General features: G+C 40.7%; 56 protein-coding genes and 1 riboswitch (1 of these 57 running past the window's edge). Of the genes, 2 read left to right on the top strand and 54 right to left on the bottom strand.

The window, feature by feature from the left end; translation table 11 throughout:
- Positions 1-206: 206 nt before the first annotated feature.
- On the top strand, positions 207-962 hold the full coding sequence (locus H8716_RS17740) for a diguanylate cyclase domain-containing protein (protein ID WP_330606612.1): 756 nt from the start codon (positions 207-209) through the stop codon (positions 960-962).
- Between the two features lie 35 nt (positions 963-997).
- On the opposite strand, the gene H8716_RS11680 is transcribed toward H8716_RS17740, so the two are convergent.
- From H8716_RS11680 to H8716_RS11745, 14 genes are all read right to left on the bottom strand, one after another.
- The gene (locus H8716_RS11680) at positions 998-1,330 is read right to left on the bottom strand and encodes a LysM peptidoglycan-binding domain-containing protein (protein ID WP_249309023.1); all 333 of its coding nucleotides are present in this window, start codon (positions 1,328-1,330) and stop codon (positions 998-1,000) included.
- 194 nt (positions 1,331-1,524) lie between these two features.
- Positions 1,525-3,444: a CapA family protein gene (locus H8716_RS11685; protein ID WP_249309024.1), complete on the bottom strand. Its 1,920-nt coding sequence runs from the start codon at positions 3,442-3,444 to the stop codon at positions 1,525-1,527.
- A gap of 138 nt (positions 3,445-3,582) precedes the next feature.
- Complete coding sequence (locus H8716_RS11690; RefSeq protein ID WP_249309025.1) at positions 3,583-4,239, bottom strand: hypothetical protein; 657 nt, start codon at positions 4,237-4,239, stop codon at positions 3,583-3,585.
- 5 nt (positions 4,240-4,244) lie between these two features.
- The gene (gene alsK / locus H8716_RS11695; protein ID WP_249309026.1) at positions 4,245-5,156 is read right to left on the bottom strand and encodes an allose kinase; all 912 of its coding nucleotides are present in this window, start codon (positions 5,154-5,156) and stop codon (positions 4,245-4,247) included.
- The gene (locus H8716_RS11700; protein ID WP_249309027.1) at positions 5,143-6,147 is read right to left on the bottom strand and encodes a Gfo/Idh/MocA family protein; all 1,005 of its coding nucleotides are present in this window, start codon (positions 6,145-6,147) and stop codon (positions 5,143-5,145) included. Before H8716_RS11700 ends, alsK begins: the two co-directional genes overlap by 14 nt.
- A gap of 24 nt (positions 6,148-6,171) precedes the next feature.
- Complete coding sequence (locus tag H8716_RS11705; protein ID WP_249309028.1) at positions 6,172-7,200, bottom strand: Gfo/Idh/MocA family oxidoreductase; 1,029 nt, start codon at positions 7,198-7,200, stop codon at positions 6,172-6,174.
- 65 nt (positions 7,201-7,265) lie between these two features.
- Positions 7,266-8,006, bottom strand: a complete 741-nt coding sequence (locus H8716_RS11710) for a DeoR/GlpR family DNA-binding transcription regulator (RefSeq protein WP_249309029.1) — start codon at positions 8,004-8,006, stop codon at positions 7,266-7,268.
- Between the two features lie 178 nt (positions 8,007-8,184).
- The gene (locus H8716_RS11715) at positions 8,185-9,093 is read right to left on the bottom strand and encodes a ribokinase (RefSeq protein ID WP_249309030.1); all 909 of its coding nucleotides are present in this window, start codon (positions 9,091-9,093) and stop codon (positions 8,185-8,187) included.
- Between the two features lie 10 nt (positions 9,094-9,103).
- Positions 9,104-10,072 carry an ABC transporter permease gene (locus tag H8716_RS11720; RefSeq protein ID WP_249309031.1) on the bottom strand — a complete coding sequence of 323 codons (969 nt, stop codon included), beginning with the start codon at positions 10,070-10,072 and terminating at the stop codon, positions 9,104-9,106.
- Between the two features lies 1 nt (position 10,073).
- Positions 10,074-11,573: a sugar ABC transporter ATP-binding protein gene (locus tag H8716_RS11725; protein WP_249309032.1), complete on the bottom strand. Its 1,500-nt coding sequence runs from the start codon at positions 11,571-11,573 to the stop codon at positions 10,074-10,076.
- Between the two features lie 81 nt (positions 11,574-11,654).
- Positions 11,655-12,716 carry a substrate-binding domain-containing protein gene (locus H8716_RS11730; protein WP_249309033.1) on the bottom strand — a complete coding sequence of 354 codons (1,062 nt, stop codon included), beginning with the start codon at positions 12,714-12,716 and terminating at the stop codon, positions 11,655-11,657.
- A 32-nt stretch (positions 12,717-12,748) separates the two neighbouring features.
- Complete coding sequence (locus H8716_RS11735) at positions 12,749-13,669, bottom strand: sugar phosphate isomerase/epimerase family protein (protein WP_249309034.1); 921 nt, start codon at positions 13,667-13,669, stop codon at positions 12,749-12,751.
- Positions 13,670-14,013: 344 nt separating this feature from the next.
- Positions 14,014-15,189 carry a phosphoribosylaminoimidazolecarboxamide formyltransferase gene (locus H8716_RS11740; protein WP_249309035.1) on the bottom strand — a complete coding sequence of 392 codons (1,176 nt, stop codon included), beginning with the start codon at positions 15,187-15,189 and terminating at the stop codon, positions 14,014-14,016.
- Positions 15,190-15,210: 21 nt separating this feature from the next.
- Positions 15,211-15,927, bottom strand: a complete 717-nt coding sequence (locus tag H8716_RS11745) for an IMP cyclohydrolase (protein WP_249309036.1) — start codon at positions 15,925-15,927, stop codon at positions 15,211-15,213.
- A gap of 103 nt (positions 15,928-16,030) precedes the next feature.
- Positions 16,031-16,113, bottom strand: a riboswitch (ZMP/ZTP riboswitch).
- Positions 16,114-16,218: 105 nt separating this feature from the next.
- Between H8716_RS11745 and lexA the strand changes: the two genes are divergently transcribed.
- Positions 16,219-16,839, top strand: coding sequence for a transcriptional repressor LexA (gene lexA, locus H8716_RS11750; RefSeq protein ID WP_249309037.1), 621 nt, complete (start codon positions 16,219-16,221; stop codon positions 16,837-16,839).
- A gap of 114 nt (positions 16,840-16,953) precedes the next feature.
- Here the strand turns inward: lexA and rsfS are convergent, their stop codons facing one another.
- The 40 genes from rsfS to H8716_RS11950 all read right to left on the bottom strand — a co-directional run.
- A complete protein-coding gene (rsfS, locus tag H8716_RS11755; protein WP_249309038.1) occupies positions 16,954-17,313 on the bottom strand; it encodes a ribosome silencing factor in 360 nt (119 codons plus the stop codon).
- Positions 17,314-17,324: 11 nt separating this feature from the next.
- Positions 17,325-17,909 carry a bis(5'-nucleosyl)-tetraphosphatase (symmetrical) YqeK gene (yqeK, locus tag H8716_RS11760; protein WP_249309039.1) on the bottom strand — a complete coding sequence of 195 codons (585 nt, stop codon included), beginning with the start codon at positions 17,907-17,909 and terminating at the stop codon, positions 17,325-17,327.
- A gap of 42 nt (positions 17,910-17,951) precedes the next feature.
- On the bottom strand, positions 17,952-18,563 hold the full coding sequence (gene nadD / locus H8716_RS11765) for a nicotinate-nucleotide adenylyltransferase (protein ID WP_249309040.1): 612 nt from the start codon (positions 18,561-18,563) through the stop codon (positions 17,952-17,954).
- Between the two features lie 13 nt (positions 18,564-18,576).
- A complete protein-coding gene (gene yhbY, locus H8716_RS11770; protein ID WP_249309041.1) occupies positions 18,577-18,870 on the bottom strand; it encodes a ribosome assembly RNA-binding protein YhbY in 294 nt (97 codons plus the stop codon).
- A gap of 12 nt (positions 18,871-18,882) precedes the next feature.
- Positions 18,883-20,175, bottom strand: a complete 1,293-nt coding sequence (obgE, locus tag H8716_RS11775; RefSeq protein ID WP_249309042.1) for a GTPase ObgE — start codon at positions 20,173-20,175, stop codon at positions 18,883-18,885.
- A 54-nt stretch (positions 20,176-20,229) separates the two neighbouring features.
- Positions 20,230-20,517 carry a 50S ribosomal protein L27 gene (gene rpmA / locus H8716_RS11780; RefSeq protein WP_117449318.1) on the bottom strand — a complete coding sequence of 96 codons (288 nt, stop codon included), beginning with the start codon at positions 20,515-20,517 and terminating at the stop codon, positions 20,230-20,232.
- 3 nt (positions 20,518-20,520) lie between these two features.
- On the bottom strand, positions 20,521-20,841 hold the full coding sequence (locus tag H8716_RS11785; RefSeq protein ID WP_249309043.1) for a ribosomal-processing cysteine protease Prp: 321 nt from the start codon (positions 20,839-20,841) through the stop codon (positions 20,521-20,523).
- 5 nt (positions 20,842-20,846) lie between these two features.
- The gene (gene rplU / locus H8716_RS11790; protein ID WP_249309044.1) at positions 20,847-21,152 is read right to left on the bottom strand and encodes a 50S ribosomal protein L21; all 306 of its coding nucleotides are present in this window, start codon (positions 21,150-21,152) and stop codon (positions 20,847-20,849) included.
- 143 nt (positions 21,153-21,295) lie between these two features.
- Complete coding sequence (locus H8716_RS11795; protein WP_249309045.1) at positions 21,296-22,558, bottom strand: ribonuclease E/G; 1,263 nt, start codon at positions 22,556-22,558, stop codon at positions 21,296-21,298.
- Complete coding sequence (locus H8716_RS11800) at positions 22,485-23,204, bottom strand: TIGR03936 family radical SAM-associated protein (protein WP_334299714.1); 720 nt, start codon at positions 23,202-23,204, stop codon at positions 22,485-22,487. Before H8716_RS11800 ends, H8716_RS11795 begins: the two co-directional genes overlap by 74 nt.
- A complete protein-coding gene (locus H8716_RS11805) occupies positions 23,179-25,044 on the bottom strand; it encodes a TIGR03960 family B12-binding radical SAM protein (protein ID WP_249309047.1) in 1,866 nt (621 codons plus the stop codon). The genes H8716_RS11800 and H8716_RS11805 overlap by 26 nt, the downstream gene beginning before the upstream one ends.
- Positions 25,045-25,197: 153 nt before the next feature.
- Positions 25,198-26,379, bottom strand: coding sequence for an ATP-binding protein (locus H8716_RS11810; protein ID WP_249309048.1), 1,182 nt, complete (start codon positions 26,377-26,379; stop codon positions 25,198-25,200).
- 150 nt (positions 26,380-26,529) lie between these two features.
- Positions 26,530-27,282 carry a hypothetical protein gene (locus H8716_RS11815; protein WP_249309049.1) on the bottom strand — a complete coding sequence of 251 codons (753 nt, stop codon included), beginning with the start codon at positions 27,280-27,282 and terminating at the stop codon, positions 26,530-26,532.
- A gap of 30 nt (positions 27,283-27,312) precedes the next feature.
- Complete coding sequence (locus H8716_RS11820; protein WP_249309050.1) at positions 27,313-28,098, bottom strand: hypothetical protein; 786 nt, start codon at positions 28,096-28,098, stop codon at positions 27,313-27,315.
- A 60-nt stretch (positions 28,099-28,158) separates the two neighbouring features.
- Positions 28,159-29,802, bottom strand: a complete 1,644-nt coding sequence (locus H8716_RS11825; protein WP_249309051.1) for a dicarboxylate/amino acid:cation symporter — start codon at positions 29,800-29,802, stop codon at positions 28,159-28,161.
- 18 nt (positions 29,803-29,820) lie between these two features.
- Positions 29,821-30,228: an ATP-binding protein gene (locus H8716_RS11830; RefSeq protein ID WP_249309052.1), complete on the bottom strand. Its 408-nt coding sequence runs from the start codon at positions 30,226-30,228 to the stop codon at positions 29,821-29,823.
- Positions 30,229-30,231: 3 nt separating this feature from the next.
- Complete coding sequence (locus H8716_RS11835; protein ID WP_249309053.1) at positions 30,232-31,863, bottom strand: SpoIIE family protein phosphatase; 1,632 nt, start codon at positions 31,861-31,863, stop codon at positions 30,232-30,234.
- Positions 31,860-32,450, bottom strand: a complete 591-nt coding sequence (locus H8716_RS11840) for a hypothetical protein (protein ID WP_249309054.1) — start codon at positions 32,448-32,450, stop codon at positions 31,860-31,862. Before H8716_RS11840 ends, H8716_RS11835 begins: the two co-directional genes overlap by 4 nt.
- Complete coding sequence (locus tag H8716_RS18135) at positions 32,443-34,152, bottom strand: HD domain-containing protein (RefSeq protein WP_456298677.1); 1,710 nt, start codon at positions 34,150-34,152, stop codon at positions 32,443-32,445. Before H8716_RS18135 ends, H8716_RS11840 begins: the two co-directional genes overlap by 8 nt.
- Before the next feature lie 48 nt (positions 34,153-34,200).
- Positions 34,201-34,497 (bottom strand): STAS domain-containing protein, encoded by a 297-nt coding sequence (locus tag H8716_RS11850; RefSeq protein WP_249309056.1) that lies wholly within the window; start codon positions 34,495-34,497, stop codon positions 34,201-34,203.
- A 254-nt stretch (positions 34,498-34,751) separates the two neighbouring features.
- Positions 34,752-35,552: a hypothetical protein gene (locus H8716_RS11855; RefSeq protein WP_249309057.1), complete on the bottom strand. Its 801-nt coding sequence runs from the start codon at positions 35,550-35,552 to the stop codon at positions 34,752-34,754.
- Between the two features lie 110 nt (positions 35,553-35,662).
- Positions 35,663-38,581 carry a leucine-rich repeat domain-containing protein gene (locus H8716_RS11860; RefSeq protein WP_249309058.1) on the bottom strand — a complete coding sequence of 973 codons (2,919 nt, stop codon included), beginning with the start codon at positions 38,579-38,581 and terminating at the stop codon, positions 35,663-35,665.
- A gap of 67 nt (positions 38,582-38,648) precedes the next feature.
- Positions 38,649-39,161 carry a hypothetical protein gene (locus H8716_RS11865; protein WP_249309059.1) on the bottom strand — a complete coding sequence of 171 codons (513 nt, stop codon included), beginning with the start codon at positions 39,159-39,161 and terminating at the stop codon, positions 38,649-38,651.
- A gap of 25 nt (positions 39,162-39,186) precedes the next feature.
- Positions 39,187-40,053, bottom strand: coding sequence for a TPM domain-containing protein (locus H8716_RS11870; protein WP_249309060.1), 867 nt, complete (start codon positions 40,051-40,053; stop codon positions 39,187-39,189).
- Positions 40,054-40,065: 12 nt separating this feature from the next.
- The gene (locus tag H8716_RS11875) at positions 40,066-41,157 is read right to left on the bottom strand and encodes a hypothetical protein (RefSeq protein WP_249309061.1); all 1,092 of its coding nucleotides are present in this window, start codon (positions 41,155-41,157) and stop codon (positions 40,066-40,068) included.
- A 47-nt stretch (positions 41,158-41,204) separates the two neighbouring features.
- Positions 41,205-42,059: a DUF4428 domain-containing protein gene (locus H8716_RS17745; RefSeq protein ID WP_330606606.1), complete on the bottom strand. Its 855-nt coding sequence runs from the start codon at positions 42,057-42,059 to the stop codon at positions 41,205-41,207.
- 91 nt (positions 42,060-42,150) lie between these two features.
- The gene (locus tag H8716_RS11885) at positions 42,151-42,780 is read right to left on the bottom strand and encodes a response regulator transcription factor (RefSeq protein WP_249309062.1); all 630 of its coding nucleotides are present in this window, start codon (positions 42,778-42,780) and stop codon (positions 42,151-42,153) included.
- Positions 42,746-44,077, bottom strand: coding sequence for a sensor histidine kinase (locus H8716_RS11890; protein WP_249309063.1), 1,332 nt, complete (start codon positions 44,075-44,077; stop codon positions 42,746-42,748). Before H8716_RS11890 ends, H8716_RS11885 begins: the two co-directional genes overlap by 35 nt.
- Positions 44,078-44,169: 92 nt before the next feature.
- Complete coding sequence (locus tag H8716_RS11895; RefSeq protein ID WP_249309064.1) at positions 44,170-45,807, bottom strand: histidine kinase N-terminal 7TM domain-containing protein; 1,638 nt, start codon at positions 45,805-45,807, stop codon at positions 44,170-44,172.
- 167 nt (positions 45,808-45,974) lie between these two features.
- Positions 45,975-46,982 carry a DUF998 domain-containing protein gene (locus tag H8716_RS11900; protein ID WP_249309065.1) on the bottom strand — a complete coding sequence of 336 codons (1,008 nt, stop codon included), beginning with the start codon at positions 46,980-46,982 and terminating at the stop codon, positions 45,975-45,977.
- A gap of 161 nt (positions 46,983-47,143) precedes the next feature.
- Entirely contained in the window at positions 47,144-48,586 is a 1,443-nt protein-coding gene (locus H8716_RS11905; RefSeq protein ID WP_249309066.1) for a carbon starvation CstA family protein, read from the bottom strand.
- Between the two features lie 194 nt (positions 48,587-48,780).
- Positions 48,781-49,998: a phosphoribosyl-AMP cyclohydrolase gene (gene hisI / locus H8716_RS11910; protein WP_249309067.1), complete on the bottom strand. Its 1,218-nt coding sequence runs from the start codon at positions 49,996-49,998 to the stop codon at positions 48,781-48,783.
- Between the two features lie 3 nt (positions 49,999-50,001).
- On the bottom strand, positions 50,002-50,592 hold the full coding sequence (gene hisB / locus H8716_RS11915) for an imidazoleglycerol-phosphate dehydratase HisB (RefSeq protein ID WP_249309068.1): 591 nt from the start codon (positions 50,590-50,592) through the stop codon (positions 50,002-50,004).
- A gap of 72 nt (positions 50,593-50,664) precedes the next feature.
- Positions 50,665-51,954: a histidinol dehydrogenase gene (gene hisD / locus H8716_RS11920; protein ID WP_249309069.1), complete on the bottom strand. Its 1,290-nt coding sequence runs from the start codon at positions 51,952-51,954 to the stop codon at positions 50,665-50,667.
- A 31-nt stretch (positions 51,955-51,985) separates the two neighbouring features.
- Positions 51,986-52,621 carry an ATP phosphoribosyltransferase gene (gene hisG, locus H8716_RS11925; RefSeq protein ID WP_249309070.1) on the bottom strand — a complete coding sequence of 212 codons (636 nt, stop codon included), beginning with the start codon at positions 52,619-52,621 and terminating at the stop codon, positions 51,986-51,988.
- Between the two features lie 11 nt (positions 52,622-52,632).
- On the bottom strand, positions 52,633-53,808 hold the full coding sequence (gene hisZ, locus H8716_RS11930) for an ATP phosphoribosyltransferase regulatory subunit (protein ID WP_249309071.1): 1,176 nt from the start codon (positions 53,806-53,808) through the stop codon (positions 52,633-52,635).
- Between the two features lie 83 nt (positions 53,809-53,891).
- On the bottom strand, positions 53,892-54,425 hold the full coding sequence (locus tag H8716_RS11935; protein ID WP_249309072.1) for a Holliday junction resolvase RecU: 534 nt from the start codon (positions 54,423-54,425) through the stop codon (positions 53,892-53,894).
- Positions 54,425-55,426, bottom strand: a complete 1,002-nt coding sequence (locus H8716_RS11940) for an RluA family pseudouridine synthase (protein ID WP_249309073.1) — start codon at positions 55,424-55,426, stop codon at positions 54,425-54,427. The genes H8716_RS11935 and H8716_RS11940 overlap by 1 nt, the downstream gene beginning before the upstream one ends.
- Before the next feature lie 68 nt (positions 55,427-55,494).
- The gene (locus H8716_RS11945; RefSeq protein WP_249309074.1) at positions 55,495-56,100 is read right to left on the bottom strand and encodes a hypothetical protein; all 606 of its coding nucleotides are present in this window, start codon (positions 56,098-56,100) and stop codon (positions 55,495-55,497) included.
- Positions 56,101-56,113: 13 nt separating this feature from the next.
- Positions 56,114-57,671, bottom strand: partial view of a YgiQ family radical SAM protein gene (locus H8716_RS11950; protein WP_249309075.1) — the 3' portion only. Its footprint extends 413 nt past the window's final position; the window shows 1,558 of its 1,971 coding nt (coding positions 414-1,971); its start codon lies off the right edge, out of view; its stop codon occupies positions 56,114-56,116.

Consider the following 57,671-nt stretch of genomic DNA (forward strand, 5'->3'; position numbering starts at 1 on the left):
AATAAATCCCTTAATTTCTGTGAGTTCCTATTCATGCGATTTCCTCCTTGTAAATAGATGTTTTCTAATTACAAGGGCCGCTTTAGCTACTGAGAACTTTGAGAAGTAGCTAAAGCGGCTGCATTTTATGACTGATTTGTCAATAGTTTATTAAAAAAAATCCCACACCACATTTCTGTGATGTGAGATTTTCTTAACTTAATGCCATTGCAGACAGCATGAAGGCTTTTTTCTCATCCGATGCATTACTGGGAAGAAACGGTGGTGATGAATTCTGCATTCTCTTACCAAATTGTACCTTGAAAGAAGCAGATAAACAGCTACAACAATTTACAATGCTTCCAAAGACTTTCTCATATCACGGTGAAAAACATACTTTTTATATATCTCTCGGATATGCAGAATATCCAACATTTGCAGCAAACCATTCACAGCTTATGCGTTGTGCAGATGCAGCTCTTTATGAAATAAAACTTCATGGAAAAAATGGATGTATGGCTTACAGAAATGGGCTCCAATCAGGAGTCCGCAAACAACTTGGATTTGCTCTTAAAGATATCTCTGAACATCTTCCAGGTGCATTTATTATATATAGAGCAGCCAAAGAAGATGATGAACTATTCTATGCAAACGTTGAGTTTCTTCATATGACCGGATATAAAAGTTTAGATGAATTATTCAGACTTACTAAAAAAAGTTTCCGTAACCTGATTCGTGAAGACGAACAAAAACAGATAGAATCAAATATCTGGGAACAGATTGACAGCGGTAATGAAAATGACTATATTCATTTTCATCTTCGAAAAGCTGACGGAACTTACCTTTCTGTGCTTGATCATGGAAGAATTGTAGAAAGCCAGCAATACGGAAAAGTATTTTATGTATTGTTCATGGATTGGGAAGATATGCAAATTCGTTACAGTGATAAATTTTTCTGGCAAGTTCAGGGCAACAGTGACTAAGCCTTTCATTAATTTTTAAAAACAAACATTTATGGCTATTTCACTTCCTCTGAGTAATACGGTACCAGTATTCTCTTCCCATACTGCAGTTCGCATCCCAGATTATTAATCTGCTGAATCTCTCGTACATAAGCTCTTCTGGAAGTATATTCTTCTGTCATAAACCGGTCTGCGATGCTCCATAAGGTATCCCCACGATCAACACGGACTTCTGTATAGTACTTATAAATAGCAGGTTTCTCTGCAGTCACTTTAAAATTACATAAAAAAATAATCAATAAAAAAGAAACAGACAATATGGATATACATAAGGATATTCGTCTATTTCTTTTAATCTGCTTTCTTCTTAGTTTCTTTTGTGTACTCATGTTTTATCCCCCATTCAATTCAGAACATTTGTTCTGTTTGAATGTATTATACAGCAAGAACATATGTTTGTCAACTTATTTCGAACATTTGTTCTTCTGTTGAAAACAAGGGTTATCTATATTATTCTCATTTAAAATATGAAATCCTCCAGCCACAACATGACTGAAGGATTCTATATTTTGATTCATTTGTTTTATTCCACTCCCAGATTCATCAGACTGCTTCCAGTGCCTGTATTACTGGTTTTATTATCTGCCGTGGCAGTTGACACACTGCTGCCTCCAAATATCTGTTTTGCTTTTTCCAGTCCGGGTCCTAATTCTTCCATGGTACGATCATAGGAATCCTGTGCTTCCTGCTGAATATCACTGATACCGGTTGTCTTCTCAAGATTCTCCACATCATCCAGTGGAAGTATGTAATACTTGGAACCGTCATTATCCTGATAACGGTATACCCAGGTTGGCAGCAGATCCACATCTTTGATCTCTACACTGCCATCACTGTTCTGATGCAGTGTCAGTGTCACCATTACTCCATCCTCCGTATGTCCGGTTGGCATTTCATCCATCAGATAAGTACGCTGATTGCTTAATGCATTTCCCTCAGAATAAATGCAGAACATATGACCGCTGCCATCAGAGGTGTCCAACACATCGATCGGCTGTTCACAGTGAGGATGTCCTCCAATGATCGCATTCACTCCCAGATCACATAGTTTTTGAGCCATCTCATCCTGATAATCCGCTTCTTCTAACTGATATTCAATCCCCCAGTGCATCTGTGCAATAATAAACTGTGCACCCTCAGACTTCATGGATGCAATATTACTCTGCATTTCTTTATAAAAGCTATCCAGATCATTGTAATCAAAAGAATTCACCAGATCCCAGTCATCTTCTGCAAGTGGAATACCATTCAGATTGGTACCTGTTCCATCTGTTTCATAGACATAATCAATGAATCCTACTTTCACACCATTGATATCTTCCACCACGTACTGCTTAGCGGTACTGTTTTCCCTGATACCGGAAAATGCGATATTTTTTTCATCATAGACCTGCATAGTACGGTGAAATCCATCTGAACCGCCATCGTATACATGATTGGTTGCCAGAAACTGAAGGTCTACGCCGCTGTCTTTGATATTCTCAATAATCACGTCCGGAGAAAGAAATAACGGATATCCTGAATACCCGGCATCCGGACCTGCCAAAGAGCCTTCAAACTCACAAGTCATAAAATCAGGTGCACTGTAGTACGGTGTAATATATTTATAAATCGTTGAAAAATCATAATTACCTTCTGCATCCGGATAAGAGTCTATGAATGGGGAATGAAGCAGCATACAGCCGGTACTTCCGATGGTTATGTCCTTTTCCGGGTATACGTAAGCTGTCTCCGATTCGGTCTGTATCTCTGTTTCCGGTTCAGGAATACTCTTCCCTGCTGCTCCTTGAATCATATTCATGCACAGAATCAACACGCCAACTCCAAGTATCGGTGTAATGATACTGGTCTTCCATTCACCGCCAAACCATTCCCGGACGAGATACTTTCCATACTCCTGAGGCGTGAGTTCTGTGCGAATATTGGCATGGCGTTTCTTTTGCATTTCCCGTTCGGATTTCCATAAAGTTATATTTCTTCGTAATTGTTTCTTAATCTTTTCCAGATTCAGACCGCCTGGAACCGATTTTGCTGAAGATTTCTTTGGCTTTTCTTCTACTGTTTTTTCTTCCGTATCATTTTCTGGTGCATCAGCCATCGAACACGTCTCTGTCTCGGATGCCAAATGATGATTCTTTTTTTCTATATCAGCACTGGATGCTGAATGATCATCATTCTGAACTAATTGTTTCGGATCTTTCTTTTGCTGATTGGTTGCCTTTGATGCCGCTTCCATGCGCCTTCTGCGTAACTCTTCCAGGCGTTTTTCCCGGCTGTATACCGCATTCCACGCCTCTCGCGCTATCGGTTTGGCTGTTGCAATCTCTTCCCCGTTTGCTTCTCCTGCTGAGCTGCTCTCTTCTGTTTTATCTTCTGTTACAGTGCGCTCTTCTATATTTTTTTCTTCTTTTTGAAGATTTTCTCTGCTATGTTCTTCGTCCATTTTATCTCCCTCATGTCTTTTAGACTTACTCTTTGATATCATAGCATTTTTCTGCATATTTGTCATCGTGCAATCTGAAAGCTTCAAATTGTTTTTCAAAATGAAAACCCCAGCGTTGTCACACTGAGGTTTTGCTGTTTATTGATTATTAATATAGTTTTTTAATCTGTCATCTTTTCTTAATACTCTGCCAAGTCCATCTGAGAGAAAATTTCCGTCTGTATTATTTTGAAAAATATCCTGTATTTCTTTGTAGGAAAATGCTCGTACCGGCTGTTGTATTGTCATCCATCCATTTTGCGTCTCCAGTGTATCCTCAGATACATACTTTTTCTTATACATTAGTCGGTGTAAAAATACCCATGAATATTCTTTATTATGGTCATTTACCATTTCATAAAAACCTACTGTCTCCAGATTTTCATCTCGTACTCTGATCCCATATCTTTTTCCATCTTCTTCTACAAGAAGTTCCTCATACAATTCCCTGCAGGCACATTTTTTAAACGTATCCAGACTAATCCCTGTTTCCAACTCTTTTTCTGGAATTCTTTCATAAGTCATATGTCCGCCAAAGGTATCATAAATATGATTTTGTAATGGGATGTTCTGCCCTTTCGCCCGTTGTTTTTCTGTCTTATCTGACAGAAGTATTTTCCCATCAGGCAATACTGCTATAATAATAGCAGTTGCATGATAGACCGGTGACGTACCATGTGCATTTCGTCTCTCAATTTTTCCTTTTACCAGTAACCGATGAAACTTTTTTTCTATGACAGGTAAATACTCTTCCATTCTGTTTATGCTTTTTCCTTCATTTTTCTTGCATACAAAGCAGCACCAATAACACTTTTTTCCTCCAGATCTTCTGCAAATATCAGTGTCAGATTTTGTTCTGGAAACGGTTTACGAACATATTTATGAGTCATCTCTATAAAGTACTCTTTTGGAAAATCCTTCATATTTGGAACGCCGCCACCTATAATCATGTAGTCAGGATCAAGAATATTAATTTCTGTCGCAACAGTTTGAGCCATACGTTGTACAAACTTTTTCAACCGTGGATCATTTCCATGGACAGTAAATATTTCACCGATTGGCAGTCCTGTAAATGCATTTTCTGCCAGCTCATTCAGGTATTTTCCTCCCGCCAGGCTTTCCATACATCCAACATTTCCACATCCACATATCTTCTTACTTCCATCCACCGGAATATGACCGATCTCTCCTGCTGCACCGTTTTTTCCAAGCAATGGTCTGCCATTTAAATATACTGCATTTCCAATTCCGGTACCAAAATAGCATCCTGTGACCAGTTCACAATCTGGAATGTGATACTTTTGCAGATCATATTCCATTGTCATACATACATCACGTTCTATATATACCGGTATATGAAATGCATCTTCCAGATATTTCTTCACTGGCAGCTGTTCCATAAACCTGATATTCGGTGCCTGTACTACCATAGTTCTGTTTCGATCTATGGTAGCAGGAAACCCAATAGAAATCCCCTCTGCTTTATATGGTACTTTGGTCATAAAGTCTATCAGGAAATTACAAAGATCGTCAAGTACATTTTCAGAATGTATTACATTTCTGACTCTGACCTTTTGAAACTGTAAAATATTCTGTTCCTGGTCAACAGCGCCAATTCGGAAAAAGGTTCCACCAATATCCACTCCAATGATACACCGTTTATCTTCCTTCATGATGTTCTCCCGCAAACCAGATACCAGCCTCTTTTCGAGCCTTTGTAATTATGTCGATAACATTTTCTGTTACAGATAACCGTTCCGTAAAATAATTCTGATCTCCTTCCAGCACTTTTTTTGTCAGATTCTGCACTTCATAATACCACCGATCCAGATCAGACTGCACGTTAAATTCTTCTTTGCCCTGTCTGGTGACCACTTCAATATGCTCTATTCCATTTGAACCATTTCTCACATAAATATAACCCTGATCTCCTTCGATTTGAGCTGAATTCACTCCCCATGTATCCTTTGCCCCTGCACATTCACTGACAAATCCAGGATATTTCATAAGCATAATTCCGGAAGAATCTACTTTTCCCGGACACATATTCGCAAAGTAAACTGCCTGCTCCGGTTTACCAAACAATGCAATATTAAAATACACATTATAATAATTGATATCCTGCAAACAACCTCCGGCAAATTCTGCATTAAATACATTTGGGATATTTCCTTTTAATACCTGATCATACCTGCTGGAATACTGGCTGTAATTACATAATACGAGTCTGAGATTCCCTATTTTATGAATTTGTTCTTTCAATATCTGAAAATTAGGTAAAAAAGCCGTTGGAGTTGCATCTATCAAATACAGTTGTTTTTCTCTGGCAATGTCTCTCAATTCTTCTATCTGTGATCTATCTGTACAAAAAGGTTTTTCACAAATCACATTTTTCCCATGTTCCAGTGCCATTTTTGTCTGCCCGTAATGCAGACTATTTGGCGATGCCACATAGACAAAATTTACGGCTGGGTCCGACATCATCTGATTCAGATCGGTATATACTTTTTCTGCACCATATTCTTTTTGCAAGGCTTCTCCTTTTTCCCTGTTTCTGGAATATACGGCAGACAGACGAATTCCCTCTGTTCTTTTTACTCCGTCTAAAATAGAATGTACAATAACTCCCGTTCCAATAGTGCCAAGTCTGATTTCATTTATCATTGAATTTTCCTTTCTGCTTTTAGCCTACCTGTTTTCCGGACTGTGCGATTTTGCAACTGCGGTAGCTTCTTCCAGAATTTCCAGAACGCGAATCACTTCTTCGTCTTTTACACATTTCTCTTTTCCGTGTTCAATTGCATCTACCAGGCTGTCATAAATTCTCTCATAATGCGCACATCCTACCGGCACTTTTTCTGTCACCCGTTCTCCGTTTTCATTCTCATAAACCAGTGTTCCCCATCTGTCTTCTGGTGCGTTAGCCCTACTGATTTTATGACGTCCTACTACTTTCTTCTTTCCAGAATTATGTACCACTGGCGGCAGCGTAAAACTTCCCTTTGTTCCATGCACTGTGAATCTTGGATAATCAATCATAACACACATACTGGTATTTACAGTTGCCTTGCTGTTTCCATAATAAAATTCCAGATCATAGTAATCATCTGCTTTTCCCGGATGATGAATACTTCTTACATCAAAATGCGTCTGATCTGGCATACCAAACATACTGATAACCTGATCAATCGTATGAACTGCCAGATTGTACAACGTTCCAAAATATGGATACCATCCATCTTCTCTGAAATAGTCATAATGACTTTCCAGTTTTACCAGATCACCAATTTTTCCACTGGCCAGTACTTCTTTTACAGCCAATACATCTGCATCAAATCGCCTGTTCTGATTTGGCATACAAATCAGACCTTTTTCTTTGGCAAGAACAAATACTTCCCTGGCTTCTTTTGCTGTTGGCGCAAAAGGTTTTTCAATTAATGCATGCTTTCCGGCATTTAAAATCTGTTTTGCATAAAACACATGAAACTGATCCGGAGTATTTACTACTACCAGATTTACTTCTTCATCATTCAGGATCTGATTAAAATCTGTTGTAAAAATGATTTCCGGATAAAATGGCTCATAAGCTGCATTCTGTGCAATATCTTCTTCCCTTCGAAAAACATATTTTACCTTTACATCATCTCTGTTTTCCACATAAGGAATATGATATTCCCTTACACTAACTCCAAATCCTACATACGCTACTGTTATCATTTTTTCCTCCTTTATAAAAAGAAGCCGTAGGTTTTCCCATGCGGCTTCTACATTTTTTCTATATTTTATTCTGCTATATAATAATTTCCACAGTCATGAAGCAAGTCAATATCTTTTTCACAGATAACGGTCACCTCAGCCAGTTCAAACACTTTACACATTGTCATTTTTCCGGCTTTTGAACTGTCTGCCAGCACATAAGTATGCTTGGAATTTCTCTTCACAACTTTCTTCTTTTGTGCTTCCTTAAGATCTGGGGTACTGACTCCGGACTTTTTAGAGAATCCGGTTGCTCCAATAAAAGATCTGTCAAAAAACATGTCTTCCAGAGTAGAAACTGTCAGGGCTCCTACCACCGATCCGGTGGACACATCTACTTCTCCGCCAACTACTATACATTCTGCCTTCGCACCTGCAAGTTCCTGGAAAATCAGTACATTAGTCGTAACAATCGTAATGTCCTTATCTCTGAGATATTTGATCATTTTCAATGGCGTAGATCCGGCATCAATATAAATTACTTCACCGTCAAATACCAGCTCTGCCGCACATCTTGCAATACTTTCTTTTGCATCGGTATTCAAAAGAAGTCTGGAATCTACCTGTGTATCCAGAGATCCTTCTTTTACAATGGACACGCCTCCTCTCATTAGATTAATGTGCCCTTCTTCTGCAAGTAATTTTAAATCTCTTCGTATTGTAGATTCAGAAACATCTTCAATACTTCCAATCAATTCTTCGATTGTTACTACGTCTCTATTTTCCAGCTTCTGAAGTATCCGCTGTCTTCTTTCATAAGGAATCATACTCACACCATCCCATTCTCTTAATGATATTATTGTATCATATTATTTCTTTTCATTAAAACAGTTTTCTGCTTTCCTGTGAAATTCTGGAGAAAATTCAGGAATTTTGCCGCAATATCCGAATATTTCCGGTTACCGGAAAACAGAAAACTGTTGCCGGGAGGCGTTTCATCCCATTTTATTGTTTCGTATTCAGGTCTTTCAGTGTCGGCATGGAATCCTGGGCACCTACTCTGCTTACTGTGACTGCGCTGCATTTTGTGGCAAATCTACATGCATCAAATAAATCCATTTCATGATTTAATGCATATATCATTCCACCTATAAAGGAATCTCCTGCACCAGTGGTCTCTATGGCATTTACCTTCTCAGAAGGTATTACTTCATGCTTTTGCCCGTTACTTACTACCGCACCCTGTTTTCCCATAGTAATAATCCAGCTATTTCCCATATCAGCAGCCTTTTTATCTGCCAGCCGACATGCTTTTTCCAGACTATCAATCACTTCATTTGCATAAAAACCTGCTTCCACTTCATTTACAACCAGAATGTCACATTTTTTCATATATTCATTCTCAAATTTTTCTGCAGGAGCTGCATTCAGAACTACTTTACACCCATGGGCTTTTGCTTTGTCAATCACATAACGGTTAATATCCATTGGAATTTCCATCTGGATCATAACATAACCAGCTTCATCCCAGAGTGATCCCAACCGGTCAACATCTTCTCTGGTAATCGCAAAATTTGCACCACGAATGATATTGGCATAAACACTTCCATCAGGCAGTACGCTGACCAGTCCCATACCGGTAGGCTCTTCTGTTCTTCGGATATATTCTGTATGAAGACCAAATTTTTCTGCTGATGCAAGAAGCATATCTCCCATGGCATCACTTCCAACACATCCTGCCATATAAGTTTCCATTCCAAGTTTTGCTGCCTGGACCGCCTGATTGGCGCCCTTGCCTCCTGCTGAAAAGGATACTTCATCTACCGGAAGATTCTCACCCAGCTCTGGTCTGTGCGGAATCTTTGTAAAAATATCATAATTTAGACTACCAACAACAATTACTTTTTTACGCATCTGTTACTCCTTATTTGTTTGATTTGCGAGCCATGAATGCTGCAATATCAGCCTGCATAAATTCAAAATAGGATGCAATAATGATAATCAGACCTGTTACTACATACTGCCAGAAAGAATCTACATTGATAACAACCATTCCTACTTTTAATACTGCCAGCATCAGTGCCCCAATAAAGGTTCCGAACGCAGTTCCACGTCCTCCGGCCATCCTTGTTCCACCAATTGCAGCTGCCGCAATGGCATTCGTCTCATATCCGTTACCCGCTGTCGCTTCTGCTGATCCAAGGGATGCCAGCATGACCATTCCGGCTACTGCTGCACAGATTCCACAGACAATATAGGCAATATATTTCGTCTTCACAACATTTACACCAGACAGTTTTGCAGCTTCCTCATTTCCTCCAACTGCGTATAAATATGCACCTGTTCTTGTTTTTGCAAGAATAATATAACCTATTACAAACACAATTACCATAACAAGAATATAATATCGCAGACCAAATACCATTTTTCCGTTAAAGATATTTCTGTAGCTGTCAGGTACATTGGTCACAGGTATACCACCGGTTACTACATATGCAATACCACGATAAAGACTCATGGTTCCTAACGTTGCAATAAAAGGCTGAAGCTTCATTCCTGTAACAAGGAAACCATTAAATGCGCCAAGAATCAGTCCGATTATAATACCAATGAGAATTGCCAGAAATGGATTCACACCATGAACTGTACACCATGCAACGCAAATACCGGTAATTGCATAGGTACATCCGATGGAAAGATCAATACCGCCTGTAATAATAGTAAACATAATTCCTACAGCCAGAATTCCATTTAATACCATCTGCTGTAATACGGTTAAAATATTATTCCACGTAACAAAAGCCGGATTCATAATAGTAAAAATTGCAGCCATTGCCAGTGTTGCAAGTGCAACAACAAGCTCACGCTTATTTTTTGCGATAAACTTATTCATCTTAGTTTCCTCCTATAGCAAAGTTCATAATACTATCTTCTATAAAATCTTCTTTCCTGGTAAGTTCTCCGGTAATCTGCCCCTCACTCATGATAATCAGACGGTCACTGATACCGATAACTTCCGGAAGTTCTGATGATACAACAATCAGGCTCTTTCCTTCTGCAACCATTTCTTCCATCAAACGATAGATTTCTGCTTTTGCGGCTACATCAACGCCCTTGGTTGGTTCATCAAATATGATAATTTCCACATCCGTCGACATCCATCTTGCAAGAATTACTTTCTGCTGATTACCACCTGACATGTTTTTGGTAAGGTAATCTACTCTTCTTGGATGTACATCCATTTCCTCAAAGAAATATTCAGCATTTTGAATTTTCTTTTTCTCATCAATAAAGCCGCCACTTAAATATTTTTCTAAACTGGAAATAGCTACATTATCCGTATTGGAAGACAGTGACAAAAATCCCTGTGTTTTACGATCTTCCGGTACAAGACCGATTCCTGATTTCAAAGCTTTTGTTGTATTCCATCTGCCTTTTATTTCTTTTCCTTTCAGTTGAATCGTTCCGCCAGTCTTTCTGTCTGCTCCGAAAATTGTTCTCATAACTTCCGTTCGTCCCGCTCCAACCAGCCCGAAAAATCCAAGGATTTCTCCTTTATGCAGTTCAAAACTGACATTATGGAAATTATTGCCACTGGAAAGATTCTCTACTTTTAAAACAATTTCATCTGTTTTCGGACTCGGTTTCAGACGACCTGCTACAGCTGCGACATTACGTCCTACCATTGCATGAATCAATTCTTCTCTGGTTGTTTTGGATACATCTAATGTTTCAATATATTCACCATCCCGTAAAATGGTTGCCCTGTCACAAATCTGAAAAATTTCTTCCAGATGATGGCTTACATATAAAATCGTAACTCCCTGTGCCTTCAATTTACGGACAACTTCAAATAACGCTTCTGTTTCTTTTAATGTTAAAGAAGCCGTCGGCTCATCCAGAGAAATAATATTTGAATGGTGGTACAAAGCTCTGGCAATTGCCAGCATCTGCATTTCTCCTGATGTCAGTGTACTCACCAAATCTTCCGCTTTAAATTTACAATTCAATTCCACAAGAATCTCATCTACATCTTTGTGCATCTTGTTAAAATCTACAAATAATCCTTTATGAGGTTCATACCCCATCGTTACATTCTGTCCAACTGTTAAATCCTTTACCACCAGCGTTTCCTGATGTACTTTCGAAATATTGCCATTTACAATAGCATCATTTGCATCCTTAAATGCAACTTCTTTTCCATGTAATAATACTTTTCCTTCATATTCCGGATATACTCCGTGCAAAATATTCAATAATGTAGACTTACCTGCCCCATTCTCACCTAAAAGAGCATGTACTTCACCTTCTTCAACAGAAAATGAAATGTCTTTCAATACGTGCGCTCCTGGGAATCGCTTATTGATTTTGACAAACTCAACTGCTTTTGCCACTGTCTCGCCCTCCTCTTTTTATTAAAATGGCAGAAATGAGTATTTCATCAAATCTGCCATTTTGCTACAGCACTTTCTGAATTATTCAGCCTTAGTATAAGTAGTATCTGTCCAGCCAATGATTTCCGCTGCGTCCTGATCTACATTTTCAGAATCAATTAAAGCCTGTGGAGTTGCAACTACACGAGGAATATCCTGTCCAGCTGCGGAACGAAGAGCAACTTCTGTCGCTACCTGAGCCATATAATATGGGAAGGAGTCAACAGTCGCATCCAGTTTGCCGGCACGAATGGAATCATATGCTTCACCAATACCATCTACACCTACTACAAGGATATCTGCTTCTGCTTCTTCCACTGCTTCGACAACACCAAGAGCCATGTCATCATTGTTACAGAAAATTGCTTTCAGATCAGGATACTGCTGAATCCATGTATTTGTTAATTCTTTTGCTTTCTGGCGATCCCAGTCAGCATTCTGTTCTGCAACGATTTCCAGTCCTGAATTGTTTTCTTTAATCCAGTCTTCGAAGCCTGCTGTTCTTTCTCTTGCTGCAAATGCTTTTGCCATACCAATTACAACGGCAACCTGTCCTTCATCACCCAGTTTATCAGAAACCCATTCTGCTGCCAGTAAACCATTCTGGTATGCATTCGGTCCTACATAATGTTCTGCTGCTGCAATCAGTCCATCATTTACATTAAATACCGGAATGCCGTTTGACTGAGCATCTTCTACTGCAGATGTCAGGTTTGAGTCGGAAATTGGGCTTGCAAGAATTGCACTGACTCCCTGGTTTACAAAATTGCTTGTCATTGTCTGCTGTCCAATTTCATCTGCTTCATCTGTTGTAGCATCAATTTCTACGCTAAAATCAGCACCGGCTGCTTTTACATTCTCTTCTGCTTTCTGGTAACCTTCTTCCAGTGTACGCCAGAATTCGTTGGAAAGAGATTTCATAACACATCCAAAGGAAAGACCGTCTGCAACCGGAACTTCTTCTCCTAAAGTTTCACGTACCTGTTCGATTGTCATGGCATCTTCTACTTTGTCTGGATTGAATTCATCTTCTGCACATACCCCAAATGCACTTCCAACTACTAATGTTGCAAACAATGCTGCTGCTAAATTTCTTCTTTTCATTTTCTTTTCTCCTTTTACATTATATTCGTTTTTTATTTCAACAGGCTCAGGATCAGTTTAGACGCGCTGACACCATCGCATTTTGAAACCACATCAGATATATTATCTACTCCTATTTCATCAATCAAATGTGAAATTTTTTCAAAGGCATCGATATTGGCCTGTGTTTCCGGCGCTGCCTCTTCTCTTCTTGGAAAAGTATCAAAAAATACCACTCCGGTATAATGATATTTTTTTAAATAATATACGAACTCTGCACACAGTCCAATGTTCACAGATGCAAAAATCAAGCCATTATCCTGTTTGCCATATCCATCGTTCATATGTAAACCAAATAACTTTCCTCTTCTTGCCGCATGTGCAATTCCATAAGAAGGACTGTCGTTCTTCATCAACATATGGCAAAAATCCAGAGTACATCCAACATTCGGTCTGTCCACTTCTTCAATCAGCAGCATCGTCATTCCGGTGCTGTCTACCATTGCAAAACTTCTTTCTTCAAATGGCTTATATTCAATGCTGATCTTCATATCCGGTGCATAATCGGCTACTTCTCTGATGCCGTCTACCATCATATCCCATGCTTTTTCATAATCCAGCTGAAACGGGTAATCGAATCCATCATTTTCAAACCACAGTGTAATTACTGAACCCCCCAGTTCTCTGCAGGCATCTATACCATCTTTGCACATTTGAATAGCTTCCTGTCTGAGCTGTAAATCCGGATTTGTAAAATTACCATTGATAAATCGGTTTCTCCATCGAATCGCAAATCCATTTACCTTCAAGTCTCCCATCGCTTCTTTGATATCGTTCAGGTCATATCCAGCAATATGTTCCGGATAATTGAATTCCAGATGTGTTAATCCATTCATCTTACGGTATTCTTTTATAGCATCCAGAACAGTACCACCTTTGAAAATAAATGAATTAATTCTTCCTGCATAATTCACTATTTTTCATTTCCTTTCTTTTATTTTCATATCTTGTAAGCATATGATAGTAATATTTTCATATTTTGTCAACCGTATTTTCGCATAAATTATAATATTTTATATTTTTACTAATTTTGTTGTATAATTATTGTGCATTATCAACATATAAATCATTCATTTTATTTCATTTGTTTTCTTTTTATTTCATTTTCAACTAACTCATCATTTTTCATTTTCTGTCAGTTTGTTCTAACTAAAGTTTGAAATTAATTGAATATTTTTAGTTCTTTTTTAAATTAAAAAGATGCAGACGGAGAATTCTCTCTATCTGCATCTTTTTAATTGATCTATTACAGTATAATTTAATGATGGAATAACCGGATTCCGGTAAATGCCATTACCATTTGATATTTGTTACAGCATTCGATGACCAGATCATCTCTTACAGATCCGCCTGGCTGTGCAATGTATTTTACACCACTCTTATGGGCACGTTCGATATTGTCACTAAATGGGAAGAATGCATCAGATCCCAGTGTTACACCATCCATCTGATCCAGCCATGCACGTTTTTCTTCTCTGGTAAGGACTTCCGGTTTTTCAGTAAATACTTTTTCCCATGCTCCATCTGCCAGTACATCCATGTATTCTTCACCAATGTAGACATCAATGGCATTGTCACGGTCTGCACGGCGGATGCCTTCTTTAAATGGCAGATTCATGACCTTTGGATTCTGGCGGAGAAGCCAGTTATCGGCCTTCTGTCCTGCAAGACGAGTGCAGTGTACACGGGACTGCTGACCTGCTCCGATACCGATAGCCTGTCCGTCTTTGACAAAGCAGACAGAATTGGACTGAGTATACTTTAAAGTGATCAGGGCAATCTTCATATCACGGATGGCCTCTTCTGTCAGCTCTTTATTTTCGGTCACAATATTGGATAACAATTCATCATTGATAGGCAGTTCCTGACGCCCCTGTTCAAAAGTGATACCGAAGACTTCTTTGTGCTCGATTGGCGCAGGTCTGTATGCCGGATCAATCTGAATCACATTATAGTTGCCGTTTTTCTTTGCTTTCAGGATCTCCAGTGCCTCATCGGTATAACCAGGTGCAATGACACCGTCGGATACTTCTCTCTTGATCAGCATGGCAGTGTCTTTGTCACAGGTATCGGAAAGTGCAATAAAATCTCCAAATGAAGACATTCTATCTGCACCTCTGGCTCTTGCATAGGCACTTGCCAGCGGAGAAAGTTCACCGCAGTCATCTACCCAGTATATCTTGGCAAGCGTCTCTGTCAGAGGAAGACCGATAGCTGCTCCGGCAGGTGATACATGCTTGAAAGATGTGGCAGCAGGCAGTCCTGTAGCTTCTTTTAATTCTTTTACTAACTGCCATCCATTTAATGCATCAAGAAAATTGATATATCCAGGTCTTCCGGATAATACGGTAATTGGCAGTTCACCGTCTTTCATATAGATTCTGGAAGGCTTCTGATTTGGGTTACAACCGTATTTTAACTGTAATTCTTTCATCGATGATTCACTCCTATTCCATTATGCTTCATTTTTATTCACAATCTTTGTCTCATATTTTCCAGTTTCGATATCAATGTATCTGACAAACAGAGATACTTTATTTTCCTCATTCAGACTGTTCCATAAAAGTTCAGTAAAGATCTCAATATCATCCTGAATTGCTACCAGTTTCGGTTCACCTTCAAAACTTGGTAACGGATTGCCATCACAGAGATAGGTATGGATAAAATGTCCTTCACCAGCTACCGGATTTTCATAGGAAAATGTATAGCGGTTGCAGGCAGCAGGATTACCGTTATTACTTTTTAAGATGGACATCTGATAATCAAATCTGCCATTTTCTACTGTCAGCATGCCGGAAATACGTGGTGTATAGTTCGGTGCATCCGGTTCAAACTCGCGGCTTCTTAATGACTGCTCAAATGTAAGTCCCGTGGATACGCCTTCGTATACCGTGTCGGTCTGGTCTCCGTTGGTTACAATCGTTTCTTTTCCAAGTACACGTACCGGTGCGTAAATAATCAGGCTTGGATCCGTCAGCTTGGATGGATCATATGCCTGCGTACGAATACCCTCTCCCTCTGTCACAAAGACACGGTTGCGGCTATTCTCGCTGCGTCCCATAATAAAGTAAGCAGTCACTGCATATTTTCCATCTTCGGATTTACCGATGACAATTCCTCTTCCAGGATATGCGTTTTCCTTTAATTCCTGCTCTAATGATAACATTTTCATAAGTTTTCTCCTTTCAGTTGGTAAAATAGAGTGTCCTTATTAAGTGCACCTTACTGTAAGATGATTTTCAGACAATAAAAAACCTGGGGACGCACTTATTGAAAGACGTCACCCAGGCGGTCGGCTTAAGAAACGTTGTACTCCCTGTAGGTTTGCCCTACTAATCCGCCAGTCGTACAACTTCTTTTATCTTACACTATTCTTTTCAAATTCTCAAGTCCTTTTTCGTTGCATTTCCGGGAAAAGTATTATATACTGGTAATAGAATACATGTTCGGGAGGACACAAAATATGCCATATGGAAAAATCAGTCCGAAGCAGGCTGAGATCTTAGAATATATCAAGAATGAAATCATCAACAGAGGTTTCCCCCCTACAGTCCGTGACATCTGCGATGCTGTGAATCTAAAGTCTACCTCTTCTGTCCATTCACATCTGGAGACTCTGGAGCGCAACGGATATATCCGTCGTGACCCAACCAAGCCAAGAGCCATCGAGATCGTGGATGATAATTTTAATCTTGCGAGAAGAGAACTGGTGAATGTACCTGTTGTGGGCCGTGTAGCAGCCGGCGAACCTATTCTTGCAGTGGAGAATGTAGAGAACTATTTCCCAATTCCGGCTGAATTTATGCCAAACAGCCAGACTTTTATGCTGAATGTGAAAGGGGAAAGTATGGTTAATGCAGGTATCCTGGACGGTGATCAGATTCTTGTGCAGCAGCAATCCACTGCTGAGAACGGAGAGATTGTAGTAGCTCTGATTGATGATAGTGCTACGGTCAAGACTTTTTATAAAGAAGATGGTTATTACCGTCTCCAGCCGGAGAATGATGCCATGGAACCAATCATTGTACAAGGCGAATTACAGATTCTGGGCAAAGTTATCGGTGTATTCCGTTTCTTTCACTAGACAGATATGACAAAAGACCGTATAGAAGAACATGTCTCTTCTATACGGTCTTAGTTTTTGCACTTTATTACAATGTCCAATTATCCCCAGGGCAGCCATGGCTGAACCCTTCTTTTACTTTAGCTCATCCAGTGAAATGGTCTTGCCGTCTCTCCATATTCTTTCCAGATCATAGAACAGACGATTCTCTGAATCAAATACATGTACAATAATATCACTGTAATCCAACAGTACCCAGTTGGCAGTTGCGTAACCTTCCATCTGTTTTGCTTCATAGCCGGCTCTTCCCAGTGTCTCATCTACATTATCTACCAGAGCCTGTACCTGATTCTTGTTCGTACCGCTTGCAATAATAAAATAATCTGCCAGGACAGATACTCCTGTAATATCAATAACCTTGATATCTTCCCCTTTTTTATCTTCCAGTGCCTGTACTGCAAGTTTTACCATCTCTTTTGACTTTGCATTTTCCATTCGGTTCTCCTTTACTTTGCAGAATCTCTCTGCTCCCTATAGTATTCATAGGTTTGCATGGTCATCGGGTCCATTTTTTTTGAAGACTTTTCCAGATACACCAGAGTATCTGAAAGAATCTTAAACAGTGTTTCATCCAGATCCACAAACGCCATCTTCCGCACTTCTTCCAGATTCGATGCTTTACTTCTCATTGGTTCAATATAATCCGAAATATAAATAATTTTATCCAGAAGCGTCATAGCCGGTTTGCCTGTGGTGTGACATGCAATGGCATCCAGAATCTCCGCGTCTTCGATATCATACTTTTCTTTTGCAATATAGGCACCCACTTTTGCGTGAAGCAAAAAAGGACTGCACTTTTCAGCTTCTGTGATTTCAATATGATTTTTTTCACAGATCTTCAGTTTTTTATTGTCCGGTATACATTTGGCACAGTCATGAAGAATACCGGCGATCTGAGCTTTTTCCAGGTTTTCTCCATACCGCATAGCCAGCGCTGCTGCTGTATACATGACCCCTTCTGAATGTTCAAAACGATCACGATCCAGATATTTGCGCAATGCTTTTTTTGTTTTTGAAAAATTATAACTCATCTTAGATCTACACTTCCTGATTTTCTTTTGTCTGGGAATATTCTAGCCCTGATACAGTCCAGTATTCTTAATGTAAGATATCACTGAATCTGACAGATAATACCGTACACTCCTGTCCTCTCTGATCCAGTCACGCAGCATGCGGGATGACACATCCATGTTGGGTACATCCAGTACCCGGATATCAGCCCCGTATTTCTGTGTCAGATGCTGTATCTGAAGTTCCATGGACTGATCGCTGACATGATCCCTGACTGCTGCTACCAGCACTGCCAGTCTGGCAATCTGATCAGGATCCTTCCACTCTTCGAAGGTAAACAGGGAATCTGCACCCATGATAAAATAGTATTCTACCTCCGGATTCTGGGCTGTTAATCTCTCCAGGGTCTCTCTTGTATAAGAATACCCCATCTCATGGGCATCATCCAGAGAAAGGGTAAAATGAGGATTGTCCTCAATGGCAAGACGCACCATCTCGATGCGTTCCTCCAGAGATGCCCTGTTGATCCGGTTCCTTTTGTGTGGCGGATTACCAGATGGCATAATCAGCACTTCCTCCAGACCAAACTGATAATAGGCCCGCTCTGCGAGAATTAAATGGCCCACATGAACGGGATCAAATGTTCCACCTAAAATGCCTATTTTTCTCTTCATTGGTTTTCCCTCATTATTTTGGAAGCATGATTTTCTTTTTGTTTTCCTTGCCCTCTTTATATAACACAATCTTCTTGCCGATCACCTGGACTACCTGAGACTTGGTGCGTTCAGATACTACCTGTGCCAGTTCCTTCGGATCATCCATACAGTTCTGAAGAACGCTGATCTTAATCAATTCCCGCGCTTCCAGAGCTTCTGCGATTGCCTTTGTGTTTTCCGGTGTCAGGCTGGATTTTCCAATCTGGAAAATCGGATCCATGGTCATCGCAAGACTTTTTAAATATGCTCTCTGTTTACTTGTCATGCTATTTTCCTCTTATTTATAATAATCAAATGCAAGACCATACATACGGACAGTATCACCTTCCTGTATGCCTGCGTCTTCAAGTTCCTGTAAAATACCGGTATCTTTTAAGAAATTCTGGAAGAATAAGAATCCCTTTTCCGATTCCAGATTGGTATAACCCAGCATCTTCTCAATCTTAGGCCCTTCCACAATATAAGTATGATCGTCTTCCTCAGATTTGGTAACCGTATACGGAAGATTGTCATCGATTCTTACTTCATCCGGGAAGAATTCCTGTTCAAATACTACCGGTTCCTGTGGAAGCTCATTTAACAGATCACGTACATAATACAGTAGTTCCTTCAATCCCTGACCGGTTACTGCTGAGATCGGAAATACCTTGATACCCTGTGGTTCAAATTCATCCTTCAGCTTCTGAATCGGGTCTTCATCTTCTTCCGCGTAGATCGCATCAATCTTATTCGCAGCAATGACCTGTGGTCTCTTTGAAATCTCTTCGTTGTAAGCACGTAATTCCTCGTTTATCTTGTAGATATCTTCAATCGGATCTCTTCCTTCTGTAGATGCAGCGTCTACCAGATGGATCATGACCTTGGTACGCTCAATGTGACGCAGGAATTCGTGTCCAAGTCCCACGCCTTCAGATGCGCCTTCAATCAGGCCGGGAATATCTGCAATGACAAATCCGCTGCCATCTAAGTCTACCACACCCAGATTCGGGCTTAATGTGGTGAAATGATAATTGGCAATCTTTGGCTTGGCATTGGTTACATGAGCCAGCAGTGTGGATTTACCCACATTCGGGAATCCTACTAATCCCACGTCTGCGATCACCTTCAGTTCCAGAGTAACTACCAGTTCCTGTGCCGGCTTACCTGGCTGTGCATACTTTGGCACCTGCATAGTAGCGGTAGCAAAATGCTGGTTGCCAAGCCCCCCTCTTCCGCCTTTTAAGATGACCTGTCTCATATTATCGCCAGACATATCAGCAATAACTTTGCCACTCTCTGCATCTTTGATGACAGTTCCTTCCGGAACCTTTAATACTATATCGGAGCCATTTGCACCATGACATCTTGATTTCCCACCATTCTCACCTGGCTGCGCACTGAACTTATGTTTGTGACGGTACTCTCCCAGCGTCGTCATTCCCTTGTCTACTTCGAAAATGACGTCACCACCTTTTCCTCCGTCACCGCCATCCGGTCCGCCAGCTGCTACAAATAACTCTCTTCGAAAACTGACATGTCCATCGCCGCCTTTGCCGGAACAAATCGTGATTTTCGCTCTATCTGCAAACATATTTTACCTCCGTACAAAAATGGCTTCAAACCGAAACGATTTGAAGCCAACTTTTTACTCTTCTGTTACAGGAATGACAGAAACGATCTTCTTGTCTCTTCCTTTTCTCTGGAATCTTACAACACCATCTGCTGTAGCAAATAATGTGTCATCTCCACCGCGTCCTACATTTAATCCTGGATGGATCTTTGTACCACGCTGTCTGTAAAGGATGTTTCCAGCTTTTACAAACTGTCCGTCAGCTCTTTTCGCACCTAATCTCTTAGATTCGGAGTCTCTACCGTTCTTTGTAGAACCAACACCTTTTTTATGTGCGAAGATTTGAAGGTTCATATTTAACATGTCCTACACCTCCTTGAATACTAATTCAATATACTCATTACCGTAAGTCTTCTGTACAGACTGAACACCCAATATATAGGACCGCATCAGAAGCTGACCTTCCTGGGAAAGCTCACCATCTAATCTCAGTTCGATCAGTCCGTCACCGGACGTCACATCCATACCGTCTTCTGTAAATTCCTCAATAGAATTCACCAGATTCACTGACAATACAGACACAGCGGCACAGATAATATCATATCCTTCCTCTGCATATCCTGCATGTCCCTCACTGCGGAAACCTGTATATTGATCCTGTCTGCTATACACAGTAATCTTAATCATAAAGATTAACCATTGATCTTTTCAATCTTAACCTGTGTGTACTGCTGTCTGTGACCATTCTTTTTATGATAGCCAGTTTTTCTCTTGTACTTGTAAACAATCACTTTTCTAGCTTTGCCGTTCTTAACAACTGAAGCTGTAACTGTAGCGTCTGCTACATCAGCACCAACTTTAAGACCATCATTGCTTACAGCAAGAACCTGATCAAAAGTAACAGTCTCACCTGCTTCTACACCAAGCTTCTCTACGTTAATGATATCGCCTTCGGCTACTTTGTACTGTTTACCACCTGTTGCAATAATTGCGTACATATGGCACCTCCTATTATCATTACTCGCTAAATACGGTAGCTGCATCGCAGCATTTGAACCTCATTATGCGGCATACTTCATAAATCTAGCATAACTCTTTCACATTGTCAATGCTTTTTTCTATTTTTCTGATCTTTTTTCGATTATTTTTCTGAGACTTTTTCCAGTGCTTTCATCTGTTCGGCTACGGTCTTTCTGGTTCGTTTTCTAGTGATCTCCACCAGCCCCAGCGGAGTCATGTCTACCAGAACCGTCAGTACAGGATCCTGTTTTAAGAACTTTCGCATCTCAGAAAGCAGATATTCGTTGTTCTCTTCTTTTTTCATATTGATGAAATCAATGATGATGATACCTGCCAGATTGCGCAGGCGGATTTGTCTGGCAGCTTCTTTTGCAGCTTCCAGATTGATTTTCAGAAAAGTTTCTTCTGACTGCTTCTTTCCGTCATATTTTCCGGTATTCACATCAATGCTGGTCAGTGCCTCTGTCATCTGGATCACCAGATAACCGCCGGATTTCAGCCAGATCCGCTCCCGCTGCACTTCGTCAATTGCTGTCTCCACCGGATACTTTTTATACAAGGGCTGCAGCTTATCCTGATAAAAAGTCAGCTTGTCCAGATCTTCCGGCTGAAAGCCTTTCAGGTAGCTTTTTACCTTTTCGTAGATAGTGTCAGAATCAGTAAGGATCTCTTCCAGTTCTCCTGATCTGGCGCCTTTGATCAGATCCAGATATTCCGCACCGGTGCTGTGCATACAGGTGCCCCAGACACGGTGTATGGCGGTATCCGTAAGCTTCCTGCAATATTCCTGAAGATACTCTGCTTCTCGCAGGATTTGCTCTCCTGTGGCTTCCTGCGCATTCGTACGGACAATCCAGCCAACGCCTTCGTCCACAGACAGCAAAGAGTGCCAGTTAACACCGTCCCCAATGGCTTTTAGCTTGGAGGAGACGGATATCTGCCGGCTGCCAATGACTGCCACCAGATATCGTCCGGATACGGTAAGCTCGGCTGATAAAGCCAAAGCTTTTGTTTTCACTGCATCCTTTTTGATCTGAACCAGCAGTTCATCACCCTGCTGGATATTCTGGGATGCACCTTTTTTCGTATAGAACGGTGCCATCCGCTGATCCAGTGCATAATATCCTGTCACACCATTTCCCAGATCCAGAAAGGCACAACGGATATTTTTCACCACATTCTGTACCCTGCCAATATAAATATCTCCTACCTGATATCCAGCCTCTGGCTGTTCCAGGCAAATATCGACGGGATGGCGGTCTGAAAATGTAACAGAAGCCAGTCCCTCATGATAAGAAGTAATGACTAATTTAGAGGACAATGTCTTCACCCAGACTTTCCAGAGATACCAGTTTCCGTTCCTCTTCTGTTCCGATGTCCGCATATACCTCATCCCGGTTCACTGACAGAGCAAAGGAATGCAGCTCGAATCCTTCATTTTTCAGGAATGCACTCATCACCAGTTCCGGCTTTAAGTTGGCTGCACTTCCGGTAGCCAGTGTCATATGCACGTTATCTCCATCCACGGATAACGCATAAATCATCGGACGGATATCGGTCTCTACTTCACTTTTCTTCGTCTTTTTGAGAATTACAATGGAATCTTTCTTTGCAAATTCTTCCAGGCGCTTCTGCCATCCATCTGCCGGTTCATATCCAGGGCGGAAAGATACCGTATAATCTGCGGCAGCCACCAGAGACATTGCTTTACCTGCCTTGCCCTCTTCGATCTGGCGAAAACTTAAGACTTCCATGCCTTCTACCATGACTTCATTTAACTGTCTTATGGCATCTGCAGAAGCAATCGGAGATTTGATCTCAATGTCCATGTATTCTCCGTTGCTGGTCAGTCCAACACCCAGAGGTGCTGCAAAGGACATAATCATATGGGGGCTGAAGCCTTCTGTAAATGCAATATCGATATGGGCACGGCGCATAGCCTTCTGAAAATAACGCATGATATCCAGATGTCCGATAAATCGCATCACGCCCTGTTTAGCAAATTTAATTCTGATTTTCAAAGCAGACACCTCCTTTATAACATGCTGCACCGCAGCCTGCACATTTCTGACGACAGTTCACCGTTACTTCTTCCTGATGGGCTCTTTCCCATTCTTTTAACAGATGCTTTTTCGTCACACCAATCTGAATGAAATCCCATGGCAGCTTTTCTTCCAGACTTCTTTCTCGGTGTACGTAGAAATTCATATCCGTACCGGTACGCTCCAGGGCATCCACCCATTTCTGATTATCAAAGGTCTCAGACCATGCATCATAGATACCGCCATGTTCGTACACATCCTTCAGCACCTCTGCCACTTTGCGGTCTCCCCTTGCCAGCAGACCTTCCAGTACGGAAACATCTGCCTCATGCCAGTTGTAACGGATACTCTTTTTATTTAACTGATCCTTGATCTCATGGTTAACAGTTCTGGCACTGCCAAGGAATTCGTCAATGGTGCACATTCTTGCCCACTGGAACGGGGTAAATGGCTTCGGCACGAAGAAAGATGTGCTGACCGTAATCTGACACTTTCCATTTCTCTGATCCTTCGGGATCTCATAATAACGCTCTGCTATCTTCTCGGCCAGATGCGCGATCTCCTTCTGGTCTTCCGGTGTCTCTGTCGGCAGCCCCAGCATAAAATATAGTTTTACCTTATTCCAACCACCTTCAAAGGCTTCTCCTGCACCTTTAATGATGATCTCTTCCGTCAATCCCTTATTGATGACATCACGCAGTCTCTGGGATCCTGCTTCCGGTGCAAAGGTCAGGCTGCTCTTTCTGACATCCTGTACTTTGTTCATCACATCCAGAGAAAAAGCATCGATTCGCAGAGATGGCAGGGAAATATTTACCCCACGCTGTCTGCATTCGTCAATCAGGAAGTTCACCAGTTCCGGGAGCTTGGAATAATCACTGGAGCTCAGGGAACTCAAAGAGATTTCTTCATGCCCTGTAGATTCCAGCATGGCAATGGCCGTCTTTTTCAGCATCTCCACATCACGTTCTCTGGTTGGACGATACAGCATACCAGCCTGACAGAAACGACATCCACGAATACATCCTCTCTGAATCTCCAGAACCACACGATCCTGAGTAGCCTTGATAAATGGCACGATCGGTGCAGTCGGATAGGTAGCATCAGACAGATCCATCACTATCTGTTTCTCGATCTGTTTCGGTACACCTTCACGATTTGGTGTGAAATCTGCAATGGTTCCATCTTCGTTATAAGTCACATCGTAAAACATTGGTACATAGATGCCAGGGATCTTTGACGCCTGATACAGGAACTCTTTACGACTCAGTCCCTGCTTTTTACATTCTTTATACAGATCCACCAGTTTGAAATAAACCGTCTCACCCTCCCCAATATAGAACAGGTCAAAAAATTCTGCCAGCGGTTCCGGATTGTAGGTACAAGGACCACCGCCGATGACAACTGGACAGTCCTCTCCACGATCCGTAGCTTTTAAAGGGATCTGGCTTAAGTCAATGACCTGAAGAATATTGGTGTAGCACATCTCATACTGGATGGTAATACCAAGGAAGTCAAAGTCTTTAATTGGATCCTGGGATTCCAGTGCAAACAGCGAAATATTCTGTTCCCGCATCACCTTGTCCAGGTCTACCCATGGAGAATAGACGCGTTCACACCAGATGTCTTCTCTCTTATTAAACATATCGTAAAGAATCTGAATGCCAAGATGGGACATACCGATCTCATAGACATCCGGGAAACACATGGCAAACCGGACATCAATCTTTTCTTTATCCTTCATCACTGAGTTCACTTCATTGCCGATATAACGCGCCGGCTTCTCAATACTCAGTAAAATCTCATCGCTTAACGCTAATTTTCTCATACTTTTCCTTTCAGAAATCATCCTAATAACGGGTACGCGTGAAAACCTATTTTTTCACAGTATTCCTATTATATACGGAATATAGAGGAAGTTCAAGGGCAAATAAAGTCTTCATATGTAAAAATATTGCCCGGACGAATCCGGGCAACATCATTAACTTTCACACCACTGTCTGTATTCATCCAGCCTCTGGATATATCCTGCAAATTCAGGAACGGTAAAATCCAGTTCTTTGTATCTTACCGGATAGATAATTCCTTTATTGATTAGCTGCGCTCTGGTTGTGGAAATAGAATTTACATTTTTATGAAGATTTTTTGCAACATTGGAAATCGTACAAGGCAACCCGCCACATTTTACCATTGCAAAGACAAATTTTTTATCCGTCTGGGCACATCTCTCATATCTTGATTTGAAGAATCCTTCATCTAATGTTTTCAGAAAGTCAGATATACAGGACTCTACATTTGAAATCTCGATCTTGTCAGAATCTGTTTTTTTATATACAATCTGGCAAAGCTGCTGAATAAAGAATGGATAACCTTTCGTAACATCTATGATTTTCGCAACAGCATCTTCTGTATAGGATACATGGAATTTTTTAGCTGGTTCCGCGATTGCTTTTTTAGACTGATCGTATGTTAAAGAATCCACCTGCTTATATAAAAACAGTCTTTCAGAATAGGATTTTTCATCAGAAAGCATTTTATATATTTTAGGGAGTCCGGCGCCCACTACCATCACCGGATATCCTAACTGATTCGTCCGGTGAAGGGCTGCTATCAAAGATCCAAGCTGGTTCTGCTTCATATATTGAATCTCGTCAATAAAGAAACAGATCGGAGTGTCTGTTTTCTGCGCAGTCTCTCCAATCGTGGTAAATACATCTGTCAGGCTTTGAGTCAGATTGCTGGAAAGGTACAATTCTCTGTCCTGCAGGGAAAGTGAAAATGTATTGTCATTTGGATTAAATGAAATCATCAGGGACTTGATGGCATCCAACGGCTTCTGCACTAAGTGCTTAAATTTTTCTTTTGCACTTACTGTTCTTAAAAATGCCTGAGAGCATTCTGCTATCTGTGATATAAAATCATTTCTCTCTTCGATCTCGATATGTTTGCAAAAAATTCCTTTTTCTTCGGCAATACTTTGAAGTTTATTGATTAATACCGTTTTTCCCACTCCACGAAGTCCGCTGAATATAATAGACTGCGTTGGAATATTCAATGTCAAAGCCTCAAACATCTGCTCCACATTCTGAATATCTTCATCTCTTCCCGCTATATATCCAGGCATTAATCCCGCACCCGGTCTGTATGGATTAATCTTAAACATTACGTTCACCTCCGTCTTTTCTTATAGTCTAACGCAACTTTACGTATGTTTCAACTTAAAATCGCTGCTGATCGCAGGAAAATTCCTATAAATTATAATTATAGAAAAAGCACCGCATATATCATTAACTTTTCCTTTTTCATGAATGTCTTATTCTTTTCTCTTCTTTTTCCACTGCGTTCCACCAATAGCCATAATTAATATTGCTATAAACGCCACTGTTTCATATATTTGTACACCGGTATTTACCGGACTATCATCAATAAAACGTTCATTTGACTGAAGGACTTCATTCATCGCCATCAAATCCATAAAATCTATGTACGCGGTTTCTGTCCGATCAATTTTAAAAACAGTCCGGTAAATATTCGTATAATTGATTTCCAGCAGACTTACGCCATCTCTGCTGATCCTTCCGGTTCCAATCCGGTTGCCGTCTCCGTCATACAGTTCCCATGCGCCTTTGCTGCCGAAATAGTCCAACATCGTGCCATCTGTATCCAGAAAAACCAGAAATGGTTCCCTGCCACCATCCTCCAGATCCAGATACCGCTCCTGTGCATATCCCAGGCAGTTCCCCTCTGCGTCATAATAGCCGTATCCGGTAGCAGACTTTTCACCTTTTACGTCATTTGTATAATCAACAGAAAACCATTCCTGATCACCTATATAGACCGTATTCCACTTCACATAACCAGCTACCTTTCCATCTGCAAGAATCTTTGTTTCTCTGCGTTTGGAATACAGATCTGTATAGATCTCGACAGTAGATGCCGTGCTCAACGCTTCTTTCGCCTCATCCACACTGGCAAATTCCATTTCAGGGGTGTTTTTGCCACATCCGGTCAGCAAAAAAATGACCAGTAACAGCAATATACTATTGCTCCATTTTCTCTTTTGCAAATCAACTCCCCCTCTTCTTGCAAGATATCGTTATGATTCTGTTTGTGGATTCCAGGAATTCTGCTCTAATTTTTGCAGCATCTCTTCCAGAGTAACGGTGTATGCTACTTTTACGTCACTGTTTTTTTGGATAATAAATTCAGAAAGACCGTAGTCTTCGCCATTGTCTGCCCAGTCATAGGTGTATCCCAGTCTGGTCCATGGATATTTTCCATCAAAATAGCTGGAGATAATATTCGCATCAAACCACTCTTTATATTCTGCACTGACATCATCAGAAAAAGAATCTGTCATTTCTGTTGTCTCGATATCAGAGACATATGCCGGTCGGAAAATATCTTCCGGATTTGCCCACATGGCAGTAAAGTAATTAGATTCATTATCCGGGCGCAGACCGATTAATTCTTTCATTCTTGTCTGCCAGTCTGTCACACTCTCTTTGTTTTCCTGATACCAGTCTTCCAGTTCACCGCCTGTAAATGTCCATACATTTCCCCATTCCAGTGTTACGTTGGCACCGTCTGGATAACTGTCCGGATATTTATGAAAGGTATAGAGAAGGATTCGCCCATCTTCATCACAGACAGAATATTCTTCACCCTTTGCCAGACTTATTACCGGAAGGATTTCATTCTCTTCGATGATTATTGCATCTTCTACCGCATCATTGAAAAGTGTCTGTAAATCCGTTTCATTTTCTGCTGAAAAATTTGTTTCTTCTTCTGCCTGAACGCTTATAATTGTGTTACCTGACAATGTGATGGCAGGGATCATCAGCATATTCATGATTATTATATTCCGTAATTTATGTTTCATAGGTTTCATTCCCTTTCTGTTCAGTGTGTTATGATAACATGCCAATTAATAACATGTCAATTAACTATTATATTTCTCCGTATCCAGCAATTTTTCTGATTTTGCTACTATAAGGGATACTGCCACATCTCCGGCAGAATTTACAGCAGTTCGGAACATTCCCAATAAGGAATCGATTCCCATTACCAGACTCAGTGCTTCTGCCGGAACACCAATCTGGGTCAGGAGTACGGACAGACAGACCAGTCCGGCCCCCGGTATTCCCGGCGCACCGATGGAAAGAACTATGATCGAAAATATCATGGAAAACAGTTCGGATCCACCCATATGAATTCCAAAAACTTTAGCTAAAAACAATCCTGCTACTGCCATATATATACAGGAACCATCCATATTTACTGTAGCTCCTAAAGGTATGGAAAATGAACATATTCTAGGAGATATTCCCAAACGCTGACACGATTTCATATTAAATGGCATTGCCGCATTGGAGGATGCCAGACTAAAGCTCGCCATCATTGCAGATGCATGTTTTTTTAACAGGATGATCGGATTTAATCTGGTTATGATAAACACTAATGCACAATAAACCATTAACATAGTCGCCAGTGCCAATATGAATGTTCCAAAGAAGCTCATAATGGCCAGCAGCGTTTCTGTTCCTGTAAGCATAACGAGAGACGTCATGGAACATAATACAGCCAGTGGTATAAGTTTTACAATCAGAGTGGTAATTTTCAAAAATAACATATTAAAGGCTTCAAAAAGGTTCTTCAAACTTTTTGAATAATCACCAATCATTCCAACTGCCACACCGGAAATAATTGCGATAAAAATAATTTGCAGCATATCCGCTTCCAAAAAGGGTTTTACAATATTCGATGGTACGATATTTACAACGGTATCTAACAATGAAATACTTGTACTGCCGGCAGTCTCAATCGTCTTAGAGGCGGCATCTGTTACATACTGAGAAAGAGATGCATCACCCGGCTGTATCAGTCCAAACACACCAATACCGACAAGTACTGCCAGAAGTGTGGTAAAAAGATACATTCCCATCACTTTCAGACCGATTTTCCCCAAATCCTGAATACTGTCAAATTGAGACAGACAGGTGACGATAGAAAAGAATACCACCGGACCAACAATCATCTTTAATGCATTTAAAAACATTACTTTTACAGGTGCCAGTAAGTACTCGTTTAGCATATTCTGGGCAGATGCTGATAATAATAACTTTAAAGCAATTCCTAAAATAATAGAAAACAGCATTGCGCCCAATGTCAAATAAAGCTGCATTCGCTCGGAACGTTTTACGATCAGGCGTATGGTGTTTTGATGCAGTTTATTTTTATATTGAAATATATCTGACTGAGAACGAATAATCAGATTTCGGATGGTTGCCTCTGCGTCGCCGCTTACTCCGTCAAAATCCATATCACCTATCAATATGCTCTCTTCTGATATATCAAAGGTTTCACCACGCGCGCTTATATTTAGAGAAATGTTACCAAATAGCTTCTTAAACACGATCTCTATATTTTCATGCTCTTTTGTATGACTCATCATACATACAATACTTTCTTCTGCCATAAGCATGGTCATTGTGGCTTCTCTGCTTTTGAGATTATATTTTTTTAACTCGTCTTCCACATATTGTAATGCTTTCCCAAGTTCCTCTCTGTTATTCCGTATAATCATTCGTCTTTCTCCAATTTCTTACAGTTTTTTTTCCATCCATAATCTGTTTTGCTTATTTATGTATTCATATTTTATTTCATCCATATTCCTCTTAACCAGATAAATGCCAAGACCACCGATGTTTCTTTCTTCTGAGGATAACGTGATGTCTGGATCTTCTGTTTCCAGTGGATTATAAGGAATACCATTGTCTGTAAATGTCAGACAGATTGCCTTCGGTGTATTTTGAAACTCCACGCTGACTGTTACAGTTCCAACAGAGTCTTTGTATGCATAATGACAAATATTTCCAAATATTTCATCAATCACAATATGTATCTGTATTTTGGACTTCATGGGGCAATCTATTTCATCCAGAAGATCATCTACAAACGCTGTTACTGTATTTATATTTTCGATTAAGGCATCTATGGTTATCTCTTTCACAGGTTACTCCTTCATTTTTCTTGTATACTCCAGACACAGCATGGTGATATCATCAAACTGATCGTTGTCGCCGACAAAAGCATCAATATCTGCCTTCACAAGTTCCAATATTTTTTCAGGGCTGCATGTCTGACATTGTTGATTCAGAATATGGTGCAATCTGTCCATTCCATACAGTTGATGTTCTTTATTCATTGCTTCGGTTACACCATCTGTATATAGAAATACTTTGTCCCCTATATGCAACTGAATTATCTGTTCTTTGTATCTGATATTTTCCATGCCTGCTAATACAAAGCCGGGACGAACTTTATATGCTTCGTATCCTTCGCTTTTACGGTAAATAAATGGCTTCTCATGTCCTGCATTTACATACCGGAATTCGCCTGTTATAAGATCCAGAACGCCTTCAAATGCGGTAATAAACATTCCGTTATCATTTGATTCACACAAAATATGATTTACTTCCGTAAAAACTTCTCCCAGATCACGACCGGGCTGGGTATGATCTTTTATCAGAGTTTTGCCGATTACCATAAATAATGCTGCCGGAACACCTTTCCCTGAAACATCTGCCATTACAATTGCAATATGCCTTTCATCTACCATAAAAAAATCGTAGAAATCGCCGCCAACCTCTTTGGCTGGTGTCATAGTTGCATAAATATCTAATTCATTCCTGTCTGGAAATGCCGGAAAAATACATGGCAGCATGGAGGACTGAATATGTGTTGCAACATTAAGTTCTGTACCAATGCGTTCCTTTTCAGCAGTGACAGCAGTCAGATTTCCAATGTAATCCTCCAGTTTTTTCAGCATAGCATTAAAAGAATTTCCAAGATCTTCTATTTCATCTTTTGTGTTGATAACAATTTCCTGTTTTTTAAAATTTCCAGATTTTATTATTTCAGTAGTAAATCTGGAAAGTTTTTCTATCGGAGTTAACACCATCCATTTCATTAACATTATATATAACAGCAATGCAACACATATGATAGTGCATGAAATTCCAAGCATCTTATACAGAAAAGAACTTAAATGGTCACGAACTGCCTGCATATCTAAGATGTATTGTATTTCGGCAATTGCCTCACCTTGTTCGTCCAGAATCGGAGAAACAGCCGTATAATTGTATCCGTAACTGTTATCCGTCACAATTGGCTTATCCGTACCTCTGTTTTCGGCATACAGGTTCCATACATAATAATATTTTTGCAAATCATTTTCATCGTATGCTGCGTCTGTGTATAATACATCTGTTCCATAAGTCAATTTATTCGCAGGATTATCACCGATTTCCGGTACACATGTGTCAATATAAAAAGTTACACTGTCTTCATCTGGAATTACCAATGACAGATATGTAATGTCCCCGTCTTTCTTTAAAGTGTTCAACATAGATTCCACATGGCTGTACACCTCACTGTCCTCACCGCCAGGTCCAATAATCGCACGTACATCCTCTATATCCAGCATAGTTGCTACACTTTTGCTTCCGCTGACGACTCTCTGAGCATACATTTCTTCCAGATACTCTTTGGAAGACAGATAACTGAACAGAGAAATTGTAACCGTTAAAGCGACACCCAGCACACCTAAAGACAATACAAATTTCGACAATAATTTTGAATTCATTGTGCTACATTCCTCTCTAACCGTTTATAATAAATTGCGGCATCACATTCACATCGCCCCCTGCAGACGGGACAGATCAGATCTACCCGGTCATACCATAGACGTCTTACGTCTGCCAAATGGGAAAATTCATATCTTTTCAATGTTTTTTCCATTGGAACTTTTCCGCCGGGTTTCCAACATACGCCAATGACGATATCTGCTTCTGTCTTTTCGATAAGCCATTGCAGACATTGTTCCACCAGATAGTTGGATAATCGGCGGTTTCTATATTCAGGTATGATACCTATGGACTGCATATTTCCGAATAACGGTTTTTCTTTTCCTGTCAGATTTTTCAATTTTGACAGAGATATCTTTGCCAGTTTTTCTGCTTCTTCTATTTCTATCAAACGAAAATAAAAATATGCGACCGGTTTATTTTCTGATGTTACTAAAAGCAGAAATTTTTGCTTCGGATCCGTAATTGCTTTCAGAAGGATTTCTTTTGTGTATAAATTTTTCCCTATACATGTTTCGCAGATTTCCAATGCCGGTTCCAGAAGTTCGGCTGACAGGGAAGTTAATTGTAAATTTGTATCAGGCATATGTTTCTCCTCCACAGGTGTATATTTTTATTCCCATGGAAATCGTTGATTCATCGTTTGTCATCTGTTTATGAAGTTTATTGAAATTCTGATTTACCCATTCCCAATCACGTTGATAAAGTTTACTTTGTTTCCTAAGTAACAATAAGTCTTCTGGTAAATAAGAACAGAAGGTTTCAAATATTTGTTCTTTCTTTTCTTTTTCGCTGCCGGAAGAATATACTTTTGAACATTCGCAATGGATATCTGTATATCCATTGTCTGATAATAACTGTGGCAATTCCGCACCCATTGTTCTTTTTCCTGCATATGGATCATTTAAAAGTATTTCGAGAAATTTTTGAAATAATCCTTCACTGTCAGGAAACATGCAGCTTTCCATATCATCTGCTTCTATCACAATAAGTTTTCCGTCCCGGGCCAAAAAGGGTCTGAGATTTTTTAAAATATCATCTGGTCTTTCTGTATGCATCAGTAAAAATGAACAGTGAATGATATCAAATGTATCCAGATTTTCCTGTCGCATGATTTGTCTGAGATTTTCTGTAAAATCTGTGTCCATAACATTACAGGTGTAAAAGGAAAATACGTTGTCTTCTAATTCTTTTTGTGCCTGTTCAATGAGTGGTCTCAGACAATCTATTCCTATAATTTTTTTAAAATTCTCATTAGAAAAACGCATTTTCGTTTTCCATCCATTGTTGCATCCGACATCTAAAAGTGTTAACCCACTTCTTTCATTCATGATCTTTTGATATACCGGCTGTTCATATTCTGAAAGCAGTCTTCCTTGTATAGCCAGTCTTTTTACCTCTGCCTCTTCTAAGAAAAAACTATTGTACGGTTGAATCAAAATATCTCGTTGTGTGATACGATACGGTGTTCTTTCTCTGACAACCTTCTTGCATTCCTGAAAGGTTTGGTTTAATTTTTCTTTCAGGTCTAATATGCTCTGATACACACTTTCATCTGATCTGTCTGCGATCATAATAAGAGAATCTTCATTTATACTTAACTGACGGATTGCCTGATGTTTTTTAAACTCCAACCGACTGTATTCATTGTCAATCATTTCTACATCATACATAAATTGCAGATTCCTGTCAGCTGCAATGTCGAGTTCGTCTGCAAGACGAATAAGGGATGCCAGATAGGGCAGATGAATCTTATTTCCATTTGGAACGTAGAATTCTTCCGGATATGCTTCTGTATCCCACAAATCTGTTTTTCTGTGTCCCCTTGAAACCTGTACAATTGCAAAAAGATGTTCCTGTGACGGTATTTCAAAAAGTTCTGCATACTTTTTTATATACTCACCACTGAATTCCTGATGAAAATCCCTGATAATGTCCGGAATGTTTTCCTGCGAATGTGTATCGAAATAATCTTCAAAATCTATTCTTTTTCGAAAATTCTCATAATCAGACATAGTGATTCCCATCCCACTGTCGTGAAGATAGGCTGCCATCAAAAGCACATAGATCTCATCTGCATTCATCTGGTCAATATTCCTGCCGATCAAATGATTGCAAAAATCAATTACCTCTAATGAGTGGAGTGCTGTGTGATCTGTATAAGTAGGAAAAATATTCTGATATTTTACCAGCATCTGCTGGACACAAAACACACTGTTTCCAAACAGTTTATGTAGGTGTGGATTTTCTCTTTTTAGTTTTTGTTCGCATAAATAATTCGTATCCATTCTTTTTCTCTTTCATTCCTCACATTTCAATCGAGAGAATACTCCTTTTTACTCAATTGTTAAAATATCTGAAAATCCAGTAACTTCAAATACTTCGGCAATAATTTCATTTACATTTTTTACAACCATACTTCCTTGTTTATTCATGATCTTCTGAGCAGCAAGTAAAATACGAAGACCTGCTGAGGATATATATTCTAATTTTTCAAAATTAAAAATCAGTTCTGTAAGACCATCGATTGATTGCTTCAATTCTGTTTCCAACATCGGAGAAGTTGTGGTATCCAGTCTTCCTTCCAACAGAATTTCTAATTTTGTTCCTTCTGATTTTTTATTAATGATCATTGTGATTCCTCCATTCGTTTAATTTCACACATTTTTAGAAAGATCTATAAAAAAATGCTATTTCTAAATAAGTATACGTTTTTAGTTGTTTAAAACAATATATTTGGCACCAATGACCTCTTTTTGGCACGAAATGTCAAAAAGAGGTCATTGAAAATTCAAAAACAGGCGGCGATTCCATAATCAAGTGAAATCACCGCCTGTTTTTTTACTTATTCAAAATATTCTTTACTTAAATGATCAATTGTTCCTGTTTATTCTGCTTTTTCAAAATATACGATAGAATTTGGTTCTGGTTCAGCGCCTTCTTCTTCTGAATCAATATAATCAATATTCTTCAGAAGCCCAGTATCCTGCAGATTCAGGGACAGATTATCCGGACTCAGGAAGAGACCGAAATGACTTTCGCTGTCATCGATGAGTTCCAGTTTCAATGTCTGATCCTCCAGTGTACCTTTCAGCTCTGTCTTTGTCGGTTCTGAATCGTTAAACTGATCCTTTAATTCCAGAGATGCTGTACCGTCTTCTTTCACAACTAATGTAGCTTCTATTCCCCAGGTGTCAGAAGACATTACCATCTCATCCATCTCAACAGCAATGATTTTCCAGGTGCCTGCAAAGTCGCTTAGTTCCACTTCGTCTGTCACCGGATTACCGATGATCGATGCCCAGTCGGTTGCTTCCGGTTTTTCTCTGCTGAAAGTCATGATCGTACTGTCGATATCACCAATTAACATTCCTTCTTCATCGATTGCCATTTTAACATCCGAAGCTGTATCCGAATGCATAATGATCTCTTCTCCTGCCAGTTCCCAGGTTCCCTGTTCCGGATCTTCACCGGACATAGTCATTTCCCAGGCATCATCGTCTCCAAATTCCAATGTGGCTTCCAGGCCCATATCAGCCGGACTCATAGTCATTCCTTCGATCTCCATTGTTGTAATATACCAGAGACCGGATACATCTTCTTTGGTCAGATCCTCAGCCAATACTCCTGTTGCCATCATAGCAGCCATCATTCCTGTTACCGCAAAAACTCCCATTTTCTTTGTCATGTGTACACATCTCCTTTCTGATAAAATATATTTTTTTATTTTCTGCTGCCAGAGATCTCTTTTATCTGGCAGCAAGTATTACCGTTTTATGAATGATCCGTCATATTCCGTCAGGAAAGTCCATAGGCACTGAGTATCTCTGCGATATCCGGCATTGGATTTTCCGGCATCTGACAGGTACCTCTCTTTACCTGGGACGCATCTGTAATAATCGCAGATCCCTGGAACTTCTGTGCCAGAAGCTGCATCTGTTCATCTGTAGTATCTTCCGGTACCAGAATGGTAACACTGCTGTTCTCTAAGTTTACCCAGTCTGTTTCCAATACATTTGGATCTATCCCTTCCAGACAGATGGTTTCGATTCCTGACAGCATTCCAAATGCTGTCAGATTCAAACGCTCCACTCCACTGCGAATATGAATTTCTTTCAATGACTCAGATCCGATAAAAGCACTGTAATCAATATCCTTTGCATTCACACAAATCTGTTCCAGACCAGTTACTCCGAAACACTGCATTCCGATACGGTCCACCTGATTCTTGCACCATACTGTCTTCAGGTTCTTACAGTAATTAAACAGATAATTATCCATCTGGCGAACACCATTTACAAAGATCACTGTTTTCAGTCCCTGTAATTCCTGGAATACACCGTTATTGGTATTTTCCAACGGTGCATAGCAGATGACGGTTTCCAGATCGTGGCAGTCCATAAAAGCACTATCTTCTATGGATTTCAGTGTTTCCGGCAGGATCAGACAGCGCATTGGAATCCAGTCGCCTTCCTCCTGATTGGTTGCCATCTCTGAAGTGAGATAATCTCTGGCACATTCAAAGGCATTGTAGGATATATTTTCTACAGGAATTCCATCGATTGTGCGCGGTATAATCACATCCACTGCTGTTCCGGTGTATGCTGTAATTGTTCTGGTATCCGGATCAAATTCAAAGTTGTCTTCTGCCAATGGTTCATATGGCATTTTTATTAACGACGATTCTTCTCCGACCCTGTGCAGCGTGTCATACCATGGATAATCTAATACTGCAGCCCATTCTGCCACCTGCTCATCCGTTGCATCGGCACTGACCCTGATACACTCCGGACTGACACCTTCCAGTGATTCTCCGTTAACCGGAATATTTGTTGGTATAATAAATTCATTCAGTGAAGTTCCTGCAAATGCTCTTGCACCAATAGCCGTCACGCTGTCTCCCATATGCAGCGTCGTAAGTCCTGATCCTTCAAAAAGCCGTGCCGGAATGCTTCCTGTCATCACAGTAGCTTCTGTAAGATTTTCACATCCAGCAAAAGCTCCTTCCGGAAGCAATCCTACATCGCATAAAATATTCACCTGCGTCAGGCCGCTGCATCCTGCAAAAGCATTTTCTCCAATCTCTGTCACAGATGCCGGAATCGTGATCTCCTTCAACTCTGTACAGTCTCGGAAAGCTTCTGCACCAATGGTAGTCACAGAATCAAACAGATCCACATGCTCCACAATACTTTCTGCAAATGCCTCTTTTCCAATATAAGTAAACAGGTCATTATGATTGACTGCAAAGTAGGTAATCGTTTGGTCGCCTTTCAACGCACCGTCTGCAATTCCTGTAATTTTCCATTCCTTCTCATCGTCTGAATAAGTACCGTAGCTGCGTACCTTTGGCAGATCTTCCTCATATCCACTGATATATAGTGTATTCGGATCATCTGGATTTTCTACTGTGGAAAAATGCGCAGCCACCGTTTCTGTGTTCTGATTTCTCCATACCCGGCATTCCAGCCCCTGCGCATCCACAATCTCCTGTACATCCAGCATTTGCTGTTTGGTACAGTATTCATTCAGGTCAATATCTCTCAGATTGCTGCATTCTGCAAAGGCAGTATCTGCAATCTCCGGAAGAGTCTTACCATCCATATAAACATATGTCAGACTGGCATTCTTAAAGCATTCTTCATCCAGCTTCTCCAGTGTAGATGGAAGAAATACATTCGATGTCCATACCATCGAAGCAAATGCAGACGGACCAATTTCTTTTACTCCTTCCGGAATGATCAGATCCTGCGTCGGAGCTGTATAAATGAAAGCTCCTTCTCCAATGTATTCCAGACCTTCCGGTAAATTCAGATCATCTCCGCCATAACCTCTAAATGCATAGTCGCCAATCCTCTTTAAGGTAGATGGGAACTCCACATAATACAAAGTCTGTACATCTGTGAAGGCTTCGTCTTCTATTTCTTCCAGGCCTTCCGGAAGTGTCAGATACGACAGAATATCATGAAAAGCAAATGCTCTTTTTCCAATTGACTTTACCGGCACTCCGTCAATCGTTTCCGGAATCGTCAGTCTTGCATTTGTTCCCTCATAACCGGTAATCGTTCCTGTTTCCGGGTCGAAGATCAGATTTTCTGTATCCAGGTATTCGTCAGGGGTGTGCAGCACAGCCGGCTTTCCACTTGGCTGAATCTCCAGCAGCAGATCGTTCTCTTCAAACACCTTCTTATATGCTTCCAGCTGATCATTCGGTACATAAACTACCACATCATCCGGAAGTGCACGCAAGGCTTGTGAGTAGAATATAGGACAGGCTCCTTCAAATACAATCTTTTGCATATTAAAGCAGAAACCGAGCGCATCTCCTCTCATATAACAGACAGATGCCGGTATGGTGATTTCTGTCATCGCATGGTTACTGCCAAGACACCCACGCCCAATACTGATCAGATTCTCGGATAGCGTAATCTGTGTCAGATTCTCACAGAAGCTTAAAGCACCGTTTCGAAGTACTGTCACACTGTCCGGCAGAACCACAGAGGTAAGCGTATCTGAACTTCCCAGACAACTCATATACAGTACTTTGACGGGTACTCCATCCAGTGTATCCGGAACCACTACATTTGTGTCTGTACCCATATATTCCCGCAATGTATACGCTTCGCTGTCAAAGTTCCAGATGGTTTCTTCTGCCGATACACACACTCCTGACAGCAATATCAGTATCATAAACAACCAGCATGTTTTTTTCATCATACGCACCCTCCCTTCTTCATTAAAATTCCCTGCTTTTTATTTAGCGGAAAGAGAACTCTCCCATCTGTTAAATCTTCTGTCCGCAAAACTCACAGGTACTTACACGACCTTTTACCGTTCTGTTTTTTGCTCCACAGTATGGACAAATACGATCCTGATAGATCTGTTCTTCTACCTGTTTGTTCGGCGCCATAATCTCTATACATTTTTTCTCCATATCTATCTTCAGGTTCTGCAGATATCCCTTCTGAACCAGATATTTTATCTGAGCAGGTACATTACGTCCGAGTTCCGTCTCCAGTTTCTGAAAACTGACCTCCTCTTCTTCATAATAAGATAACCATCCTGCGATCTTCTGTGTTCTCCTATAGCGTACGAAATTACGAATTGTACGAAGAATCGGCCACAGAAAAAGTCCCATAAGCACAAGTCCTGCTATGATACCGGACAGTTCCTCTCCAGTGCAGATATCTTTTTTCACAACCTTAACAGATGCATATACGCAAAGCACACAGAAAATGCTGATCATATAGGATGATAGTTTCACTTTTTTTGCATTGTTTCCAAGATATGGATTCATTTTTTATACTTTCTCCTCAGTTACATTAAAATTTTCCACTGGATCCTCCGTGAGTTTCCCCGGACGAGCTGGTGTGAGTACTGCTTCCGCCACCGGAACCAGAAGAACTGCTATCCGAACTTGAGATATCTCTGGATGAAACTACACGGTTGAGCAGAATTTCTCTGCCGGTTCTGACTTTCAGACTTCCCTGTACAATATAATCTCTTGCACTTACTTTTTTTCTTACTGTCTTCAGACTCTTCTTCTTGCCCTGTGCCCTGAAAAAAGCAATGATACAGCCAATGACAATGTCTATTGGGAGCCAGACAAAAGCCACGGAACCTTTGGGAAGATTGTCTGCATCATAGGGTTCTCCTTCTTTCGCCTGAGTCAGAAACTGATCACATAATTCTGCATATTTCTGAAAGCCCTGTGCATACTCTCCATCACTAATATAGGATAAAAAATGATCCGTCATATAGTTCTGTCCTGCATCGGTAAAGGCTGTAATTGCGAAACCGTGGGTACTAATTGCCCAATCGCGGTCTTCCATTGACAGAAGCAAAAGAATTCCGTCTCCGTCCTGACCCAGTCCATAACCGTTAAAATCAAAATAATCATCTGCATAGCTTTCAGCTGTTTTGCCATCCAGAGATGCCACTGTTACGACAATAACATCACAACTCTGCCGTTCACTGATTTCATCCAGCTGCGCCAACAGACTGTCTGCTTCATCTTCACTTAAAAGACCAGCCTCATCTTTCAGACGTTCATAGGACGATACTTCTTTCTGAGGTGTTGACTGTGTGTCCGAAAACATGGCATTTACACCTACAAATCTTCCGGATATTATCGTCAACATCAGTGCCATCGACAATAAGAGCTTTATTTTTGAAATAGTTTTCTTCATCTGTCTGCCCTCCTATACCATATATATAATCATCCACATGAGTGCATACAGTACAGCTCCGATTGCAACGCCTCTGGTTGCCACATATTTCCAGAATGCGCCTCTGTCAAAGGGCAAGTCTCCTACCATTTTTCCAGTCTGCCCATTCATGGCAAAAATATATTGATTTTTCTGCCATGTTGTATTTAGAATCCATACCGGATACAGCACATACCAGTATCTGGCATCTACAATATGTACATCACTGGATTTGGTTTCTACAGAATCATATTTTGAAATTCCAGGTTTTAACGCTTCTTCTGCACTTCGTTTGATTCTTTCTTCTGCTCGTTTTCGCCCTTCTGTCATCTCGACATCGTATCGGTCGGCCATATATCCAGACAAATAAACCGCCTTAAATGGAACGGCATCCTGAAACTGATAAGGTTCAATAGACTCCATCAGTTTATCATCCATTTTTCTGGAACAGTCTACCGGAAGGTGCTCGAACGACAGAGATCCACTTCTTCCCAAATCATAAGTTGTTCTTTCGGTATATTCTGTATCACCAGATGTCCAGACTTTCACTTTTTCTGCTTCATAGTTCACATCTGCATGAACTTTCGTATCAAACAGCCAGAACGGTACATACACACCTTTGATTTCATCGATATGATTCTCTTTTGCAAAAATTCCAGGCAAGAATTTTTTCTTTGTAAGATGTTTTTTATAGGCTGCTTTTGCCGCTTTTTTGTCCAGTTTAAACGGTATGATATAATCCGGTTTCAGGTCACCTGAAAATGTACCTTTAATAACTACCTGGTTTCCACAGTATGGGCAGGCAGTTGCACCTGTCGTTTTATCTGCGACAATCTCTCCACCACAGGACTGGCAGGAATAGACAGCCATATTTGCTGTTTCTTCACGAGTCCAGGAAGAATCGCCTCCCATAGCTTCCCAGCAGGTATCCCCCTGCTGCATACCGGCCTGTTCTTCCTGAACATCCTCCCATTCTTCTATTCCTACTTCCGTAGCACAAAATGGACATTTTAATTTCTGTGTTTTACTGTCAAACTCCATTGAACCACCGCAGGATGGACATTTATATTCCATTGTATCTGCCATATTTCATCACCTCATCCTTTTGATTCTATCTGTTAATTTCTGATACATTACAAAACCTGATCATTCCAGTCGATTGGATCTCCGCAGAATGGGCAGAACTTCGGAATATTGATCATATCTGTTGGTGTCCATCCACATTTATCACATTTGATTCTTGCAGCTGGCTGAGTATCTATCTGAGGTTGACAACCTGGCTGCCCCATCTGCTGGTACATCGGTTGTTGTCCAACCTGTTGCTGGTATGTCTGCTGACCAATGTCATCCATCTGTCTTCCGGCCATTCCCATATTTCCAGGCTGCTGACATTGTGTCAGTGCGGCTACAATCTGATTTCCCAGATTTTCTGTGTCGAGAATTCGTCCTCTGTCATGTTCCGGGATGGAAAATGTATTCAGGGACATTCTCATTTCATTGAACCATGGAGCGCGAACACCGATTTCTATTTTATAGTCATAAGAATAGCTGTATCTTGGTGGATCATAACTCTGTTCATTTCCTTCTTTATCTTCATAAAATTCCTCTGTACGATCCTGTTCCACATCCAGACGGCAGCTTGTGATCTGAGACAGTTCCAGAATATCCGGATTATTTTCTACATTGATCCGGGATGCAATGGTAAACCATCCGTGTTGATCATCAATAAATACATGTGCATTGCTGCCTTTAAAATCTCTTGTGATCTGGAACATCTGTACTTTTTTCTTATTGTCTTCCCGATAAGCTAACTGCTGACGAATTTCTTCTACTGTACTGTGTCTGCGATCGGAAAACCATGGTGAAAGTTCTTTGGCACAATTTTTACACAGATTTCCATCATCCAGTTTCCTGTTCCCCAGCATTCCAATTTCGCCGCCACAAATATCACATACCTTTTTTTCAAATAATTTACCTAAAAAACCCATACATTACACCTCCCTGGACTTTTTCTTTATTATAAAAAAAATTGATAAAAGTTCCCATCCTAATATTAGTATACACAACTATGAATATTCTTTAATAACCTTTGATAACCAAACCACTTTCTCTTGCGGCTACTGCAAGCTGAGTACGTGACTTAAATTGTGTTTTTTCCAACATTTGCTTTACATATTTCCGCACAGTCCAAATAGATAAATGCAAATTTGCCGCAATTTCCTCATCCGTATCTCCACTGGTCAGCTCTCTTAAAATTTTCAGTTCCTGTTCTGTAAATTCTGTGCTGAGTGCCTCACCGATCTTCCGGTATGGAGTACTGTCAGGATAAATATGCTCTCCGTTCATTGTGCGGTCAATCAAATCTAAAATCACTTCAGAAGAAGGTTCCTTATACCAGAAACTATCTACTCCTGCTGCTTTTGCACGGTTAATGAAATCGCATTCAGGTTGGCTGGTCACCATTAAAATTTTGATTCTTGGATGATTTTTCTTTATTTTTTCTGCAGCAATAAGCCCGCTTGCATGAAATGCCGTACAGACATCCATAATAATCAAATCTACCTGTCTAGTCAGACAATACAATTCTGCCATAGATGCGCTTTCAATTGATCCTGCCAGTACATACCGTTCACTGTTTTTCAGATAAATTTCGAAAAGTGTTCTGGTCATAGGATCATCTTCTACAATCAGTACTTGAGTTGGTATCATATTCTACTCCTTTCTCCGGCAAAGTGACTGCCAGAACAAATTCTGGTTTCGTAAAAATATTCATACTTCCACCGGATTGTTCAAGACGAATACGCAGAGAACCAAGTCCACCGCCTTCTGTCACAATAGATTCCGGTTTTTTCCCATTATTTGTAAAAAATATGTTCCAGTTGGTTACGTGTTGTATTTCTATCCGCAGCTGATCTGCTCCGCCATGACGTACTGCATTCGTCAATGTTTCTGCAGCTGCCGCCATTAACAATTCCATCTGCTTCTCTTCAGTTGGAATATCCCCATGTACGATGATCTTCACGCCTGCATCTTCTGCTGTTTTTATAAATTGTTTCCATTCATTTTTTTCTTCTGAAATCTCAGCTTCTTTTTTCAAAAGCAAAACAACATATTCCCAGCGTTTTCGTACGCTTTCTTTTTCGATGACAGATTCGGTCTGTGTCAGATATGCTCTGGATGCCAGCAGTGCCTGCCCCATCTCTTTGTGAATCCGAATCTTGGTTTCCAGAATTTCTCGACTGCGCACGTAGGCATCCATATTTTCTCCATGTTGTCTCAGTCTCTGATTCATTTCTGTAAGCTGGCTGTTTTCTTTTTTTAATTGTTGTGATAACTGATACAATTTTGAAATATTTACAGCTGTCAATTGCCACACGTCTTTTGTATCCATTTTCAACAGTTGTTTTTCAAAAGACCAAATTTCTCCATTTTTCATACGTAAACAATGTGTTCGTTCATACCATACCGGTTCTGCATGATTCGTTATCTGATCTCTTGATAATCTGGCCCAGAAAACATTTCCATTTTGAAGATCTTTTCCTGTCAACTCCTGACATATCTGTTCCATTTTCCAGTTAGACAACAATATAAATCCCTGTTCTGTAAAAAAACAGAGTCCCATCGGAAGACATTCTACACTTTCTTTTATAGCAGATTTTGTCAGTGTACTTCTTTCATAATGAATCAGATGCCAGATCATTATACCTGTCAGTATCGTCAGACTTAACAGTATTAATATGACACCACATATCGGTAACTGGCTGATTTTCATCTCTATGATCTTTCCATCTGATAACCTGTTAAAAAAGAGTTTTTGATTCACGTCACGAAATGATAACAATACGATTCCTGTTATCACTAAAACACTCAGACAATATTTGAGTTTTGTTTTTTCTTTTTTCCAAACACCTGTCATCATACATCCAAACTGAAGCAGAAAAAGCCCGTATAGACACAGAAGAATCATCCCCCTTGTAACATCCGACATTTGTGATACTGTAGTCATTCTCAAGTTTCTCCTCTATTCACACTTAATCTGATTTCCTTATAAATTCGTAACAGTTCCGTACCTTTACAGTTACAGTGGCTGCTGAATAGTTATGTAAATTCTAAATACCAGGTTTTTTCCAGTTGCCTTATATTCACGCTGCCTCCCACTGCATACCAGTAGTTCCATTCTGGTATATTCCAGGCGTTTTCCAGATTTATCTGGATTTTCATACAGATTTGATTATTTAACACGTGAACATTTAAAAGCATTGCATCGGTCCGATCCAGTATCTGTTCTATCAGCTGTTCAAATGTATCATATACAGCAATCAGATATTCTGCTTTCGTTTCTCCCTGGCAAGAACTGTCCATGGAAACCATTGTTCCATAAAGCTGCATCATTTCAGCAGACTCTTTCAGACAAAAACTTAATTCCTTTGCCTGCAGCAGGGCTGAATTTTCTGCAAGCAATGCAAGATTGCATCTCCGTTTGATATAGGCACTTAATACACAAATATGCGCCAGCTGCTTCTGTTCTTCCTTTACATCTTTCTTTTTTAATAACTGCTCTACCTGATCTAACTGTTTTGTGACTTCTTCTGTAATACGGTCATACAGACGATTTTTTTCTTCGACTTGCAACTTCTTTTCGCGAAGCTCCAGTTCCGCCTTCATCAAATCATTTTTTTCAGATAATTGTTTTCCGGTGTTCTCCAGAGCTTCTGTAAATGTCATGATTTCTGAAACATCTTCCCACCAGAGAATCCATCCTCTTGTTAACTTTGCACATTTCAGTCTTTTTCCATCCATGACGATACCTTCATGTTCTAAATCAGTCATCCAGGTCCGAACTTGTGCTTCCGGTTGTTGTGCCTGTCCGGATACATAACGCACCTTTCCCTTTTCATCTGCTATATGTGCTTCAATATTTGCAATTTCAAACAAACGGTCATATTGGGAATTCGAACGAATCAATCCACTTTGTATGCAGCTCTCCAGCAAAAGAACAATCATAGCACAGTTCAGTGCAGTCACATCACACTTCAATATATTCATACAATATAAAATAGTAACGGCAACTTCTAACAGCATAACCAGAACCGGGATTTTTTGAAACCACGGACGCCCCGGTGCACGGCATTGCCTCAATAATGACAAAACGAAGTACAGTCCAAGCAAAATACTCCACCCTGAAACAAGCAGATAGCAGGAACCATATGTATAATAATCATCTGAAAATGCTGATCCGTCCGGAAAATCAAAGACAAGCTGATGAAGATCATTGGTAAATACCAGTAATAACAATATTATGGCCGGAAGATACAATAGTTTCCATTTTTCAGGTAATTTATAGTCCTCTGATTTTCCAAGACATTGAATGACAAATACACCAAACAATGGTACAAAAATCAATGCTATATAATATGCATACCAGCAGTATCGATTTGCCCAGGTATCAGATGGGAAAAACATCCATTTGCAGGTTCGGATGTACAGCCACAATATCAACAAACTGCAGGCGGCCAGCAAATAACGTCTGACAGAATCCTGCATAATCCTCTGCTTTATGGTACTCATCCAGATAAATAATAAACCGGCATGAATCAGATGGCGACTGAACTGTAATATTGTTTCCAGCAAAATATAGTCTTCTTCTCTTGCGAGTTCTCTGATTACCGCTGCACAGATAAGAAGACAGACACTGATTACCAAATAATATAATTTTTTATTTTTTTTCAATTCCATTGCATAACCTCATAATTTCTACAGTAATCGCCATTTTTATTTCCTGATTCTATTCTAACATAAGAACAAAGAAGCTGCCAATGTGCATTCAGACAGATTTTCCTGCCGCATAAAAAAACACAACAGCCATAGATGCTTTTCTCTTACAGCTGCTGTGTTTTATTCTTTTATTTATAATCCATAACCAGAAACATTGATTTAATTGCCACTACTTCATCGTATTCTTCCTGTTCTACCACGACATTAGAATTTAATGCTTTTAAATCCAGCTTCAATACCTGAAGGGCACTTTCCAGGTTCTCTGCACGTCCTTCCTTTAAAATCTCTGTCATACGTTTCAGAACGATCGGATGGGCATAATAAGCCGGAACCGGAAAATCCGGGTAGGTCTGAATATAATGTTCCATAGCATATATGGAATCTTTTAGTTTCTGTTCCAGATATTTTCTGTTATTTTTTGATGTTGGCAAAACGTTGGCTCCTGCAAACAGGAAAATTGCTGCCAGACCAAATAACAAAAAGTAAATGCCAAATCCTGCATGGGTGATCAGTGAATAAACACCATAGGCAAATGCTCCTGCTCCCATGACCGTAATCGCCAGTGCAACCCATTTATAAGCCGGATTACTACGATCATAAATACGCTTCTTCCTGGCTGACTGACTCAAATCCAGATACAGATCTGACTTTCTGTGAAGATATTTTTCTGCCTTCTCCAGATTCTGGATACTCATTTTTGCTTCGTCTGACAAATTGGATACATGTTTCTTTTCAGCCAGACGTCGGGCTTTCTCTGCCAGCTTCCGTTCTGCCTCTACACTATGCAGTGGAATATTGGGAAAATTCGTTTCCACAAAAGCAAGCAGACGATCCACGTCCTCTTCGTGCTTAAAATTGCACTGCTTTTGCTTTCCGTTATCATACTCCACTACCAGATATGGCAGTGTACCAAAAATTCCCTTTCCGGTAAATCCACCTTTACTCATAGCCACTCTTTTAAAAATTCTGTTAACCGATTTGATTGGCACATAATATTGACGATCAATATAAAAGCTATTCAGATACAGTGCTTTCTTTCCGATACCACACGGACCAAACTTTCGACAATTCTTTTTATCCTGTTTAATTTCCTCCTCTGGGAGCGACATTTCTCCAAGCTTCTTTGTTAAAATCATGATCTGTTCTCTCTTTTCACTTATTTTGATCTGATGTGCGGTACCCGCAACTCAATGCCAAGACTTTTTAAAAACAGACCAGGCGAGAGTCCATCCCCCGCCTGATCTATGTAAGTCAGCTGATTTGTCTCATATTGAGATCTTCCCGGCTACATTATTCTTTACGCAGCTTTCACTGGTTTCTTTGTTGCATGAAGAAAGATACCAAGAAACAGTGCTGCCAGAATGATTCCTGCCGGATATGCAATTGTGGTGGAAAGTCCCAGACACTCAGATGCACATACAAAATAGGTCATGGATACTGCACTCATAAAGGTTGCCGGTACTGCAGTAATCCAGTAATTCTTCTTCTCACGATACAGATACATACTTGCAGTCCATAATACGATCATTGCCAGAGTCTGGTTGGTCCAGCTGAAGTATCTCCATACAATCGCATAATCCAAATGTCCGATGAATGCACCGGCTGCCAGCAATGGCACACAAAGTACCAGACGTTTCTGAATCTTGTTCTGGTCAATCTTGAACCAGTCTGCCAATACCAGACGGGCACTACGGAATGCCGTATCACCAGAAGTAATAGGGCAAACGATAACACCGACCATAGCCAGAGCCACACCTACAGAACCCATTGTCTTAATACATACATCATAGATCGCTGCGGACTGACCATTTGCAAGGATCTCTTTTAATCCTGTGCTGAGTCCACCGGTTACTTCGTATACTGCACAGCCTGCTGCTGCCCAGATCAGAGCGATGACACCTTCTGCTACCATGGCACCGTAGAATACGAAATGTCCCTGTTTTTCAGACTTCATACAACGAGCCATCAACGGTGACTGTGTGGAATGGAAACCAGAGATCGCACCACATGCTACGGTAATAAACATGAAACTCCAGATCGGTTTACCATCCGGATGCATATTTGTAAAGTTACTCCAGATCTCTGGAATGGTATATGCAGGATTGGTAAAGATACCAAAGATAACACCAACTGCCATAACAATCAGGCAAATACCAAATATTGGATAAATACGTCCGATAATCTTGTCAATAGAAATAAAAGTTGCGATAAAATAATATGCCAGAATGATCCACAGCCATACTTCTGTGCTGGAAAACATTCCGCTGATACCGGCGTTCTTTAACAGTGTTACAATCAAACCTGCAGGTCCTACCGCAAATACGGTACCTACCATAACCAGCAGAACGACGCTGAATACACGCATCACATTTTTCATCACGCCACCGAGATAAATACCACATACCTCAGAAATGGATGCTCCATCATTTCTCGCAGAAAGCATACCGGAGAAATAATCATGTACACCACCGGCAAAAATGGTACCAAACGTGATCCATAAGAACACTACCGGTCCCCAGAGGGCACCCTGCATAGCACCGAAGATCGGTCCCAGTCCTGCAATATTCAGCAGCTGTACCAGGAACAGCTTCCACTGTGGCATGACAACGTAGTCTACGCCGTCATTGATCCTGACTGCCGGTGTCTCTCTGTCATCCGGTGCAAAAGTGTTTTCCACTACTTTGCCGTAGACAAAATACCCACCTAACAACAGGGCAAAACAAATAATAAAACTTAACATAACAACACCTCCCATGTGTTTTCATCATATCTATTATAGTATAATCTGCATAATTTTCAACATATTTCATTCTATTTTTCGTCAAACCGCAATACTGTTTTTGTATTTTTATCATACCTTTCTGGTATGGTAAAAGACGGAGCTTTTGCTATCTCTGCAAAAACTCCGTCTCAATATCTGTCAGAACCGATTCTTTAACCTTCTTTGTGCTTCTTTTCTCTCCTGTCAATCTCTTCTGTTACATCTTCCCAGCTTACCTGATATTCTGCCATCAGATCTGTCATATGATACAGAACGTCTGCTGCCTGTTTCTTAACAGATGTATGGTCAATCAATGTTTCTTTTTTCTTCTGTGCATTTTCATACAGATGCTGAAGTGTATTCATCGGATCAATGGCATCATACTCTTTCTTCATCAGATCCCTGTAAAAGCAACTTCGATTACCTGTATGGCAGGCTGCTCCTACTTGCACAACATAAGCAAGAAGGGTATCATTGTCGCAGTCTATGGACAGCCGCTTCACATACTGAAAGTGCCCGGATGTCTCTCCTTTGGTCCACAACTCCTGACGACTTCTGCTCCAGTAGGTCATACGCCCTGTCTTAACAGTCTTGTCAAAAGCCTCCTCGTTCATGTATGCCAGCATCAGCACTTCTCCATTGCGGTAATCCTGTACGATAACCGGGATCAGCCCGTCACTGTTCAGCTTGAATTCTGACCAGGCAATAGCAGACTTCTGCTGTTTCATAGGAATTCCCTTCATCTGAAGAAGATCCTTTAATTCAAAAAGATCTACTTCTGTATTAGAAATCACATTGCCGGAAATACCGGATACATTGTCTTCTTTTAATAATACATATACTTTCTGATAATCCACCAGATCCATCAGAGGGATACAGGTAACCGGAAGACTGCGCACAGCCTCATAAAGGTGACGGTTATCTCCAAGAAGAATTACCTCTTCTGCATACTTTTCAATGCGATCATTTTCCTCTTTAGGGAAAGTAAAATCATTGATGCAGACAGCGATATGTTCTTTTCCAAACTGTTTACATGCTTCTGGCAGCAGATCTCTGTTCTCTTCTTTTGACATATTCAGAAATACTCGGTTGCACCCCATATCCACCAGCGCTTCCATATCATGCAGTCCCTCTATATGTCCGCCCGCAATTACCGGAATCTGGCTTCTTCCACACAGACATTTGATGATTCTCTGATGAAGTTTGTGTTCTTCTTCGGATTTCGATAAATCAAACAGAATCAGTGCATCGGCGCCTTTATGCTCATAGTATTTTGCCAGTTCCGGAATAGAACGTTCTCCCAGAATATGAAAATTCGTAATCCCGGTTACTGCTTTCCCGTTTTTCATAAAAATATGTGCAAGAAGATTTTTTACATTAGATTCTTTCATACTTTACAGACTTCCTTTCGTTGACAGTACTCCTGTAATTCTTTCATCATATCCGGTTGCCATATCCAGTGCTTTTGCAAATGCCTTAAATGCACACTCTGCAATATGATGGTTATTAACACCGGATAACTGCTTAAAATGCAGGTTCATTCCTGCAGAATAGGAAATGGCATAAAAGAATTCACGTACCATTTCTGCATCCATATCTCCGATTTTTTCACAGGTAAGAGTAAGATCTGAGCTGTAATACGGTCTTCCGGACAGATCAATGGCACAGAGTACCAGCGCATCATCCATCGGCAGAATTGCCTGTCCGAATCTGCGGATTCCTCTTTTATCACCGATTGCTTCCTTAATTGCTTCTCCCAGGACAATTCCGGTGTCTTCTATTGTATGGTGAGAATCTACCTCAATATCTCCCCGTATCGTTCCGCTTAAGTCAAATAATCCATGTCTGGTAAATCCATTTAACATATGATCAAAAAATGGAATGCCGGAATCCAGATGAAAGTCACCCTGTCCGTCAATGCAGAAATTTAATTTAATCTCTGTCTCTGATGTAAATCTTTTGATTTCTGCGCTGCGATCTGCCATGATATATTTCCTCCTCATTTATGCCATGCGCCTGATTCTCTGTTTCACATCCAAGAGCGCTGCCCCCTGACATTACTCAAACCTTACATGTATAGAATTAGCATGAGCTGTAAGCTGCTCTGCCTTTGCAAACTTCTCAATATCTTCATGTACTGCTTCCAGTGCTTCTCTGGAATAGTAAACAATGCTGGATTTCTTTACAAAATCATCTACATTCAGCGGTGAGAAAAATCTGGATGTTCCATTAGTCGGCAGTACATGGTTCGGTCCTGCAAAATAGTCTCCCAGAGGTTCGCTGCTGTATTCTCCAATAAAGATTGCTCCGGCATTACGGATCCTAGTCATCACCTCGAATGGATTGGCTGTTACGATCTCCAGATGCTCAGAAGCGATCTCATTTGCCGCATCAATAGCATCCTGCATATTCTCAGCTACCAGAATGTATCCGAACTGATCCAGTGATTTTTGGATAATCTCTTTTCTGGATAATACTTTCATAAATCCATCCACCTCTTCCGATACCTTCTCTGCCAGATCCATGCTTGTCGTGATCAGGATGGCGGATGCCATCTCATCATGTTCCGCCTGGGAAAGAAGATCCGCTGCCACGAAACGTGAATTGGCAGTCTCATCAGCAAGCACCAGAATCTCACTTGGTCCTGCGATAGAATCAATGTTGACAAAACCGTACACTGCTTTTTTGGCAAGCGCCACATAGATATTACCCGGTCCTACGATCTTGTCTACTTTTTCAATGGATTCTGTTCCAAAAGCAAGTGCTGCGATTGCCTGTGCTCCGCCTACCTTGTAGACTTCATCGGCTCCGGCTTCGTTTGCTGCCACCAGCGTGGTAGGATTCACTTTTCCTTCCGCATTACACGGTGTAGTCATAACAATCTTCCCTACACCCGCTACCTTTGCCGGCACAATATTCATCAATACAGAAGAAGGATACACAGCCTTTCCACCAGGTACGTAAACACCAACTCTTGCCAGTGGCGTAATCTTCTGACCAAGAAGGGTTCCGTCTTCCTTGCTGTCAAACCAGCTTGTCCGTCTCTGTTTTTCATGATAAGAACGGATATTTACCAGTGCTTTACGAATGACTTCCAGAAGCTCCGGATCTACCTGGCTGTAGGCTTCTTCCAGTTCTTCCTTTGTCACACGGATATTGGATTCATTGATCTTCGCATGATCAAACTTCTCAGTATATTCAAAAACTGCTTCATTTTTACGCTTTCTTACGTCATCTACAATCGCAGCTACTTTATCTTCATAAGCACCATAGTTGTTCGGACTTCTTTTTAACAAATCTTCCAGAAGATTATCCTTAGACTCCTGTGTCAGTGTTACAATTCTCATTTCTGACTCCTCCTGTACTGTAATTTTGTGATTATAATACTGTTTTTAATTTATTCAGAATCTCTGTAATTCGTTCGCTCTCCATCTGCATGCTGACTCTGTTTACTACAACTCTTGCCGAGAGCGGGCATACTTCTTCCAGTACCTGCAGACCATTTTCCCTTAGGGTTGATCCAGTCTCGACAATATCTACAATCACATCAGAGAGTCCCACGATAGGTGCCAACTCAATGGAGCCATTCAGCTTAATAATTTCAACTGTCTGACACTTTTTATTATAAAAATATTCCTTTGCAATCCTCGGATATTTGGTTGCCACACGAATACGCTGCTGATGCTTCAGAAGCTCTGCTGCCTCAGCCGGTCCGCAGACACACATGCAGCATTTTCCAAATCCCAGATCCAGTACTTCATAAAGCTTACGGTTTTCTTCATCTATGGTATCTTTTCCTACCACACCGATATCTGCTGCCCCGTATTCTACGTAAGTCGGCACATCCGGTCCCTTGGCCAGAAAAAATTTTAACTTCAGTTCTTCATTTACAAAGATCAGTTTTCTCGAATCGGTATCTTTCATCTCTTCGCAGGTGATACCTACCTGTTCCAAAAGAGCAAGGGTCTGCTTGGCAAGTCTTCCCTTGGTCAGTGCAAATGTTAAATAACGCATCAGTCTTTCCCCTATTTTTCTGTCAGATATTCTTTCATCAGCTTGTTCAGCATGGTAGCCTGTTCCGGTCCGAATCCTATGCTACATTCTTTTAATACCACCCGTTTGCCCTGATGGCGCATGGTACATGCAAGCTGTACGGCGATCCGCTCATGATTACTGTCATATGGTACGATAAGGATCTCATCACAGCCTTCCGGTTCGATCTTCTGATGCTTCAATGCTGACAGCAATTCGTCAATTACCACTACGAATCCGATGGAAGGAGCATCTTTTCCGAAATGCTTCAGCAGGTTATCATAACGCCCACCTTTTACCACAGCATCTCCGCTCCCGTATGTATAACCGCGGAAAAAGATACCGGTATAATAATTATATCTGCTCAGCATACTCAGGTCAAAGCTGACATACTGTGCCACATCATAATATTCCAGAATGCGGTAGATCTCTTTTAACCGTACAATGGCTGCTCTTGCTTCTTCATTCGTCGCATACTCCATCGCTTTCTCCAGAATATCCACAGAACCGTACAGCTCCGGAAGTGCCATCAGTGCGTTCCTTACTTTTCCGTGAATCTCTAACTGATCCAGAATGGATTCCACACCGAAAATATTCCGGTTAGCTATAAAATCCTTTAATTTCCCTTCTGATTCTTCATCAATGATCACATCTTTTAAAATGCTCTTGAAATAGTCCAGCTGTCCCACGCTGATCTGAAGTTCTTTTAATCCTGCACTTTTCAGGCAGTCCACCACCATGGCAACAATCTCTGCATCTGCCTGCGGAGAATCAGCTCCGATGAATTCTGCTCCAAGATGCGTCGTTTCTTTCAGTCTGCCCTGATAGCTGGAATTGTTGATAAAAGTATTGCCCTGATAACAGAGTCTGATCTCGCCCTTTTCCTGCTGAAAATACTTGGATACGGCTCTTGCTATAGACGGAGTAATATCTGGTCTGAGCACGAGTGTATTTCCTTCCCGGTCAAAAAACTTATATAGATCCTTGGAGGGAGTCGTTCCCACTGACTTGTTAAACACATCAAAGAATTCAAATGTCGGGGTTTCAATGTCTCGGTAGCCATATCCTTTTAGGACTTCATGAAGCTTATTCTGGAGCTTCAGTTTTCTCTCACACTCATCATTGTAAATGTCCCGGACACCATCCGGTGTATGTAATAATCTTTCCATAATTTCTTCTCCTTGCACTTTTCTATAGTGCAGTGTTAATTCGCTAAATCACCGTATCATTATAAAAGTCTAAGGGCAAATTGTCAATCCCTGTGTGCCAAATCTTTTTGCAGTCCATCCAGATAGGGAACAAAAACTCCATGTTTGGGCTGCAGTGTATATTCCATATCCAGTTCTTCCATGCGGAAGCTTTTCCTGCCTCCCGCTTCCTTCCGGTTCCAAAACTTCATCATATCATGATAGGTCAGATAATAAAGCAGATCCTTGCTGCTGTAATAGATCAGCAGGAAAGCCACACCTCCCTGTTTTTCAAACTCTGTCATGAAGCGTACCTGATGCTCATGGAGATTCTGGAGAGCAAAGGTATCACTACTGCACTCCTTGGCATCAAAACACACTGGGATTCCCTGCACACAGCCTATATAATCCACCGTACTTTTCTGTTCAAAATAGGCCAGTGTAATATGCCGGCTCTGTTTATCCATCTGAATGGGCGTAATCGGTGTGGGGATTTTCTGTATCAATGCCAGTCCCTTTTCCAGATAGATCTCATTGGAGCGGTTAATCAGATCTTCTAATACCGATCCTCGTAAGCCTCTGGAATTCCATGTTGACATTATGCTTCTCCTTTCATGACTCTCTGGAATTCTCCCGGGAGCGGTGCAGTAAATTCTCTGCCTGAAAGATAGGAAAATGTTCCGGAAAGTTCCGGGAATACTACCCGCTGCGCATGAAGCATCTGACTGCGCACCCTGTAGTGCTCTTCATAATAGTGATTCACCGGTACATGCCCATACTTGCTATCCCCAATCATCGGATGTCCTATACTTGCCAGATGCGCACGGATCTGATGAGAACGTCCTGTCACCAACAGCACCTCCAGAAGTGTTGCATTCTTTAGCTGCTTTATCGGATGGTATTCTGTAATAATCTTCTTTGCATCCGGTACGTCTTCTTTCAGAATCTTTACTTTATTTGTCTTTTCATCCTTTAACAAATACCCTTCTATCCGGCTGGATTGATCGATATGCCCTTCTACCAGTGCACAGTAATACTTGTGCATTGAACGCATCTTCAACATCTCTGACAGTGCCTGTAAACCTGCCAGGGTCTTTCCTGCCAGTACCAGCCCGCTGGTGTTCCGGTCCAAACGGTTGCACACGGCCGGGCGGAATGTCTGAAGTTCTTCTGCTGTAATCTGACCGTTCTCGCACAGATAAGCGATCATCTGTTCATTAATAGAGATATCCTCAGGCTGTGCTTTCTGAGAAAGTACACCGATTGGTTTATTGATCAGCAGAATATGCTCATCTTCATAAATAATCTGATCTTTTTTCAGGGACGGAATCTTCGCAAAAGTCTCTGAAACTTTCGTTTCTTTCTTTTCTCCTATATTTACGGTACTGAACTTCTTCCAGGTGTCATCACTGAAAAAGATCTTGATGCTGTCCTCTTTTTCCAGAATTTCTTTTCCGGTTGCCTTTTTTCCATTTAAGGTAATATTTTTCTTTCGAAGCATCTTATAGAGAAAGCTGGACGGCGCAGTATTTAAATAGCGCCCCAGCAGCTTGTCTAACCGTTGTCCTGCTTCATTTGTAGATACCAGAATTTCTTTCATAATTATCTCCTGATTAATCTGTAATGAGTCCTCCATGGATTATTCCGTTTCCTGCCTTTTCCCTGATATCAGATGGAAATAGCCAGAATGACCGCTTTTACCAGTTCATTTCTGGTTGCGTTTGGATAACGTTCATCTGGCGTAAATGGCACCTGTGCTTCTTTTTCCAGATGATCCGGATATAGTTCATCCACTCTTCTGAGGAACTGCTTTTGATCCGTAAAGATCTTCACATTTGCCCGAAATCCATTTCCCTGAAGGATTTTTTTGATATGCTGTTCTGCAAAAGAAGGATCTGATTTCGGACTCTGGGTAAAACCGACTACATTCAGTCCGCTGATCACCATGCAGACGAACGGTGTATTTTTCTCGTATGCACTGACGGTTGCTTCGTAGATTACCGTCATATCTTTAACATGTGCTGCAATCTCATCGTACTGCTTTTGTGTAATCGGCTTCTGAAGCCAGATCATAATCATGTTTACCGCAAATTTGCTCGCTGGAAGACAGCCAAGAATTGCTACCAACGTAAACATATTTTTTCTTGTATGAGTAATATATAATCCCGTCAGAAAAATAATGACAGGAATAGCAAACATCAGTATTGTAATAGCCACTCTTTTTTTCTTCTGACTGTTAATATATCCAAAATCACCTTTTTGTATTTTTGCCATAATTGTGCCTTTCCTATTTCTTTTTCATCTGATGTACGTTTCGGATGGTCTTTTTCTTTCCAGTTCCCATACTTTTTCCATTTTTTCTGGTATCATGGTTTCTGATACCGTCTGTACTGCTTCGCTGATCGGCATTTTTTCTGTTTGCCGGCTGTTTTTCTCTGTTCCGGTCTCTCTGGCCAATATTTTTCCTCGGGCGAATCAGGCATTCGCTGCCAAATCCAATCAGATCTTCTCTATGCTCTTTTAAAAGTGCTTCTTTTACCAGATCGTAATTCTTCGGATCCCTATATTGAATGAGGGCGCGCTGCATTGCCTTTTCATGAGGATTCTTCGGCACATAGACCGGCTGCATGGTTCTCGGATCCACTCCGGTATAATACATACAGGTGGAAATGGTAGACGGAGTCGGATAAAAGTCCTGCACCTGTTCCGGCATATAGCCCAAATCTCTTAAGTACTCAGCCAGATCTATCGCCTCTTTTAATGTAGACCCCGGATGAGATGACATCAGATACGGCACCAGAAACTGATTCATACCATAAGCTTTATTCAGCTTTTTATATTTGTCCACAAATTTCCGGTACACAGCATTCTCCGGTTTTCCCATCTTTTCAAGGACTTCATCTGAAATATGCTCCGGTGCTACCTTGAGCTGTCCACTGACATGATACTGTATCAGTTCCCTGAAAAATGTATCATCTTTATCCTCTATCAGATAGTCGAATCGGATACCGGAACGAATAAATACTTTTTTCACCTTTGGCAAAGCTCTGAGCTTGCGCAGAAGCTGCAGATAATCAGAATGATCCACCTGAAGGTTCTTACATGGCTTTGGGAACAGACACTGTCTTTTCACACAGACCCCTTTTTCCAGCTGCTTCTCACAGGATGGCTGACGGAAATTCGCCGTCGGTCCTCCCACATCATGGATGTAGCCTTTAAAATCTTTATCCTCAATGAATTTTTTTGCTTCATTGAGCAATGATTCATGACTTCTGGTCTGAATGATTCTTCCCTGATGAAATGTCAGTGCACAGAAATTGCATCCGCCATAGCATCCCCGATTGCTGACCAGTGAAAACTTCACTTCTTCAATGGCCGGCACTCCGCCATCGCAGTCATACATCGGATGCCAGGTACGTTGGTAATCCAGTCCATATACGATATCCATTTCATCCTGCGTCAGAGGCTTCTGCGGTGGATTTTGTACTACAGCAATTCCATTTGGATATTCTTCTGCCAGACGCTTGCCACTGAATGGATCCGTATTGCAGTACTGAATATAGAAGCTTCTTGCATAATTCAATCTGTCTTCTGTCAGAGATTCATAGGATGGAAGTTTCATGACATCATAGACATCTTCCAGATGACTGGTTCTGTATACTGTTCCATCAATAAAGGTAATATCTTTGATATCCAGTCCGGAATCCAGTGCCTCAGCTATCTCAACAATAGATCGTTCTCCCATTCCATATGAAAGCAGATCTGCTCCGGAATCCAGTAATATAGAATGTTTCAGAGAATCTGACCAGTAATCATAATGTGCCAGTCTGCGAAGACTTGCTTCT

This window comes from Jingyaoa shaoxingensis, from assembly GCF_014385005.1.
Lineage (GTDB): Bacteria > Bacillota > Clostridia > Lachnospirales > Lachnospiraceae > Marvinbryantia > Marvinbryantia shaoxingensis.

Bases quoted from the DNA above. Each gene is read 5' to 3' on its own strand.
- H8716_RS11935 (WP_249309072.1), bottom strand. From the start codon at position 54,425: ATGTCAACATGGAATTCCAGAGGCTTACGAGGATCGGTATTAGAAGAT.
- H8716_RS11715 (WP_249309030.1), bottom strand. From the start codon at position 9,093: ATGCGTAAAAAAGTAATTGTTGTTGGTAGTCTAAATTATGATATTTTT.
- H8716_RS11870 (WP_249309060.1), bottom strand. From the start codon at position 40,053: ATGAAGAAAACTATTTCAAAAATAAAGCTCTTATTGTCGATGGCACTG.
- H8716_RS11705 (WP_249309028.1), bottom strand. From the start codon at position 7,200: ATGATAACAGTAGCGTATGTAGGATTTGGAGTTAGTGTAAGGGAATAT.
- H8716_RS11795 (WP_249309045.1), bottom strand. From the start codon at position 22,558: ATGCGGACATCGGAACAGAAGAGGAACGGAAACTGGTATCTCTGGAAA.
- H8716_RS11895 (WP_249309064.1), bottom strand. From the start codon at position 45,807: ATGGAATTGAAAAAAAATAAAAAATTATATTATTTGGTAATCAGTGTC.
- H8716_RS11840 (WP_249309054.1), bottom strand. From the start codon at position 32,450: ATGCCTGATACAAATTTACAATTAACTTCCCTGTCAGCCGAACTTCTG.
- H8716_RS11825 (WP_249309051.1), bottom strand. From the start codon at position 29,802: ATGATTATACGGAATAACAGAGAGGAACTTGGGAAAGCATTACAATAT.
- H8716_RS11865 (WP_249309059.1), bottom strand. From the start codon at position 39,161: ATGAATCCATATCTTGGAAACAATGCAAAAAAAGTGAAACTATCATCC.
- rsfS (WP_249309038.1), bottom strand. From the start codon at position 17,313: ATGGAAAATGCAAAGTCAAAAGAGATGGTAAAACTTGCAGTACAGGCA.
- H8716_RS11860 (WP_249309058.1), bottom strand. From the start codon at position 38,581: ATGATGAAAAAAACATGCTGGTTGTTTATGATACTGATATTGCTGTCA.
- H8716_RS11945 (WP_249309074.1), bottom strand. From the start codon at position 56,100: ATGGCAAAAATACAAAAAGGTGATTTTGGATATATTAACAGTCAGAAG.
- H8716_RS18135 (WP_456298677.1), bottom strand. From the start codon at position 34,152: ATGGATACGAATTATTTATGCGAACAAAAACTAAAAAGAGAAAATCCA.
- H8716_RS11720 (WP_249309031.1), bottom strand. From the start codon at position 10,072: ATGAATAAGTTTATCGCAAAAAATAAGCGTGAGCTTGTTGTTGCACTT.
- H8716_RS11900 (WP_249309065.1), bottom strand. From the start codon at position 46,982: ATGATTTTAACAAAGAAGCTTGGAGAAATGTCGCTCCCAGAGGAGGAA.
- H8716_RS11850 (WP_249309056.1), bottom strand. From the start codon at position 34,497: ATGATCATTAATAAAAAATCAGAAGGAACAAAATTAGAAATTCTGTTG.
- yqeK (WP_249309039.1), bottom strand. From the start codon at position 17,909: ATGAGTTATAATTTTTCAAAAACAAAAAAAGCATTGCGCAAATATCTG.
- obgE (WP_249309042.1), bottom strand. From the start codon at position 20,175: ATGTTTGCAGATAGAGCGAAAATCACGATTTGTTCCGGCAAAGGCGGC.
- H8716_RS11875 (WP_249309061.1), bottom strand. From the start codon at position 41,157: ATGGCAGATACAATGGAATATAAATGTCCATCCTGCGGTGGTTCAATG.
- H8716_RS11700 (WP_249309027.1), bottom strand. From the start codon at position 6,147: ATGATAAATGAAATCAGACTTGGCACTATTGGAACGGGAGTTATTGTA.
- H8716_RS11685 (WP_249309024.1), bottom strand. From the start codon at position 3,444: ATGGACGAAGAACATAGCAGAGAAAATCTTCAAAAAGAAGAAAAAAAT.
- H8716_RS11885 (WP_249309062.1), bottom strand. From the start codon at position 42,780: ATGATACCAACTCAAGTACTGATTGTAGAAGATGATCCTATGACCAGA.
- H8716_RS11785 (WP_249309043.1), bottom strand. From the start codon at position 20,841: ATGATTAAGATTACTGTGTATAGCAGACAGGATCAATATACAGGTTTC.
- H8716_RS11905 (WP_249309066.1), bottom strand. From the start codon at position 48,586: ATGTTAAGTTTTATTATTTGTTTTGCCCTGTTGTTAGGTGGGTATTTT.
- rpmA (WP_117449318.1), bottom strand. From the start codon at position 20,517: ATGTTAAATATGAACCTTCAAATCTTCGCACATAAAAAAGGTGTTGGT.
- H8716_RS11740 (WP_249309035.1), bottom strand. From the start codon at position 15,189: ATGAAAGAATTACAGTTAAAATACGGTTGTAACCCAAATCAGAAGCCT.
- hisZ (WP_249309071.1), bottom strand. From the start codon at position 53,808: ATGGAAAGATTATTACATACACCGGATGGTGTCCGGGACATTTACAAT.
- lexA (WP_249309037.1), top strand. From the start codon at position 16,219: ATGCCATATGGAAAAATCAGTCCGAAGCAGGCTGAGATCTTAGAATAT.
- yhbY (WP_249309041.1), bottom strand. From the start codon at position 18,870: ATGACAAGTAAACAGAGAGCATATTTAAAAAGTCTTGCGATGACCATG.
- H8716_RS11835 (WP_249309053.1), bottom strand. From the start codon at position 31,863: ATGAATTCAAAATTATTGTCGAAATTTGTATTGTCTTTAGGTGTGCTG.
- H8716_RS11730 (WP_249309033.1), bottom strand. From the start codon at position 12,716: ATGAAAAGAAGAAATTTAGCAGCAGCATTGTTTGCAACATTAGTAGTT.
- rplU (WP_249309044.1), bottom strand. From the start codon at position 21,152: ATGTACGCAATTATTGCAACAGGTGGTAAACAGTACAAAGTAGCCGAA.
- H8716_RS11820 (WP_249309050.1), bottom strand. From the start codon at position 28,098: ATGAAACATAAATTACGGAATATAATAATCATGAATATGCTGATGATC.
- hisD (WP_249309069.1), bottom strand. From the start codon at position 51,954: ATGAGAATTGTAACACTGACACAGGAGTCTAAGGATAATCTTCTGGAA.
- H8716_RS11890 (WP_249309063.1), bottom strand. From the start codon at position 44,077: ATGACTACAGTATCACAAATGTCGGATGTTACAAGGGGGATGATTCTT.
- H8716_RS11855 (WP_249309057.1), bottom strand. From the start codon at position 35,552: ATGACAAAGAAAATGGGAGTTTTTGCGGTAACAGGAATGATGGCTGCT.
- nadD (WP_249309040.1), bottom strand. From the start codon at position 18,563: ATGAAGAGAAAAATAGGCATTTTAGGTGGAACATTTGATCCCGTTCAT.
- H8716_RS11710 (WP_249309029.1), bottom strand. From the start codon at position 8,006: ATGATTCCTTATGAAAGAAGACAGCGGATACTTCAGAAGCTGGAAAAT.
- H8716_RS11745 (WP_249309036.1), bottom strand. From the start codon at position 15,927: ATGAAAATGTTATCATTAGAGCAGGAATTAAAGGAAAACGCATATCCT.
- H8716_RS11940 (WP_249309073.1), bottom strand. From the start codon at position 55,426: ATGAAAGAAATTCTGGTATCTACAAATGAAGCAGGACAACGGTTAGAC.
- hisG (WP_249309070.1), bottom strand. From the start codon at position 52,621: ATGCGTTATTTAACATTTGCACTGACCAAGGGAAGACTTGCCAAGCAG.
- hisI (WP_249309067.1), bottom strand. From the start codon at position 49,998: ATGAAAGAATCTAATGTAAAAAATCTTCTTGCACATATTTTTATGAAA.
- H8716_RS17745 (WP_330606606.1), bottom strand. From the start codon at position 42,059: ATGGGTTTTTTAGGTAAATTATTTGAAAAAAAGGTATGTGATATTTGT.
- alsK (WP_249309026.1), bottom strand. From the start codon at position 5,156: ATGAAGGAAGATAAACGGTGTATCATTGGAGTGGATATTGGTGGAACC.
- H8716_RS11810 (WP_249309048.1), bottom strand. From the start codon at position 26,379: ATGTTTAAGATTAATCCATACAGACCGGGTGCGGGATTAATGCCTGGA.
- hisB (WP_249309068.1), bottom strand. From the start codon at position 50,592: ATGGCAGATCGCAGCGCAGAAATCAAAAGATTTACATCAGAGACAGAG.
- H8716_RS11690 (WP_249309025.1), bottom strand. From the start codon at position 4,239: ATGGAAGAGTATTTACCTGTCATAGAAAAAAAGTTTCATCGGTTACTG.
- H8716_RS11805 (WP_249309047.1), bottom strand. From the start codon at position 25,044: ATGAGAAAATTAGCGTTAAGCGATGAGATTTTACTGAGTATTGAGAAG.
- H8716_RS11680 (WP_249309023.1), bottom strand. From the start codon at position 1,330: ATGAGTACACAAAAGAAACTAAGAAGAAAGCAGATTAAAAGAAATAGA.